Consider the following 54,988-nt stretch of genomic DNA (forward strand, 5'->3'; position numbering starts at 1 on the left):
GGGGAAGGGGCGATCGCGGGGGTGGAAGCTCCGGCCTACGGCGACGCCGTCTCCGGCGAGGAGACGTACGCGGCGAAGTCGGAGGTGGTGATGATGCCGATCGGCGTGTCGCCGTCGACCACGGGCACGTGGTGGAAGCCGTGTTCGATCATGAGCGCGGCGACCGCGGAGACGGAGTCCTGCGCGCCGGCCGTGATCGGGTCGCGCGTCATGTACCGCTCGACGGTCGTCTCCGCCTTGGGCTGGCTCTTCGCGACGATGTCGACGAAGTCGGTCGTGGTGAGGATCCCGACCAGGGCGCCGTCGTCGTCGACGACCAGCGCCGAGCTGACGTCGTTGTCGAGCAGCACGGCGGCCGCGTCCTCGACCAGCGTGTCGGGCGTTACCGTGTGGAGCTCGCTCGTCATCAGGCGCGCGACGAACACGTCGTCGATGTCGTCCATGGCTGAGAATCCGTCGCTCGGGGTATAAGGATTCCCACGCGGCGCGGCGGCGCCCCGCGTCAACGCGGGGGGAGCCTCACAGGAACCGCGAGAGCCCCGACTGCCGGCGCGGCCCGTCGCCGTCGGGGTCGGCGGTCCACGCGGTCCGCTCGTCGCGGAGCCCGTCGCGGTCGACCGCCGGCGGGTCGGCGGGATCGTGCGCGTCACAGCCCGCGCCGCAGTCGCGACCCGGGTCCACCACCCGATCGAACCGCTCGCAGTACGGTCGGCCGTCGGCGGTCCCCGTCGCGTGCGCGCACCCCGGAGGCGACGGCCGCCACCCCTTCCCGTACGCGCGCTCCGCGATCCGGCGCCGCTTGCGGGCCACCGCGTCCGGACCGACGAGGGACACGTCGGTGCGGAGCGACCGCTCCTCGCGGATCTCGACCCCGGGGGCGTCGGGGTCGAGCGGGGAGGGCTCGCGGATCACCTCGCGCTCGCCCGTCTCGGGATCGAACCGCCAGACTCCGACCGGGTCCGGGATCCGGTTGAGGTGCGCGCGGGTGACGTACGAGGCGGTGGCGAGAATCGCCTCGTCGAACAGCCCGAGCGCGGCGTCGTACCGCAGCTGGGCCGCCAGGTCGCCCGGCGTCCCGAGGTCGGGCTTGTTCTCGATCGCGGTCAGCGAGCCGACCCAGTCGTCCGGGTAGCGGGCGGTCGCGCGCACGACCGGGCGCCCGTCGCGGCGCTCGCGTTCGAGGTAGCCGGCCTCGACCGCGCGCTCGACGACCGCGGCCGCCCGGTCCGGCGGGAGGTCGAACGCGTCCGCGACGGGGACCGCCTCGCCGGGACCGACCGCCGCCTCGATCGCGGGGTCCGGGATCCGGTCGGGCGCGATCGCCGCCCGCCGGTCGAACCCCGGTCCGGGTTCCAGCACGCAGACGTCGACGATCCGGCCGCCGGGGTTCGTGACCCCCGCGCCGAGCTGGCGGGCGACGACCCGGTCCGGCGATTCGAGCGCGGCGCACAGCGCCAGCTCGAACCGGAACTCCATGGAGGTAGGAGGGGCGCCGTCGGCTAAAGCGCGTCGGCGCGGACGGGGGCCGACCGCGGCGGCGCAGTCCGCTTTCCCATCGCTCCCGCCGCGGTCGAAACCGGTATTCCCGGCCGGCGCCAACGTCGACCATGCGCCGGGTCACCCGGAACCTCCTCGTCGCCATCGCCTTGGTCGCCGTCGCCCTGCTCGCGCTGGGCGCCCTCCCGAGCTACCTCGGGGGCGGCGACCCCTACTACCTGACCGCCGAGCAGGTCGAGACGGACGCGTCGGCGATAGACGTGAACAACGTCTCCGAGCGCCGGTACCCGTTCCTGACGAGCGCGCTCGCGAGCGACGACGGCCGGTCTGACCCGTACCTGGCCGACTCGTACGGGATCAAGGAGTGGTTCACCCACACGCCCTTCGACGAGGTGGACGCGCTGACGCGACAGCTTCCCGAGGCGGCGGCCGACGGCGGGGTCCGCGTGCGGTACGAGGGCGCCGTCTACCGCGTGGAGGTGGTGCGGCCGTGAGCGACGACGACGGGCGGTCAGGCGGCGAGGGCGACGCGGCCCGTCGCGACGACGCGCCGGCCGCCGACCTCCGCGACCTCCCGGCCTTTTCCGACGGCCGCAACCACTCGCTGCCGGGCGAGCCGGAGTGGCCGGTCAGGGAGGTCGCCGTCGAGTACGACCCCGGCTGGTTCGTCGGGGGGTACGACCGCGTCGAGCAGCCGGACGGGTCGGAGAAGCGGTACTACTGGGCGGAGCTGTCGCCCGCGACGGTCGTGATCGCGGTCGCGGACGACCGGGTGCTGTTCGTCGAGCAGTACCGGCCGACGGTCCGGAACACCCAACTGGAGCTGCCGGCGGGGATCGTCGAGCGCGGCGAGTCGTACACCGCGGCGGGGGCGCGCGAGCTCGCCGAGGAGACCGGCTTCGCGCCCTCGTCGACGTCGCTGCTCCAGGAGGTGTGGTGTTCGACGGGCGTGCTCCGGCACAAGCGCGGCTACGTGTTCGCCGAGGGGCTCGACCCGGTCGAGGTCGACCACGACAGCAACGAGTTCCTCGCCCCGCGGACGGTTCCGGTCGACGAGGCCCTAGCGGTCGCCCGCGATCCGCCGACGAACGACGCGACGCTGGAGGGGCTGCTGCTCGCCGAACACGAGGGGCTGCTGTAGGCGGGCGGCCCGGACGGGCCGTCGGCGCGAAACCCGACGAACGTCCAGTTCGCCCGGACGAAGCGGGGGTATTAGTCGTCTCGGCCCCTGTAATCCGCTATGAGCCAGACCTCGGAGCAGTCGGTGTTGCTGTCGGACGACCCCCCGCTCGACCTCCGGTTCTCGGAGTCGGAGCTGGAGGCGACCCGCGAGCGAATCGTCTCGTTCATCGGGGACGTCGTGGACGACGCGGGCGCCGAGGGCGCCGTCCTCGGCCTCTCGGGCGGGATCGACTCGACGCTGACCGCCCACCTCGCCGTGGAGGCGCTCGGCGAGGACGGCCTGCACGGGCTCACCATGCCCTCGGCGGTCAACGACGCGGACGTGATGAGCGACGCCGAGCGCGTCGCCCACGAGCTCGGGATCGAGTACGACGTGATCGAGATCCAGCCGATCGCGGAGTCGTTCTTCGACGCCGTCCCCGAGGCCGCTGAGGATCGGACCGCGGCCGGGAACGTCTACGTCCGGACCCGTGCGGTCCTGAACTACTTCGTCGCCAACGCCGAGGACCGCGTCGTGCTGGGGACCGGGAACCGCGCGGAGGCGATGACCGGCTACTACACGAAGTACGGCGACCAGGCGGTCGACTGCAACCCGATCGGGAACCTCTACAAACAGCAGGTGCGGCAGCTGGCCGCGCACGTCGGCGTCCCGCGGGACCTCGTCATGCAGGAGCCGACCGCGGGGATGTGGGAGGGCCAGACCGACGCCGAGGAGATGGGCCTCGACTACGACGTCGTCGACGCGATCCTCGCGGTTCACGTCGACGGGGGCCTCTCCCGGGCGGCGACGGTCCGCGAGCTCGACGTGCCCGCGGAGGCGGTCGACCGCGTCGTCGAGCTCCACGAACGGAGCGCTCACAAGCGGTCGATGCCGCCGGCCCCGGAGTCGTAGGGGCGTCAGCGGGAACAGAGGGAGTCCGAGAACGGAGAGGGGTCAGGCGTCGTGCGCCCGCTGTTTCGTGACCTCCGCGATACCGGCGTTGGCCGAGCAGTTCGGGCACGCGTGGATCCGGCCGCGCGCGTCCGAGAACACGCGGGCGAACCGGTCCGAGACGTGCGCGTCGCAGTGTTCACACGTGGGCATCGTGGGGGATCTCTCGGTGTGAGATAACATCGTGTATCATGGTGTTCTATGCGTGTGAGAGTTGGTCACGAACGCCTAAGTGGGCTTTCCGAACTCCGTCCGAAATTCCGCCCAAAACTGCGTCGACGACCGGAGCCGGCGATCGTCGATCCGGGCCTCAGAACGCCCGCAGCGCTTCGAGCACGCCCAGCGCGGAGCCGTCGCCGATGGCCTCGCGGGCCGCCGTCAGCCCCGCCTCGATCGAGTCGGCGTCCTCGCGGGCGTAGATCCGCAGCGCGGCGTTGACCGCGACCGCGTCGGCGAAGGCGCCGTCGCGCTCGCCGGCCAGGACCGCCTCGGTGATGGCGGCCGACTCCGCGGCCACGTCGTCGACCGCGAGGTCGTCCTCTTCGAGGTCCATCCCGTAGTCGGCGGTCTCGATCTCGAAGTCGTCGAAGGAGGCGCCGTCGCTGCCGGCCTCGCCGTCGCTCCCGCCGGCCGCGTCCCACTCGGCGACCTTGGTGTAGCCGGGGCGCACGTCGTCGTACCCCTCCATCCCCTGGAACATCAGCACGCGGTCGAGGTCGTGGAACTCGCTCTCGACGAAGGTGTCGACCACCTTCTTCGCGAACGCGAGGTGGTAGAAGGAGCCGAGGTGGACCGACGCGCCCGCCGGGTTCGCCAGCGTCTCGATCGTGTTGACGAACGACCGGACGCCCATCATGTCGCGGCGGTCGAACAGGTCGTCGATCGCGGGGTTGAACGCTGGCTGGTAGTAGAAGCCGAAGCCGGTCTCGTCGACCATGTCGGCGGAGTCCGAGGGCGTCAGCTCGGTGCGGACGCCCAGCTCGTCGAGGACGTGCTTGTAGGCGTCCTGCTTTTGCGTGGGGACGCGGTCGCCGGAGTGGACGACGACCGGCGTGCCCGCGGCGGCCGCCACCGCGCCGGCCGCGACGCCGAGGATCGCGGAGCGCCCCTTCCCGTCGTAGTTGGCGCCGCAGTCGACGGGGTCGGCGTCGGGTTCGGCGTACTCGACGCGCTCGCACATCACGTCGACGTACGCCCCGAGCTCCTCTGCCGTGTTCCGCTTCCAGCGGTTCGCGAGCCAGAACGCCCCGAGCGTCGTCGGGTCGGGCTCGCCCGCGAGGATGCGCTCGAACGCCTCGGTCGCCTGCGCGCGCGTCAGGTCGTCGGCCGACTTGTGGCCGGAGCCGCAGACCTCGGTCATCAGCCGCTTGAGGGGCCACTCGCCGAACTCCTGGGTCGCCTGAGCCATACGCCCCGTTCGGGTCCTCGAACGAAAAGTCCCTCGCTCGGCTCCCGAGCGGTGAGAACGATCCCGGCGAGTCCGATCGTCGGTTCGGGACGCGCGCGAACCGAGGACCCCGGCGAGCGGACGTCTCGTCCCGGTTCCGTGCCATTCGTTCTCATACAAAAACGGATCGATCACGTGATTATGCTCCATCTAAGACTATTTTTGTCCAGTATTTTTCCTCAGAAGATTTGTGACAGAGTGCAAAAAGCGTTAGAACTATATGTGCGTCCATCTGTTGGAGAAGCGTACCCGATGACGTCCAAATCCGTCGCCACCGCACTCACGCTGTATCGCGCCCGCACACTGACGCTCGAACAGGCCGCCACCGTCGGCGGCTGCTCGACGGCGCAGCTGGAGGAGAGCGCTCGGGCGTTCGCGCCGGCGGCGGGGCACGCCCCCGCTGACGACTGACCCCTCCCGGAACGACCGACCCCCTCCGAAACCCGTAGGTACGCGCGACCCCTTGTCCGGGTAATGAGTCTGGACGCCGACTGGCGGGCCGACATCGACGCGGTCGACGCGGCCCTCATCGACGAGTACCAGAGCGGTTTCCCCGTCGAGCCCCGACCCTTCGAGCGGGTCGCCCGCGAGATCGCGGCCGAGACGGGCGCCGGTGTCGACGCCGACGAGGTCCTCGACCGCGTCCGCGGCCTGCGCGAGCGCGGCGTGTTCCGCCGGTTCGGGGCGGTGCTCAACCCCCCGGTCATCGGCTCCTCGACGCTCGCGGCGGTGCGCGCGCGCGAGGACCGGTTCGACGAGGTCGCCGAAGTCATCAACGGCTACCGGCAGGTGAACCACAACTACCGGCGCGACCACGAGTGGAACCAGTGGTTCGTCGTCACCGCGGGCTCCCGCGAGACGCGCGACGCGATCCTCTCGGAGATCGAGGAGCGCACCGGTTGCGAGGTGCTCGCGCTCCCGATGCTCACGGACTACTACATCGACCTGGAGTTCCCCGTGGTGAACGGGGACAGATTCGCTCGGGAATCTCTGGAAGAAACGACGGTCTCCGCCACCCGCATCTCCGAGGACGCTCGCGGCGACCTGAGCGCCCTCGAAGCCGACCTCCTCCTGGCGATCCAGGACGGGTTCCCGCTGTCGGCGACGCCCTACGCCGACGTGGCGAGCGAGATCGGCGCCCCCCTCGACGACGTGCTCGCGGCGGTCGAACGCCTCCTCGCGGACGGCTGTATCAAGCGGATCGGCTGCGTCGTCAACCACGTCGTCACGGGGTTCACGAACAACTGCATGGTGGTCTGGGACGTGCCCGACGACGAACTCGACGAGCGCGGCGAGGCGGTCGGAAGCCTCCCGTACGTCACCCTCTGTTACCACCGGCCGCGCCGGACCGACCAGGGCTGGGAGTACAACCTGTTCACGATGATCCACGGGCGGGAGGCCGGGGCGGTCGACGCGAAGATCGACGAGCTGGCGGCCGAGCACCTCCCCTTCGACCACGAGCGGCTCTACTCGACGGCGACGCTGAAACAGACCGGGGCGCGCTACGAGGACCTCGTCGCCGACGGCGACGACTGAGGGATCGGGAGGGGGAGGAGAGCGGTCGAGAAGCGGGTCGGACCGATACGTTCACGGGGGTCGCGGCCCCCGGATCGGTATGTCCGACGCGTTCGATCGGCTCGGGTACGGGACGTACGAGCTGCGGCACGGCGAGGAGTGCGTCTCGGGGGTTACACGCGCGATCGAGACCGGGTACCGGCATATCGACACCGCGCAGGGGTACGACAACGAGGCGTCGGTGTCGGCGGCGATCGACGCGACCGACGTCGACCGCGACGACCTGTTCGTCGCGACGAAGCTCTCGACGGACAACCTCTCGTACGACGACGCGGTCGCGACCGCGCGGGTGAGCCGCGACCGGCTCGGCGTCGACTCGATCGACCTGCTGTACGTCCACTGGCCGATACACACCTACGACCCCGCGGAGACGCTGCCCGCCCTCGACGCCCTCGTCGACGAGGGCGTCGCCGACCGGATCGGGCTCTCGAACTTCCGGCCCGACCAGCTGGCGGAGGCCGTCGACCGCCTCGACCACGAGGTGTTCGCCCACCAGGTCGAGTGCCACCCGCTGCTCCGGCAGGCGGAGCTGCGCGAGCTCGCGGTCGAGCACGGTCACTGGCTCGTCGCGTACTCGCCGATCGCGCGCAACCGCGTCGCCGACGTGGACGTGCTACGAGAGATCGCGGCGAAACACGACGCGACCCCGGCGCAGGTGAGCCTCGCGTGGCTGCTCTCGAAGGAGCGCGTCGCGCCGATCCCGAAGGCCGCGAGCGCCGGCCACATCGAGGAGAACTGGGCCGCGCGCAACCTCGACCTCAACCCCGAGGACGTCGAGCGGATCGACGCGATCGACCGGCGCGAGCGCGTCGTCGATATCGAGGGAGCGTCGTGGAACCGGGCGTGACCGGAGCCTTTCTCGTCGGAGCAGATATATAGCCGTTCGGAGCCGAACCGACCGGTACGTCCGTCTCATAGTCGATTTTACGCCGGTCGCCGCGGATCCCCCGAACGTGATCGATACCGACGATACGTCCCGACGGCCGGCGCTGATCGCCGCCACGCCCAGCGCCGAGCGGGTCGCCGAGTGGATCCGGACGCTCGCGCTGCTGGCCGGCGTGTTGGGCGTGCTGATCGCGCTGTTGACGCTGGAGCTCGTCGTCCGGCTGTGAGGGGGGCCGCGGCCGGTTCCGGCGTCGCCGCTGGTGAGCCCCGCGGCCCCGCCGACGCCCGAGCGAAACTGAACGTCGCCCGGTGCCGAACCGGGAGCGTGACACCTCGTCGGACGCGGTTTCACTTCCGCTTTCGGGCGCGTTTTTAAACCCCGCCGGGACGAGGTGTCGGGTATGAGCCAGTCCACGTTCGACGACGACGACCTGTTCGGGGAGGCGGCCGCGGAGACGCGCGCGGAGGTCGAAGAGCACCTCGCGGCCGCCCGGGCCGAACTCCCCGACCCGGACGACGTGTGGGAGACGGACGCGGACAACGTGCTCGGTGCCCTCAACGGGCTGAAGTCGGCCCTCGACGTCGGCGACGCGGTCGACTCGGTCCGGTCGGCGAAGAAGGCGTACGTGCTGGGCGAGCGCGCCGACGCCTTCGAGGACGCCGACGACCTGAAGGCGGAGGTCGAAGAGCTGGAGTCGCTCGTCGGCGACATCGAGAGCGCCGCCGAGGAGGTCGCCTCGCTCACCGGTACGGTCCCCGCGATCCGCGGCGCCCTGCAGGACGCGGCCGAGGCGGGCGACGACGAGTAGTCGGCGTTTCGGTCGAGACCGGCGGTGCGGCGTTCCGACGGGCGGGCGAGACACCGATACGAGCGGCGTGCCGAACCGGGAACGGCCGGAGTACCAACGTCTCTTTAGGAGTAGAGCGGCTGTTTCGCCGTATGGACTGTCCCGTCTGCGGAACCGCGGTCGTGGCGTTCAGCGAACTTCCGGACGAGGTGCGGGAGCGCTTGGAGGCGGATCCGGGGCGACAGCGGCAGTCGGTCGAGCACCGGCGGGAGAGACACACCGCGTGTCCCGACTGCACGTTGGAGATACACGGGTGCGGCCAACCCTACGCGGTCCCCGAGGAAGCGACGCCGGCGCGCTGACGGTCCCCCGGTGGCTTTTTAAATAGACTCCCGATCGACGACCGCCCTCGCGAGCTCCGCGAGCGCGTCGCTCGCGAGTTCGACGAGCGCCTCGCCGCGGGCCGCGTCGCCGGCGGCCGGGTCGCCGACGGCGCCGTTCTCCGTGAACTCGTCGGAGTCGTGCGCGAGGTTCACGCCCGAGACCCACTCGCCCCACCGGTCGGCGGCCCCCTCGCTCGCGGCCGCGACGCGGTCCTCGCGGACGAGGTCGGGGTTGGTCGCGCGCAGCAGCGCCGTCTCCAGCGGGCCGGCGTGGCCCATGTCGCCGGCGTGCTCGCCGACCGCCTCGAACCAGGTGAACGCGACCGCGTAGCCGTCGTGGGCGTCGTCGCGGGAGAACCGCCGGGCGACCTCCGCGAGCGCCTCGACGTTACCGCCGTGTCCGTTGACGAACACGACCCGGTCGATCCCGTGGCGCGTCAGCGATTCGGCCGTCTCGCGGACGTACGCCCGGAACGTGTCGGGCGAGACCCACATCGTCCCGTCGAAGGCGCGGTGCTCCTCGGCGACGCCGACCGGGATCGGGGGGGCGACCGCGACCGCGCCGGGGCTCTCTTCGGCCCCGTTGCCGTCGGCGGTCGCATCCCCCTCCTCGTACGCCGCCGCGCCCGCTTCCGCGACCGCGACGGCGTTGAGCGTGTCGGTCCCGAGGGGCGCGTGCGGGCCGTGCTGTTCGGTGCTGCCGACGGGGACGAACGCGACGTCGAGGTCGGCGTCGCGCACGTCGGTCCAGGTGGCGTCCGCGAGTCGCATACCGGTCCCTCGGCGGGGCGGGCCGTATAGCCGACGGTTTTCGGGCGGATCAGGGGGCAGGCCGACCACTCGCATCCGGCTGAGCCGGACGGGGAGCGAGTCGGCCGGGGGAATTATTCCGCTCGCCGACGACGCGCCACGCATGAGTAACGATGACGAGGACCACGGTCGAACGGCGGGGGTGACGTTCGGACCGCTAAAGCGGGCGCTCCGCGAGCACCGGTACCCGGTGTCGGTCGGGGAGCTGGTGGAGCAGTACGGCGGCTTCGAACTGGAGGCCGGCGGCGAGAGCGAGCGGCTCGAAACGGCGCTGGAGCGGTGCGATCGGACGCGATTCCGCGAGCCGCGACAGGTGCGCGACGCGGTCCTCGACGCGCTGGGCGAGGAGACCGGAGGCGGGACGGTGACGCCGGGAGGCGAGGAGGAGAGCGACGCGGGGGACGGGAGCGACGCCGTAGACGGCTGGAGCCGGCTGTCGACGTGAGCGCTGTGGGGAATCCGAACGGACCAGCCCGCGCCGCCTCAGTCGTCGTCGGACTCCGCGTCCTCGATCAGGCGCGCGGTGCGCTCCTGGGCGCGGTCGATGAACTCCTGCGGGAGCTCGTCGATCTCGCCGGCCTGGACGCCCCAGAGGTGAGCGTACAGCCCGCCGTTCTCCAGCAGTTCGGCGTGGGTCCCGCGCTCGACGACCTCGCCGCCCTCCAACACGAGGATCGCGTCGGCGTCCTTGATCGTGGAGAGCCGGTGGGCGATCGCGAACGTCGTCCGGTCGGCCGTGAGCCGGTCGAGCGAGCGCTGGATCAGCATCTCCGTCTCGGTGTCGACGTCGGAGGTCGCCTCGTCGAGGACGAGGATGTCGGGGTCTTTCAGCACCGCCCGCGCGATGGTGACGCGCTGGCGCTGCCCGCCGGAGAGCTTCACGCCGCGCTCGCCGACCATCGTGTCGTAGCCGTCCGGGAGGTTCTCGATGAACTCGTGGGCCTCGGCGGCCCTGGCGGCCTCGCGGACCTCCTCGTCGGTCGCGTCGAAGGTGCCGTACGTGATGTTCTCGCGGACGGTGCCGTAGAACAGGTACGACGACTGGCCGACGTAGCCGATCGAACGGCGGAGCGACTTCAGCGTCACGTCGCGCACGTCCTGCCCGTCGATCTCGATCGATCCCTCGTCGACGTCGTACATCCGGAGCAGCAGCTTGAGGACGGTGGACTTCCCGGCGCCGGTCGGGCCGACGAGGGCGAGCGTCTCGCCGCCCTCGACCGCGAAGTCGACGTCGGAGACGATCGTCTCCTCGTCGTAGCCGAAGCTCACGTCGTCGTAGGCGACCTCGCCCTCGTCGACGACGAGGTCCTCGGCGTCGGGCTCCTCGGCGAGCCGGGAGGGCTCGTCCATCAGCCCGAAGATCCGCGCGGAGGAGGCGCGGGCGCGCTGGTACATATTGATTATCTGTCCGAACTGCGCCATCGGCCAGATGAACCGCTGGGTGTAGAGGATGAAGACGACGAAGTTCCCGACGGTGAGCGTCCCGGTGAACGGGCCCGGCGGCGTCTCCTGGAACACCCAGAGCCCGCCGACGACGAACGTGAGCACGAAGCCGATACCGGCGAGCACGCGGAGCGCCGGAAAGAACTTGATCCGGGTCCGGATCGCGTCCCAGTTGGCGTCGAAGTAGTCCATCGAGACGTCGTCGACGCGGTCGGACTCGTACGGCTCCGTGTTCGACGACTTGATCACCTGGATGCCGCCGAGGTTGTTCTCCAGCCGCGAGTTCATCTTCCCGACCGACGAGCGAACCTCGGCGTACTTCGGCTGGATCGTCCTGATGAACAGGTACGTGAACCCGCCGATGATCGGGACCGGCAGCAGCGCGACGAGGGCGAGCTGCCAGTTGATCCACACGAGCAGGAACCCGATCCCGACCACCATCACCGAGAGGCGGAACAGGGAGTTCATCCCGTCGTTCAGGAACCGTTCGAGCCGGTTCACGTCGTTCGAGAGGATCGACATCATCTCCCCGGTCTGCTTGTCGGAGAAGAACTCCATGTTCAGCCGCTGCATCTTGTCATAGGTGTCGGTCCGGACGTCGTGCTGGATGTTCTGCGCGAAGCCGTTGAACCCCCAGTTGCGGATCCAGTGGAACGCGGCCCCGAGCCCGAACGCGCCGCCGATGACGGCGACCGTGAACCAGAACTGCGCCGTCTGGCCGGTCGGGAGCCACGCCTCGGGGAGGAGCACGAGCGGGATCTGCTCGCTGAAGAGCGCGTCCTCGTAGAACACGGCGTCGATGGCGATCCCGAGCATCAGCGGCGGGAGCAGGTCGAGGAGCCGCGCGAAGACGCTGGCGAGGATCCCGACCGACACGTGCGGGAGGTAGTCGCGACCGTACGCGAGGAACAGCCGTTTCATCGGGTTCTCGATCTTGTCCCGCTGTTCCTCGAAGGGGTCGTCTTCCTCCCACTCGGCGCTACTCATTACCGGATCCTATCGGTCCGGGCGGCAAATGGGTTTCCTTCGACCCGGGATGCACCGGCGTAAATCACCGGTATCGGGCGTCGAAACCGGCGATCGGGCGGGATCGGGATCAGACCGTGCGGCGCTCCGCGTCGGGGTCGACGCCGGCGGCGTCGAGGTCCTCGCGGATGCGCCGCCGGAGGGGATCGGGGATCTGCTCGCGGGGGACGGGGGCGGCCGTGGCGGCGGGCGCGTCCCCGTTGTCGGCGGTCCCGTTCCGGTCGTCCCCGGCAGTCGCATCCGGGTCGTTCCCGGCGGTCGCGCTCGGATCGCCGGCGGGGACCGTCCAGTAGAGGACGCGCTCCGGCCCCGCGTAGAACTCCACCGCGAACCGGTCGCCCCCGCCGTCGTAGTGGACGCGCGCCGCATCGCCCTCGGCGCGCCACCCCTCTCGTCCGACCAGCGCGGCGATCGAGTCGTGCACGGTCGGACTCGGGCCGGCGGACACATGTCGGTGTCGCCGGCGGACCGCGGCGGCCGCTCCACCGGGACCGTCGACCCCCGCCGTCATCGACACCGGTTTACAACCGCCGTCCCGACGTCCGGGCATGTCCCTTCGCGTCACGTTCCTCGGCACGGGCGGCGCCGTCCCGACCACCGAGCGCGCGCCGAGCGCGCTGTTCGTCAACCGCGAAGGCGACCGGCTCCTCTTCGACTGCGGCGAGGGCACCCAGCGCGGCATGATGCGGTACGGTACCGGGTTCGGGATCGACCGCCTGTTCGTCTCGCACCTCCACGGCGACCACGTCCTCGGGATCCCCGGACTGGTCCAGACCCTCGGGTTCAACGACCGGGCGGAGCCCCTGACGGTCCACTGCCCGCCGGGGGCCGAGGGCGACCTCCGCGACCTCGTGCACGCGGTCGGCCACGACCCCGCGTTCGAGGTCCGGATCGAGCCCGTCGCACCGGGCGAGGTGGCGCTCGACGCCGACGGCTACGATGTCCGCGCGTTCGAGACGGAACACCGGACGGTGTCGCAGGGGTACGTCCTCGAAGAGGACGACCGGCCCGGCCGGTTCGACCGCCCGAAGGCGGAGGAGCTCGGCGTCCCCGTCGGCCCGAAATTCGGCCGGCTCCACGAGGGAGAACCGGTCGAGGCCGCGGACGGGACGGTCGTGGAGCCGGACCAGGTCGTCGGCCCGCCGCGGCCCGGCCGGACGCTCGTCTACACCGCCGACACGCGCCCGCGAGAGCGGACGGTCGAGGTCGCCGAGGGCGCCGACCTCCTCGTCCACGACGCGACCTTCGCCGACGACATGGCCGACCGCGCCCGCGATACGGCCCACTCGACCGGCCGCGAGGCCGGGGAGATCGCCGCCCGCGCGAACGCGAGGCGGCTGGCCTTGGTGCACGTCTCCTCGCGGTACGCCGCCGACGCTTCGCCGATCCGCCGGGAGGCGACGGCGGCGTTCGGCGGCGAGACCCTCCTCCCGGACGACGGCGACCGCGTCGACGTGCCGTTCCCCGACGCGGGGGAGTAGGTCGAGGCGGGGCTCGGAACGACCGTCCTCCCGGGAAACCTTGATGCGTCGCGCCGCCGATCCACCGCGTATGTCCGACGACTGTATCTTCTGTTCGATCGTCGCCGGCGACATCCCGGCGCGGACCGTCCACGAGACCGACGACGTGCTGGCGTTCCTCGACGCCAACCCGCTCGCGCGCGGCCACACGCTCGTCATCCCGAAGTCGCACGCCCGGCACCTCGGCGACCTCGACGACGACCTCGCGAGCGACCTGTTCGCGGCCGTGACGGAGCTCACCCCGCACATCCAGTCGACCGTCGGCGCCGACGGCGCCAACGTCGGGATCAACGACGGCGCGGCGGCCGGGCAGGAGGTCCCGCACGTCCACGTCCACGTCATCCCGCGGTTCGATGGCGACGGCGGCGCCCCCCTCCACGCGGTCGGCGGCGAGCGGCCGGACCTCACCGACGACGAGCTGGACGCGGTGGCCAAAGCGATCGGGGAGTGAGCCCGGGGGCGACCGCCGACTAGGTTCCGGACCGCGTCGACGGCCGGCGTGCGACAGCGTTAACAGCGAACCTCCGGGTAGCCGAGCGCATGCAGGCGAGGACCCTCGCGCTTGTCGGAGCGACCGGCGGCGCGGGAACGACGCGAACCGCGGTCGAACTGGCGGCGCTCGGCGCGCGCGACGGCCGCGACGTGGCCGTGGTCGACGCCGCGTTCACGACGCAGGGGCTCTCCGAGTACGTCTCGGACCGGATCGGCACCGACCTCACGGCGCTGCTCACCGACGAGACCGACGCGTCGCTGTCGGCGGCGACGTACCCGATGGATGTCGGCGGCGGCGACGGGAACAAGGGTGGCGGGAACGGGGAGGACGGCGACGGAACCGCTCCCGACGGCGCGACCGGCCTCCCCGGGCGCGCCGACGCGGTACCGGCCCGGGCGCCGTTCGAGCGCGTGGCCCGCGCCGAGACGGCCGAGGCCGGGCGGAAGCTGGAGCGGCGGATCGATGAGGCGGCGACCGCCTACGACGCCGTCGTCGTCGACACCGCCCCGATCGGCTCGAACGCGGCGGTCGCGGCGGTCACGGCGGCCGACCGCGTCGAGGCGGTGACGCCCGCGACGGCGCACGGGCGCGACGCGCTCCAGCGGCTCCGCGGCCGCGTGGCCGACGTCGGCGGGAGCGTCGACGGGGCGGTCGCGGTGGCTCGCGTCGGGGCGTCCGACGCCGAGCGCGACGGCGGAGGCGGCGCCGACAATTTGCTTCCGGCCGTCGATCCCGCGGTCGGGAGCGCTCCCGAGGCGGCGACGGGGACCGGCGCGTACGTCGAGGCGCTGGCGGAGACGTACGAGCGCGCCTTCGACGCGGCGCTCGGGATCGAGTTCGAGGAGCCGGGACTGGTCGATCGGATCCGGTCCTGAAGGGGCTGAAACCGAGCCGGAGGGAGCCGCCGGGTCGCGGGCTCAGCGCAGCCCGTCGGGCGAGCCCAGCGCGCCGCCGGGAGCGTCGCCGTCGCCGCGGAGCCCGTCGCCGAGCGGCGCCGCGCCCGCGACGTGCGCGTCGACGGCGTCGGCGACCGCGGGGACCGGGTCGTGGGTCTCGACGTACGTCGCCAGCGCGAAGTCGGCCTCGTCGCCGCCGGCGAGCGCGACCGCCTCGCTCCGGGCGATCCGGCCGTCGAGCCAGTCGCGGACGACGCTCCGGCGGCTTGGCGCGAGCGGGCAGACGCCCTCGACGCCGCAGCGGTGGAGCGCCTTCGCGCCGGTCATCGGCGTCACGCCGGCCTCGCGGGCGGCGTCGCCGACGCTCCGGCCGGCCGTGTACGCGTCGACCAGCGTCGCGGTCGCGGCCGGGGTGCACGGCAGGTCGTCCGCGTGCGCCGCGAGGCGGTCGACGAGCGCCGTCTCCGTGTCGTCGGCGACGGCGACCCCGCGCTCGCGCTGGCTCGCGGTCACCTCCAGCCCGTCCGCGATCTCCGACAGCGTCATGCGAACGCTTGGGTCGTTCGACGGGTTAAAACCACCGTACTGCGGAGCGGCGAGAGCCGCTATCACCGACCGGTAACCGGTCGGTTCGAGCGCGCCGATCCGGGCGATCGCCCCCGAATTCTCCCGGGTTTAAGTAAGGCATCGGGCCCGAGTTCGACGTGTGATGAGCCGAGCACGCTCGACCCGCGCCCGTTCGCACCGCACCGAGACGACAGACCGCGCCGAGGAGGCGACCGCGACCGCCGAAGAAGAGGCGGCTGACGCCGAGGAGAAGACGGCGGGCGACGCCGAGGCGTCCGCGACCGCCGTCGACGAGTGCCCGGAGTGCGGAGGTCGGACTCGCGTCAATTCGGCCGAACGCGTCTGCGACGACTGCGGGCTCGTCGTCGAGGCCGACCGGATCGACCACGGCCCGGAGTGGCGGTCGTTCGACGACGACGATACGGACCCCAAGCGGACCGGCGCGCCGCTGACGCGCTCCCGACACGACCGCGGGCTCTCGACGGAGATCGGTCGGTCGACCCGCGTGAAGGGGCGAAAGCGCCGGCGGCTCGCCCGGATGCGGACCCAGCACAACCGCGCGCGGATCTCGACCAAGCGCGACCGCAACAAGGTGTACGCGTACACCGAGATCCGCCGGCTGACCGGCGTGTTGGGCCTCCCCGATAGCGTCCGGGACGCGGCCTGCGCGCTGTTCGACTCCGCCCAGGAGGAGAGCCTGCTGCGCGGCCGGTCGCTGGAGGGCTTCGCGGCCGCCTGCGTCTACGTCGCCTGCCGCACCGCCGACGTCGCCCGAACGGTCGGAGAGGTCTGCGACGAGGCGAAGGCGACGGAGGACGAGCACCGGGCCGCCTTCGACGCGATGAACCGCGAACTCGGCCTGCCGATCGCACCCAGCGGTCCCGTGGAGTACCTCCCGCGGTTCGCGAGCGACCTCGGCTGCACGGCCGAGGTGGAGCGCCGCGCGGGCGAACTGGCCGAGCGCGCCGTGAGCGAGGGGATCGCGAACGGCCGCAACCCGGTCGGTGTCGCCGCCGCCTGCCTGTACACCGCGGCCCGCGAGCTGGACACCGACTGCACGCAGCAGGAGGCGGCCGACGTCGCCGACGTGACGCCGGTGACGGTGCGGCGGACGTACGTGGACCTGACCGGGGAGTGAACCGCTCGGGATGGCTCCCGAGCGTTCGGTACCGATCACGTGGCGTGAGGATCCATACCACGAAAACCGTTAAGCCCGGCTGTCGCCTACGAGCGCGTATGAGCGCTGACCGGTCCGCCCTCAGGCGGGCCATCGAGCGCGGCGAGCGCGACGGCGGCGAGATCGAGTTCAAGGAGCGGCTGACCCGCGAGGTCCACCTGGCGGAAGGGCGGATGGAGTCGCTCGTGGCGCAGCTCCGCCACCGCGTGCTCTCCGGCGACGGCGAGGCGACCTACGTCCTCGGCGTCACCGACGACGGCGGGTTGGCTGGAATCTCGCCCGACGCCTTCTCCGAGACGATGGACGTGCTCTCCCTCTTGGCCGACGAGGCCGACGCCCACATCGCGGACGCCGAGACGTGGAGCGCCGGCGCCGACGGCAACGCCACCGACGCCGGGCTCGTCGGCCTCGCCACTCTCCGCGACGGCGGGATGTTCGAGACGGACGACGACCACCTCGTGGTCGGGACGGCGGGCCACGTCGACCACGGGAAGTCGACGCTCGTCGGGACCTTGGTCACGGGCCGCGCTGACGACGGACAGGGCGGCACGCGCGGCTTCCTCGACGTGCAACCCCACGAGGTCGAGCGGGGGCTCTCAGCCGACCTCTCGTACGCCGTCTACGGCTTCGAGGAGGAGGGCGACGAGCCGGTCCGGATGGACAACCCGCACCGCAAGTCCGACCGCGCCCGGATCGTCGAGGAGGCGGACCGGCTCGTCTCGTTCGTCGACACGGTCGGCCACGAGCCGTGGCTCCGGACGACGATCCGCGGGCTCGTCGGGCAGAAGCTCGACTACGGGCTCTTAGTCGTCGCCGCCGACGACGGGCCGACGAAGACGACCCGCGAGCACCTCGGGATCCTGCTCGCGACAGAACTGCCGACGATCGTCGCGATCACGAAGGCGGACGCCGTGAGCGACGAGCGGCTGGCCGCGGTCGAGCGCGAGGTCGAGTCGATGCTGCGCGACGCCGAGCAGACCCCGCTGCTCGTCGACCGCCACGGGATCGACGCGGCGGTGGCGGAGGTCGGCGACGGCGTCGTCCCGCTCCTCCGGACCAGCGCGGTGACCAAGTCGGGGATCGGGACGCTCGACCGGCTGTTCGAGACCCTCCCGAAGCGCGCGACCCCGGAGCGCGAGGAGTTCCGGCTGTACGTCGACCGGAGCTACAAGGTGACCGGCGTCGGCGCGGTCGCGTCCGGCACCGTCAACTCCGGGACGGTCGAGGCCGGCGACGAGCTCCTGCTCGGCCCGATGGCCGACGGCTCCTTCCGCGAGGTGGAGGCCCGCTCGATCGAGATGCACTACCACCGGGTCGACAAGGCGACCGCCGGCCGGATCGTCGGCATCGCGCTGAAGGGCGTCGACGAGGAGGAGATCGAGCGCGGAATGGCCCTTCTACCCCGCGAGAGCGACCCGGATCCGGTCCGCGAGTTCGAGGCCGAGGTGATGGTGCTGAACCACCCGACCAGGATCCAGGAGGGGTACGAGCCGGTCGTCCACGTGGAGACCGTCTCCGAAGCGGCCGTCTTCGCGCCCGAGGGCGGCCGGCTCCTCCCCGGCGACACCGGCCGGACGCGGGTCCGGTTCAAGTTCCGGCCGTACCTCGTCGAGGAGGGCCAGCGGTTCGTCTTCCGGGAGGGGTCGAGCAAGGGCGTGGGGACCATCCGCGATGTCGACCCGGCGGAGTGAGTCGGTCGGCGAGGGGGCGGTCGGCGGCCGGGCGGTTCAGTCGTCCCCGACCGAGACGAGTTCCATCAGCGGGTAGCCGTCGCGCATTTCCATCCGGGTGCGGACGGTGACGCCCTCGCGCTCGATCCGCATCTCCACGTCCATCAGCGACCCGGTGAGCTCGGTGTATCCGTTCTCGTGGTCGATGGCGTCGGCGACGCGGTCGTCGTGGATCTCGACGGTCACCGACTCACAGAACGGCTGGTTCTCGATCGACTCCGCCATCGCGGCCTCCAGGCTCCGCGCGCTCGCCGGGCTGACGGGCGTTCCCGCGAACTGGTGGTACAGCGAGCCGAACTTGATCCCGGCCTCGAAACACGCCTGCTGGGCGTCGGTTACCATGCCGGTGTTCCGGCGGCTGCGGCCTAAGGGGCTTCGGAGGGGGCCGACGCTACTCGATGGCTCGGGGAAAGATCGGGCTACTCGGCGGCGCGGGGAGAGTCACCGAGGAGCGCATCGACCGGGAGCGGTTCGACTCCCGTCTCGTCGAGGTAGCGCTCCAGTCGCGGGACCCGGTCGGCGAAGTCCTCGGGGTCGTGCGAGTCGGTGCCGACGACGAACCGGACGCCGCGGTCGCGGAACGCGTCCACGAACGGCTCGGTCGGGTGGAAGAGGTCGAACTCGCCGCGGTCGCCGGCCCGACCGGCGTTGATCTCCGGGACGGTTCGGGAGTTCGCGCAGGCGACCGCGACTCGCTCCCGGTGGGCGTCGGTCGTGAGCCCGCGGAGCGCCGGGTGGTTCTCGACGAGGTCGGCGTGCGCGAGCACGTCGAACAGCTCCGACTCGACGAGGGCGACGACCGCGTCGTAGTAGTCGTCGACGAACGCCCGGCGCTCGGCGCCGCTCGCGTCGTCGAACGACTCGAACGGGAACACCTGCCTCCCGGCGACGTAGTGGACGCTCCCGACCGCGTAGTCGAAGTCGGCGTCGGCGAGGAACGCCCCGATCGCCGGCTCCAGTTCCGGCTCGTAATCCATCTCGACCGCGTCGTAGAGGGTCAGGTCGGTGCGGTCGGCGGCGATCGCGAGCGCCTCGCGGCGGCGCTCGTGGGTGCGGTCGAAGTTGCGGTTCCACAGGAGCCGCTCGTCGCGCCACGCCTCGCTCAGGCTGCAGTGGTCGGCGAAGCCGACGGCGTCGAGCCCCGCCGCCTCGGCGGCGTCGACCATGAGCGGGATCCCGGAGCCGTCGGAGTAGGACGTGTGCGCGTGGACGTCGACGGTCACTCCTGAAGAGAGGGGCCGGAGCGGCCTAAGCCCGTCGCGGGCGCGGGGACGACGAGCGGCGCGCTCGAACCGAAGCCGTTTGGTTCGGGGGGCGGAATCGACCCGTATGAACGCGCTCCGCGTGACGGGCGGGCGAGTGCTCCGCCCGGACGGCTCCGCGACCGAGTCGGACGTGACGATCGACCGCGACGCGGGGCGGATCCTCGCGGTAGGGGACGAGACCGCGAACGACGGGGAGGGTACGGACGTCCCCGACGCCGACGAGACCCTCGACGCCTCGGGATCGCTCGTGATCCCCGGGCTCGTCAACGCGCACACTCACGTCGCGATGACGCTGCTCCGGGGGTACGCCGACGACAAGCCGCTGGACGCGTGGCTGCGGGAGGACATCTGGCCGGCCGAGGCCGAACTGACGCCCGACGACATCGAGGCGGGCGCCGCGCTCGGCGCCTTGGAGATGATCCGCTCGGGGACGACCGCGTTCGCGGACATGTACTTCGCGATGGACCGGGTCGCCGGCGTCGTCGACCGCGCCGGCCTGCGCGCGCGACTCGGCCACGGCGTCGTGACGGTCGGGAAGGACGAGGCCGACGCCCGCGCCGATGTCGAGAAGAGCCTCGCAGTCGCCCGCGAACTCGACGGCGCCGCGGACGGGCGGATCCGGACCGCCTTCATGCCGCACTCGCTGACGACCGTCGGCGAGGAGTTCCTGCGCGAGGGGGTCGCCGAGGCGCGCGGGGCGGGCGTGCCGGTCCATCTCCACGCGAACGAGACGACGGACGAGGTCGAGCCGGTCGTCGACGAGCGCGGCGAGCGCCCGATCGCCTACGCCGCCGACCTCGACGCCCTCGGCCCGGACGACTTCTTCGCGCACGGCGTCCACGTCGACGACTCCGAGATCGAGCGCCTCGCGGCCGCCGGGACTGCGGTCGTCCACTGCCCGGCCTCGAACATGAAGCTCGCCAGCGGGATGGCCCCCGTTCAGCGCCTGCGCGAGGCGGGCGTCACCGTCGCGCTCGGCACCGACGGGGCGGCCTCGAACAACGACCTGGACGTCTTCGACGAGATGCGCGACGCCGCGATGTTAGGGAAGATCGCCGCGGACGACGCCGCGGCGGTCCCGGCCGCGGCGGTCGTCGAGATGGCGACCGCGGCGGGCGCGGACGCCCTCGGCCTGCCGGGCGGCCGGATCGAGCCGGGGGCGGCCGCCGACCTCGCCGTCGTCGGTCTCGACGCGCCGCACCTGACGCCGGTCCACGATCCGGTTTCCAACCTGGCGTACGCGGCGCGCGGGAGCGACGTGCGGCACACGGTCTGTGACGGAGAGGTGCTCATGCGCGACCGCGAGGTCCTGACGCTCGACGCCGAGCGCGTGCGGGAGCGCGCCGCGAGCGCCGCGAGCGACCTCGTCGAACGCGTCGGCGGATCGTAAGACGGGCGCGGCGGCGGTAGGTCGCCGACACGAATCGGATGTCGAGTCGGACGGACAGAGTTAATCGGTCGCCGACCGACGGGTCGGTCGTGATCGACCTGCCCGTCGTGGTCGCGTTCGTTCCGGCGGTGATGGCGGTCGTCGTCTCGCCGGGCCCGGACTCGATATACACGGTCACGCGGAGCCTCAGCGAGGGTCGCGCGGCCGGCGTCGCCGCGGCGGTCGGAACGGCCACCGGCGTGCTGGTGCACGCGGGCGCCGCGGTCCTCGGGCTGTCCGCGCTGCTCCGGACGACCGCCGAGGCGTACGTCCTCATGAAGTACGTCGGCGCCGCCTACCTGGTCTATCTCGGCGTGCGGCTGCTCAGGGACGACGAGACGTTCGAGATCGACGAGCCGGTGGAGTCCGGGGACGGCTCGCTCCTCGACTCGTACCGAAAGGCGCTCACCATCAACGTCACCAACCCGCAGGTGGCCGTCTTCGTCCTCGCCTTCTTCCCGCAGTTCGTCCCGGCGACGGCGGACGCCGCCCTCCAGTTATCCGTCCTCGGAGCGGTGTACGCGGGGCTCAGTCTCGCGTACCTCGCCGCGGTGGCGCTGTTCGCCGACCGGGTCCGGCACCTGCTGTTGGACTCGGCGACGGGGCAGCGGGCCGTCCGGTACGCGAGCGGAAGCGTCCTGATCGGCTTCGGCCTGAAGCTCGCTCTAGACGAGGGGAGGATCTAGCGAGCGGCGAGAGTCGAACCCCGCGAGCGGCGAGGCGGAGGCGACGGGCGCCGCGCGCGAGCCGCGCCCGAGGGCCGATCCGGACCGAGCCGCCCCTCGGTTCGGGGCGGAATCGACGTTTCCACCGGGGAAACCGAGAAATCGCCGCAGAGACCCGTTAACCCGGATAAAATCCGGATTAAACCGAGTTAAGCGAACTGCCTTTTTATCCGGTAACGGCGGGACGACCCGAGTGGACAATGAGAGGACGCACGACAGCACTCCTACTGGTCGCGGTCGTCGCGCTCGGCGCGATGACCGGCGTCGCCGCCGCCGACGGTCACCTCGAAGTGGCCGTCGACGACGTCGACGGGGAACCGACGGTCACGGTGACCGAGAACGACACCGCGGTCGAGAACGCCACCGTGGTCGTGAGCGCGGCCGACGCGGAGAACGAGTCGTACGCGGGAGCGGGCGAGTACGAGACGGACGCGAACGGCACCGTCGAGCTCCCCGTCCCCGAGGAGGACGTGACGGTCGAGGTCACGGCCGCCGCCGACGGTGAGACCGCGTCGACGACGGTCGATCTCGAGGCGCCGGACGGCCTCGAACTCGACGTGGAGAACACCGACGGTGAGCCGGTCGTCACGGTGACCGAGAGCGACACCGCGGTCGAGAACGCCTCGGTGAACGTCACGACCGCCGACGAGAACGAGACCTACGTCGGCGCGGGCGACTACGAGACCGACGAGAACGGCACCGTCGCCCTCGACGCGGCCGAGGAGGACGTGACGATCGAGGTTACCGCCGAGTACGAGAACGACTCCGTCTCCGAGACGGTCGATCTCGAGGCCCCTGAGGGGCTCGAACTCGACGTCGAGAACGCCGACGGCGAGCCGGTCGTCACGGTCACCGACGACGACGAGGCCGCGGAGAACGCCTCGGTGAACGTCACGACCGCCGACGGCCAGAACGCCACCTACGCGGGCGAGGGCAGCTACGAGACCGACGAGAACGGTACCGTGACGCTTCCGGCCGCCGAGGAGAACGTCACCGTCGACGTGACCGCCGAGTACGAGAACGACTCCGTCTCGACCACCGTCGACCTGACGGCCGACGAGGGCGCCGAGGCGCGCGGGCCGTTCGGCCTGCAGGTCCGGGAGTTCATCGCGAACCTGGACGACCGCGAGGGCGGCATCGGCGAAGCCGTCTCGGACTTCGTGAGGGAGAACAACCCGGGGAACGCGCCGGACCAGGCGGGCGGCCCGGACGAGGCGGACGACGAGGACGGTGAGGACGCGGACGACGAAGACGCAGGCGCCGAGGACGACGACGCCGAGAACGAGAGCGACGCTCCCGGGAGCGGGAACGCGCCAGACCACGCCGGTCCCGATAACGACGACGCCGACGGCGAGCGCGGACCCCCGGACCACGCCGGTCCCGGTAACGACGACGACGACGACGCGGACGGGAACGAGACGGACGAGGACGAAACCGAGGAAGACGACGAGGACGACGCGGATGACGACGACGCAGAAGAGGACGGCGCCGAGGAGGACGATGCCGAGGAAGACGACGCGGACGACGAAGACGACGCGGATGAGGACGACGACGACGGGAACAACGGCGAGCGCGGACCCCCGGACCAAGCGGGCGGCCCGGGCGGGAACTGATCGCGCGACCCGGCGACCCGGGCGGTGACCGACGGCGGGAACGGCTTTTTTCCCGGACCGAGTCCGGTGTCGGCAGGGTTTAGTGCGCCGTGAGCGAACCAGTAGCCATGAGCGAAACCGCGTATCCGCCGGTGTCACAGCACCTCTCGGACGTCGAGGCGGCCCGGGAGGAGGGGCGCCGGAAGATGGACTGGGCGCTCCAGCACATGCCGATTCTCAACGCGCTCCGCGAGGAGTTCGTCGACGAGCAGCCGCTCGCCGGCGAGACGATCGCGATGGCGATGCACGTCGAGGCGAAGACCGCGAACCTCGTCGAGCTGCTCGCCGAGGGGGGCGCCGAGGTCGCGATCACCGGCTGTAACCCCCTCTCGACGCACGACGACGTGTCGGCCGCGCTCGACGCCCACGAGTCGATCACCTCCTACGCCGTCCGCGGCGTCGACGACGACGAGTACTACGACGCGATGCACGCCTGCATCGCGCACGGCCCGACCATCACCGTCGACGACGGGATGGACATGGTGAAGCTCGTCCACGAGGAGTATCCGGACCTGATCGACTCCATCGTCGGCGGCGCCGAGGAGACGACCACCGGCGTCGACCGCCTGCGCGCGATGGACGCCGACGGCGAGCTTCACTACCCCGTCTTCGCCGTGAACGACACGCCGATGAAACAGCTGTTCGACAACGTCCACGGCACGGGCGAGTCGTCGCTCGCGACCATCGCGATGACGACGAACCTCTCCTGGGCCGGGAAGAACGTCGTCGTCGGCGGCTACGGCCAGTGCGGGAAGGGCGTCGCGAAGAAGGGGTCCGGTCAGAACGCGAACGTGATCGTCTGCGAGGTCGACCCCCGAAAGGCGCTCGAGGCCCACATGGAGGGATACGAGGTGCTTCCCATGAAGGAGGCCGCGAAGAAGGGCGACGTGTTCGTCACGACGACGGGCAACCGCGACGTGATCACCCGCGAGCACTTCGAGGAGATGGACGACGGCGTCCTCCTCGCCAACGCCGGCCACTTCGACGTGGAGGTCAACCTCGACGACCTCGACGACCTCGCGGTCGACCGCTACGAGGTCCGCGACGGCGTCGAGGGGTTCGAGATGCCCGACGGCCGCGTCCTGAACGTCATCGCGGAGGGACGGCTCGTCAACCTCGCCGCGCCCATCGCGCTGGGGCACCCGGTCGAGGTGATGGACCAGAGCTTCGGCGTGCAGGCGGTCGTCGTCCGCGAGCTCGCCGACAACGGCGACGCGTACGACGCCGGCGTCCACGACGTGCCCGACGAGCTCGACCGCGAGGTCGCGGACATCAAGCTCGCCGCCGAGGGCGTCGAGTACGACGACCTCACCGACGAGCAGCGCGAGTACATGGGGAGCTGGGAGCACGGGACCTAATTCGAAGCACCGGCATCCGAGAAAGAATTTTCTGAGTCTGTATACGACCGCATACTCATGGCGAAAAGCATCCGCCTCTCCGAGGAGGCCTACGATCGGCTCGCCGGCGAGCGATCGCTACTCGAACTCACTGGCATTCTGAGCGACGACGAGGCCGACGCGCTCCGTGAAGCCGTCGAAGAGCGGCGCGATCGGCGCGCGGCCGAGCTAGATTAAACCGACCGCTCCGCCGCCTTCGACCCGCTTTTGTGCGGCGCGACCGTACCGACCCCATGAACGTCACCGCGGTGTTACACGCCGGATTCGCCGTCTCGGTCCTGGCCGGGATCCTCGTGTCGGACACGACGCTCCGCGTCGCCGCCTTCGCGCTCGGCGCGGTCCTCTTCGTCGCGGGCATCGTCGTGTCGCGGCGAGGAGACTGAAACCGCATGCCCGGCGCGCGCCCTTTTTGAGTCGCGACCGCCTACGGGAGCCAGTGACAGTCACGAGCGTCCACGATCCGAGCCACCGCGAGGCGCTCTGGGAGCTGGAAGACGCCTTCGAACGCGGCGACCTCGTCAGCGTGTTCGGTCGCTGTACGGTCTCCTACGAGGGCCGCGCCGCCTCCGACCTCGGCCCCGGCGACCGCCTGCTGGTGTTGAAGCCCGACGGCGCCGCCCTCGTGCACACCGACGAGGGGCGCCAGCCCGTCAACTGGCAGCCGCCGGGGTCGGAGCATCGGGCCGCCGTGCGCGAGGGGCGGCTGCGCGTGCGCTCGACCCGAGACAACCCCGACGAGACGCTGACGGTGCGCTTCTCCGACGTCCACCAACTCTCCGCGATGGCGGTGACGGGCGGCCGCGACCTGACGCTCCACGGCAGCGAGGAGGACCTCCGGACACGAATCCTAGAGCGGCCGGAACTCGTCGAGCCCGGGTTCGAACCCCGGGAAACCGAACGCCCGTCCAGCGCCGGGCCGATGGACGTCTTCGGCGTCGACACCGACGGGACCCCGGTCGTCGTCGAGCTGAAGCGCCGGCGCGTCGGGCCGGACGCGGTCGGCCAGCTCGCGCGGTACGTTCGGGCGCTCCGCGAGGAACTGGGGATCGAGGCGGCGGAAGACGAAACCGGCGGCGAGGGCGGCGGCCGCGACAGCGACGGCGGCTCAGACCCCGACGACACCCCCGCAATCCGCGGGGTCCTCGTCGCGCCGTCGGTCACCGACCGGGCCGCGGAGCGGCTCGCCGACCGCGGATTCGACCACGTCGCGCTCGACCCGACGCCGGAGGAGTGAGCCGGGTGGCGTGTCAGCCCGGACCACGATTCGGGGCGGAACGCCGCCGCTGCCCCCCGAGGAGTCGACGAAGCCGCCTCGCTATCGAAGGGTTTATCGCCGCAGCACGGGCTACATCGGACAAGTAGCCATGTCTGACAAACCCGCCTCTATGTATCGGACGATCGACAAGCCGTCGTACACCCGCCGCGAGTACATCACGGGCATCCCGGGCTCGAAGATCGCCCAGCACAACATGGGCGACCTCTCCGCGGAGCCCGACGACTACCCCGTCCAGATCAGCCTCCGCGTCGAGGAGGAGCTCCAGGTCCGACACGGCTCGCTGGAGAGCGCGCGCCTCTCAGCGAACCGCCACCTGATCAAGGAACTCGGCGAGGGCAACTACAAGATGACCCTCCGCAAGTTCCCCCACCAGGTCATCCGGGAGAACAAGCAGGCGACCGGCGCCGGCGCGGACCGCGTCTCCGACGGGATGCGCCAGGCGTTCGGCAAGCCGGTCGGGACGGCCGCCCGCCTGAACGCGGACGACATCATCTTCACCGCCTACTGCGATGTCGAGCAGGCGCCCGCCGTGAAGGAGGCGTTCCGCCGCGCGTACAACAAGCTCTCGCCGCCGTGCCGGATCACGGTCGACCGCGGCGAGAAGCTCCTCGTCTCGTAGTCCGATCCGCCTTTTCGAGGCGCGGTTCTCACGGCCGCGAGCCGCCCGGCCGGGCGCCGGCGCCCGACACCCCGAACCCGCCGCACGGCGAGCCGAACCCCTGAAATACCTTCCTCGCGTACCGGCGAGCAGTGTCAAAGCAGTTGGCCGAGGTCGAGACGCTGTTCCTCCACGAGGCGCGGAGCGACTACACCGTCGTCGCGAACCGGGACGGGAACCGGGTGCTCCGCGGGCGGCTCGAACTCAAGGAGACCTCCGCGGGCCCGCGCCCGGGGAAGTTCCGAGTGATCCGCGACGGGGAGGACCACCCGCGGCAGCCCGACGAGTTCGTCGAACTCGCCCGCGCGGCCGGCCGGATCCGAATCTCCGAGCAGACGTCGCCGGAGAACCGGACGCGGCTGCAGGCGATGCTCGACGGCTACCAGCTGGAGGCGACGGCCGTCCGGACCTGTCGGCGGTGCGCGAACGACGGGCGATACGGCCCGATCACGAGCGAAAGCGCGGTCGAGCACAACGACGAGCTGATCTGCCGCGACTGCGCCCGCCGGGAGCTGGAGCGGGAGCTCTCGTATAAAGGCGAGTTTACGGGCGCCGCCGAGGAGCGGTTGGAGGAGCTGCTGTACGAGTCCGGCGACCTCGACCGGATCGTCAACCTCCTGCAGGGGGGGCTCGACCCCGACCTCACGAAGTACGACGAGGTCTCCGCCAACGTCGACGACGTGAGCCCCGTGCGGACCGAGGACCTCGACCTCCACCCGGGTCTCTCGAAACACCTCCAGGGCCGCTTCGAGGAGCTGCTCCCGGTCCAGAGCCTCTCCGTACGGAACGGCCTCCTCGACGGCGACGACCAGCTCGTCGTGAGCGCGACCGCGACCGGGAAGACCCTCGTCGGCGAGCTGACGGGGATCGACCGCGCGCTGAAGGGGGAGGGGAAGCTCCTCTTCCTGGTCCCGCTCGTCGCGCTCGCCAATCAGAAGCACGAGGACTTCGAGGACCGCTACGGCGACCGTCTGAACGTCTCGATCCGCGTCGGCTCCTCGCGGGTGAACGACGACGGTAACCGCTTCGACCCGAACGCCGACGTGATCGTCGGCACCTACGAGGGGATCGACCACGCGCTCCGCACCGGGAAGGACCTCGGCGACGTCGGCACGGTCGTCATCGACGAGGTCCACACGCTGAAGGAGGGCGAGCGCGGCCACCGGCTCGACGGACTCATCTCCCGGCTGAAGTACTACAGCGAGAACCGGATGGAGACCCACGAGGGGTACGGCGGCACCCAGTTCGTCTACCTCTCGGCGACCGTCGGCAACCCCGAGTGGCTCGCGGAGAAGCTCCGGGCGACGCTCATCGAGTACGAGGAGCGCCCGGTACCCATCGAGCGACACGTCACCTTCGCCGACAGCCGGGAGAAGGCCGACATCGCCGACAAGCTCGTGAAGCGGGAGTTCGACACGAAGTCGTCGAAGGGGTACCGCGGCCAGACGATCGTCTTCACGAACTCCCGGCGGCGCTGCCACGAGATCAGCCGGAAGCTCCGGTACGACTCGGCGCCGTACCACGCCGGCCTCGACTACAAGCGCCGGAAGAAGGTCGAGCGCCAGTTCGGGAACCAGGACCTCTCGGCGGTCGTCACCACCGCGGCGCTGGCCGCCGGCGTCGACTTCCCCGCCTCGCAGGTGATCTTCGACTCGCTGGCGATGGGGATCGAGTGGCTCTCCGTCCAGGAGCTCTCCCAGATGCTCGGGCGCGCCGGGCGTCCCGACTACCACGACCGCGGCCGCGTCTACCTCCTCGTCGAGCCCGACGGCGTCTACCACAACTCCATGGACCGCACCGAGGACGAGGTCGCCTTTACCCTACTCAAGGGGGAGATGGAGGACGTCGCGACCCACTACGACGAGGCGGCCGCCGTCGAGGAGACGCTGGCGAACGTCGTCGTCGCCGGCAAGAAGGCCAAGCGGCTCAACGACCGGATGATCGGCGAGGTGCCGACGAAACACGCGGTCGGGAAGCTGTTGGAGTGGGAGTTCATCGACGGCTTCGAGCCCACGCCGCTGGGCCGCGGCGTCACCAGACACTTCCTTGCACCCGACGAGGCGTTCTTCATCCTCGACGCGGTCCGGAAGGGGACCGATCCCTACCAAGTCGTGGCCGACCTCGAACTGCGCGACGACGAGGAGTGAAGGGAGTCGTCGCGGGACGGCCTCGGCCAACCACGACCCGCTCGCGCAACGAAACGCTTTAGCGGCCGATGCAGGTATGTGCGGGTACGGGGCCGTGGGGTAGTGGTATCCTCGCTGCCTTGGGTGCAGTGGACCTGAGTTCGACTCTCAGCGGCCCCATCTACTACTCTTCGCCGTCACAGACAACTTGCGCAAGCTCCTCATACAGCTCCGGATGATGTTTTTCGAGAACCTCTAGGTCGGTCTGGAGTTCCTCGTGTATTCGGTTCCGAATTCGTGACACGGCTTGATACTGATTCGAACTGGATGTTTCTGATCGGAGATGTTCTCGTTCGGTTTCAGTAAGGAGAGCGCGTGTCCGAGCCATACTCAGTTTACGGACCAATCTGGTAATTGTTTGGCGCTGTTCGGTCGATATAGTTTGCAAATATACAAATGTAAATGTCATGACTTTCAAACGGAATAACGAATCACGATGGATATGGAGTCACACAGACGAGGCGATCTCACCGAGCAGATCGTTATTACCGAACTGAAGAAGCGCAATATTAGCGTGTCAACGCCAGTAGGCGGCAACGAGCGATACGATATCGTCTTGGAAAAACCGGACGGCGGTCTGCTGCGCGGACAGATCAAAACGGGGCGATTGAAACAGGGGGTAGTCCGATTCAACGGGGTAAGTCAACACACGAATTCGTCTGGGCATGTGTACGAGGAGTACGGCGACGGTGTTGACTGCTTTCTCGTATACTGCGACGAGACAGGGGAGGCCTACTTCATCGATTCGGAGGAAGTTGGCAGTTCGATGCACTTGCGGGTTGATTCCCCTACTCAGGAGACCAGTCAGATCAATTGGGCTGATGACTATCAGCTCGATCAACAGTGGCCACCCGACCGCCACGATGAGAGTGACCCGGCAGTCTCTGCAGCGATTGACGCGCTTGACAGTGTAGAGGGGTCCGTGTATGTTGATCCGACCGGAGAGGACAGCCAAGAGCTGTTGTTTGTGGACGCAGCCGGCGAAACACATCGGGTCGGAGTCGAAACCGGATGGATTGTGAACGGTCGAGTTCGGTTCACGCCGAGTAAGTCTGCAGAGTATCATCTCGTATACTGCGACGAATTGAACGGGTTGCTGTCTGTACACGCAAATGAGTTTAATGAATCAGTCTCATTTCGTGTAGACAGCGAGAATACGCGAAGGGCCAGATCGAATCCGGTAGATGCGTATACGTTCGAGAACAACTGGCCACCGGTAGTTGTCGGGACTTCGCAGGCGGATCCGACGCGGGGACTGACCCAGTTCATCGACGAACTGGAAGAGAGAGAAGTGGCGTACAATCGGGTAGAACGCATCGATGAAAAGACGGCGGAGGTCCACTGCGGGGAGTTGGACTTCCGAGTCCGCGTCGAACCAGCGTGGATCGAAAAGGGGCTAATCCGCTTCAACGCGAGCGGCGACAATGTCGAGTATTATTCGGTCAATAATCCCGAAACCGAAGAATGGTATCTCGTGTCAGAGGATTCATTCCAGAATTCCATCTCGCTGCGAATAGATCCGCCGAAAAAAGCGGATAGCCGGATCAATTTCGCGGAAGATTACCTATTGGAAGAGGTCTGGCCGGTGTAAACAGCGCCGTCACTCCGGTTGATCTTCGAGGAGCCGAGCCGCCGGGAGATATTCTTACCACTCCAGACGCCGTCTGCACGCTCGATGCGAGGGACCGGACGATGCCGGCACCCATCCGTGGAAACCGAGTCGTATGTGGCGGTTCGGTCGAGGCCGATCGGACCGCCGCCTTTCGAAATCCTTTTGTCTCGAATCGGCGTTGGTCCGAATGCGAGCCGCCTTAGCTCAGATTGGGAGAGCACTCGACTGAAGATCGAGCTGTCCCCCGTTCAAATCGGGGAGGCGGCATAGCTTTTCAACGCGATCCGCATTCGTTAGCCTTGATTGAAGATCGAGCTGTCCCTCGTCCCCGCGAGCGTAGCGAGCGGGGAACAGTGAGACGACCGAAGGGAGTCTCACGCGTTTTAAATCGGGGAGGCGGCATATTTCGAGACGGTGAGCGGAGCGAACCGTCGAGAAAACGACGCCGGACCGATTCGAGCAGACGAGTCGCGAGCCCGAGCGGGGCGAGGGCGAGCGTCTCGGCGAGTTCAAATCGGGGAGGCGGCATATTCTGAACCCGCGAGCGACAGCGAGCGGCGAGAGCTTCGAAGCCGGGAGAACGCTCATTAACCGCCCGTCGTTACGGACACGAATGAGCGACGAGACGGAGTCCGACGCCGACTCGGCCGGCCCGCTCGCCCGACGGAAACGGATCCTCCGCCGCGTGATGGGCGCGGCTTACGTGATCGCTGGCGTGACGCACTTCCTCGCGCCGGAGTCGTTCGCCCGGGTCGTTCCGCCCGAGTTCCCGCGGCCGCGGGCGCTGGTGTACCTCTCCGGGGTCGCCGAGGTGATTCTCGGATTCGGGGTGCAGTTCGACCGCACGCGGCGCGCGTCGGCGTGGGGGATCGTCGCGCTTCTCGTCGCCGTCTTCCCGGCGAACGTGTACATGGCGACCGACGACGCCGGGACCGAGTTCGTCCCCGACCGGCTCGCGGGGGTCGCCCGCGCGGCGGCGTGGGCGCGGCTCCCGCTGCAGGCCGTCCTGGTGCTGTGGGCGTGGTGGCACTCGCTTCCGGACCCGGGAGCCGGAAGCGACGCCGACATCGACGAGGACGCCGGAATCGGGGTGGAGACGAGGACCAGAGCGGCCGGCTAGGCGCCGGGCCCGAGCGGCGCCGCACAGCGGCGGCAGTAATTGAAGTCAGACTCGTTGTCCGCCCCGCACTGCGGGCACGTCGCGGTCGGGTCGTTCGAGTCGCTCGGTCCGGTCGCTCCGCCGGGGTCGTCCTCGGGACCGGCCGGGGGTCCCGGGTCGTACTCCTCGTCTTCCGCGTGCGTCTCCACCTCTCCGGCGCGTCGGCGCCGGCGGAGGTCGCGCCCCTCGCGGACGATGCCGCGCAGCACGTGGAGTCCCGCCCCCAGCGCGACGAACAGCAACACCCCCGTGACGGCGAGGTAGACCGAACCGGCGTCGACCATGCGAGCCCTTCGGACCGGAGGCTTAGGTATTGTGGGGTGGTCGCACGGGACACGATAGAGCCGCTCGCGGGACCCGCACGTCAGTATCGGAGCGTGGCGTCGAGGATACCGGCCGTCTGGCCGACGCCGACGACCGCGAGCGCGACCGCGGTCCACGTCGCCGAGGGCGCCAGCGCGACGCCGACCGCGCCGGCGACACAGCAGGCGACGCCGACGTCGTAGATCCGCGCGCCCGCCTCGACGCGGCGCCCGGTGTAGGCGAAGCCGGCCGCGGGGAGCAGCGCCCAGCCGTACAGCGAGGCAGCGAGCAGGGCGTCCGGCGGGATCCCGGGGGCGCCGAGCGCGAGGAACCCGGCGACGCCCGCGAGCGTCACGGGCGTGCCCGCGACGATGACGAGCTTCCAGGCGCGGAGCACGCCGGTCGCCATGTCGCGCCGCGAGGCGGCGACGAAGGCGACGAGCAGGGCGCTCATGACGACGTGCGCGACGAGCAGGGCGCGCGTCGAGACGACGCCGACGACCGCGAGCGCGGCGACGAGCCAGGCGGCCGGGACGAGCAGCGCCGGCCCGTTCTCGCGGAGGGACCTGAACACGGTGGGCGAATCGCGGTGGGCGCACATAAACGTCGCTCCGGCGGCGACGGCGATCGCGAGAACGGATGAAGCGACGGATCGGTCGATGGGAGGCGACGAATCCCGGTGTGCGGTCAGCGATCACCTCGATAACCGCCGATAACGGGAACAATCGTCTACCTACACCCGTGGTAACTGTACACTCGCAATCCTTATGCCCGGACGGGGCGTCCGTTACGATGCAATGGCGACCGGAAAGGTTGATTTCTTCAACGACACTGGCGGCTACGGATTTATCGAGACTGACGACGCTGACGACGACGTGTTCTTCCACATGGAAGACGTCGAAGGGCCGGACCTCGAAGAGGGCCAGGAGCTCGAGTTCGACATCGAGTCCTCGCCCAAGGGGCCCCGCGCGTCCAACGTCGTTCGGCAGTAAGCCGATCCGATACGGTGGGTCGGTCCGGCTGACGCCGAACGCGACTCTGACACGCGACAACGAGACTTCTGCCCGCCCCCGGATTCACGTCCGAAGCGGGTTCTTATCACGACACAGAGCGTCGCCGCCGCCGATCGGTTCGGTCCGTGACGGCCGGTCCGGTCGACGGCGCGACGACGAGCGGCAGCAGCGCTGATCGCACGTCGATTGAGAAGAGAAGAGCGGCCGCGACGGCCGACTCAGATGTGCTGGCCGAAGAGCCCGCGCCCCTTCGTCACCTCGACGTCGCCCTCGACTCTCGTCTGACAGGCGAGGCGGACGTCGTGGCTGGGGTGGTGCGGCGGGAACCAGAGGCGGAGTTTCTCCTTCTTGCTCGGCTCGCTCACCTCGCCGTCGACCTGGACCGCACAGGAACCGCACGACCCCGCGCCCCGGCAGTTGAGCTGCTTCATCTTGCCGTTGTACACGGAGAGGCCGGCCTCCGCGAGGACGTCGCGTAACACGGCGCCCTCCTCGCACTCGATCTCCTCGCCCTGGTAGGATACGGTAGGCATGTCGGTGAGAGGTACAGGGCCGATCCACAAAGAGGCTGTGTCCGCGGCGCGGGCCGACCGGAACCGAGGGCGTCGGGGGAACCGGGAGCGTCGCCGTCGCTCGGCGCGTCGACCGCGTCGTCCCCGAAACGGTCGTGTGCCAGGCGTCAGACGCCGGACGGGGCGTTTTTTACCCTCGGCACCGCAGCAGTGACGTAATGGGACTCAGGTGTCTGCTCGGGCACGACTTCAGCGAGCCCGAACTACGGCGCGAGCGCGAGGAGGACGGGAACGAGGTCGTCACGACCGTCACCGAGGTGAAGACCTGCGCTCGCTGCGGTGAGACGCAGGTCGTGAGCGAGAACACCGAGGTGACGACGATGGCGCAGTTGACCGACGAGGCCGCCGCTGGCGCCGAGGCCGCGGACTCAGCGTCGCCGACCGCGGAACCGGACGCCGACGACGACCGCACCGCGGCCGGCGACGTCGGACCCGACGCCGCGTCGACGGACGCCGACGCGATGGACGCCGGACCGACGGACGCGGGAGCGGTCGCGGCGTCGACGGACGCGGGCGCCGATGCTGACGCCGACGACGCCGTGATCATCGACGACGAGCCCGCGGCACCGGCCGACGACGGGACCGGAGGCGAGGTCGCGAGCGGCGGGCCCGCGGGCGCGGCCGGCGAGGACGGCGCCGCGGCGGACGCGACGGGCGACGAGACCGCGACGGACGAGGACGAGGGCGCGGAGGTCCTCGAATCCGAAGCGGAGGAGGACGCCGGGACGCTCGGGGGCGGCGAGGAGTACGCGGAGTACCCCGAGGTCGAGACCGCCGAGTCGCCGTCGGCCGACGAGTCGGAGGCGGACGCGGACGACGGCGTGATCCTCGACGAGGAGGCCGAGCCGGCGACCGACCGCGAGCGCGGGGCGTGGCCCGACGTCGACGAGGCGGACGACTCGGGGCCGGCGACGACCCCGTGGCCCGAGCAGCGCGGCGAGGACGAGGGGTTCAGCGCGGAGGTCGGCGAGGGCGGCGCCGGCGACGTCGACTTCGGCGGCGGCCTCACCCCCGAAGCGGCCGAGCCGGCCGCGGAGGACGGGGACGCGGAGTACGTCGAGGCGCCGGACCGTCCCGCCGACGAGGTCGGCGGGACGGTCGAAGCGCGAGAGGGGGAGGCGGAGCCGGCCGACGCGGGGACGGAGATCACCCGCGCCGAGAGCCCCGACCTCTCGACGTCGACCGCGGAGGCGACGACGGAGTACCACTGTCCCGAGTGCGGGATGAGCCGCGACGCCGACGGCAACTCCATGCGCGCGGGCGACATCTGCCCCGAGTGCAAGCGCGGCTACGTCACCGAGCGCCCGGTCTGATCGGTCGAGGGGGGTCGCTCAGCGGGCTGAAGACCCCGTGACGAAACTGGTTTACGCCCCCCTGTCGAACGGTCGCGGCATGAAGGAGTACAAGATGCGCCGCGGCGAGCATCTGGACGACCGCATGCCCGACCTGAAGGGGTCCGTCGAGGAGTACTTCGGCGAGGTCTCCGGGACCGAGGAGTGGCAGGGCCACGAGCTGTACGTCATCGAGGACCCGGACAACCCCGTCTTCGAGCGCATCGTGGCCGGCGCCGCGGAGTACGGCAGCAAGAAGGACAAGCTCGCCGTCCACTTCGAGGAGCGCCCGGCCGAGGACGTCATCGCCGAGGGCAACGCCGACGCCGCCGCCGACGCGGTCGATGCGAAAAACGAGTTCCTCCTGGAGGCGACCGGTCGCGACGCGAAGTCCCGCCGCGACTCGCTGAAGCGCGAGGTCGAGGACGACGCGCCCGACTACTGAGCCGGACACCGCCCCAGCTACCGAACCGGACGCCGCCCGCCGACGCTACTTGTACGACCGGTCGTTCGCGCGGACGACCGCCCCGCTCTCGTCGATCTCGGTCACCGAACAATTGTCCGCCGAGAGCTCCGTGAGCGATCGAACGACCGGGAGGTCGCGGCGCTCGCCGACGACGAGCCGGATCGGGTTCACGTGCGTGACGGCGACGACGGAGCCCTCGCGGGCCCGGAGGTCGGCGGCCGCGTCGAGGACGCGGTCGCGGACGGCGAGCCAGCTCTCCCCGCTCTCGGGGGCGCGCTCGGCGGCCGCGCGTCCGCTCTCCAGCAGGTCGAAGTCGGGGAAGCGCTCGAAGAAGTCGCTCGACGGGAGCCCCTGAAAGACGCCGAAATCGCGCTCGCGGAGCCGCGGGTCGGTCTCGACCGCGACCCCGGCCGCCGCGGCGATCGGCTCGGCGGTCTCGACGGTGCGCGCGAGGTCCGAGGCGACGACCGCGTCGACCGCGCGGCGGTCCGCGGTCGCGTCGGCGACCGACGCGGCCTCCTCGCGGCCGCGCTCGGAGAGCCCGACCGGCGCCCACCCCTGGATCCGGCCCGCCTCGTTCCACTCGGTCGTCCCGTGTCTGACGAACAGCGTGCTCACGGTTCACCCTCGGCGCCTCGTCTCAAGGGCCTTTCGTCGGCGATCGTGGCCGCCCTGTCAGCGCTCGAGCGACCGCGTTAGCGCGAAGACGAACAGCGCGATGAGGAACGCCCCGACGAACCCCTCCAGCGTGGCGGCGAGCCGGACGATCAGGTCCGACTGCTCCGTGCCGCCGCCGAGGATCATCGCGACGAACGACTCCAGGCTCAAGAGCCCGTATCCGACGGGACCGCCGTACGGCGGTTCGGGAAGCAACGCGGCGAACGTCCCCGCGAAGACGACCACGACGGCACCGGAGGCGAGGAGGACGCGGCTGGGACGTTCGCCGTAACCGGAGCTGAGGTCGAACAACACGTTCGAGACGTAGTCAAACGCGGCGACGGAACGCCCCCAGACGGTCCCGTCGCCGCGGGCCGCCTCGCGGTACTCCCGACGGCGCTGAAGCATCTCGTTCCGGAAGAACCGCGAAGCGGCGTCAACGTCGCCGACGCGGTTCGCACCGTTCCGCGCGAGCACGTAGGTGGTTACTAGCGCGCCCGGATCCGGCTTCTCCCAGTCGACATCGGCGATCTCCGGGACGATCAGGCGCTGTAGCTCGCTCCGCGCCGCGGCGCTCCCGGGGTCGTCCGCGGGGTACGCGCGCGGATCGATACGTCTGAGCGCCTCGCGAACCCCGGAGTTGCGGAGGGCGGCAACGGCAGCGGGAGCGGGAGTCGCGGTCGGCTCGGGACCCGAAGCGGCCTCGGCCAGCCCACGAACGAGTCCGATCCGGTCGCTCTCCCGCTCATCGAACGGGGCCGGCGTGGCCGCGTCGCGGGCGGATTCGACATCGCCGGCGATCGCGTTGAGGTCGCCCTCGGCGGAGACGAGAGCCGTGACGGCCGCGACGGGGTCGTCAGCGTCGAGGGCGTCGCGGAACCCGTCGAACGTCGCGACCGCCGCGAGGAGGTCGTCGGCGAGGGCCATCGCCTCGTCGGCCGCGGTGGCCGCCGCGAGACGGTGGTAGCCCGGTTCCGCGTCGCGGTCGCCGTCAAGGCCGACGAAGTCGCGAACACGGTCGATCCTTCCGGTGTCGGGGGCGAGCGCCGGGAGGCCGTGGAGCCGCCAGTCGGTGTCCTCGAAGGCGTCGGTGTTCTCGCTGAACACGAAGCCGTCGAACTCGGTCTTGAAGAAGTGGAGCCGACCGGCGGCGCCGCGGTTCCTCCCCAGCCGGACGTCCCCGAGCGCGGCGTTCCGGAGGTCGTACGCCACGGGGGCGCTCGCGGTCGGCTGCGAGAGGAAACCGCCGTCGACGGACGCGTCGCGCAGCCGAACGACGGAGAAGGTCTCGCCGCCTTCGACCCCCCCGACGTCGAGCCGCGGGGTACATTTCAATTCGCCCGCGACGGCGGTGCCCGAGAGGTCGAGACAGCCCTCGACGATCGGTCCGGGGAGGGTGCCGCCCCGCGGCTCCGCGAGGTCGGCGTCGCCGCTGATCCGCGCGTCGCGGAGGGAGAGGTTTCCCGCCACGTTCGTTGGACCGAGCGTCGTCGACTCGTCGTCCACGGCGCCGAGCCAGAGCGAGTCGTCGAGGTCCACGGCGTCGAGCCGAAGGTCGCCGCCGACGTGAAGGTCATTCAGCAGGAGCGCCCCGCGGCTCCGAAGGTGTTCGAAGACCACGTGCGAGCGCACCTCAGTGAGCCTGAGGGTGAGCTCTGAGGTGTTCGCGTGGTGGCGCTCCCCGCGGAGCGTGAGGCCCGGACAGTAGAGCCGGCCCTGGACGGCGCCGCGCTTGAATTCGAACCGGCCGTCGACGACGCATTCCGTCGCTTCGACATCGCCGTTCACCACCGCGTCGGTGAGGACGAACCGTCCACCGACGCGCGCGTCGTCGAACCGCAGCGGCGTAGGGGCGGAGCCGCCGATCCCGGGGGCGCCGTCCGTGGGCCGTTCCGCCGCGTCGACGCCTCCGGCCCACAGGCCGTCGGCGTCCGGGTCAACCCGGGCGTCGGCGTGCGTCGCCGGGCCGAGCACGGACCGGCGAAGCGAACAGTCGCCGTCGACGACGCAGTCGGTCGCGTCGACGGCCTCGATCCGCGAACCGCCGAGGTCGAAGTCCGCCTCGATCCGCGCGTCGCGACAGTTGAGCTCGCCGAGACGGGCGCCCCGGAGGTCGAGCGGGTGGGTGTCGCGACGCTCGATCAACTCGTCTGAGAGGTCGAGCGTCGGGAGTCGAGCCCCGACGAACCGCTTGCGCTCGCGGGCGAATCGCCGCGCTTCGAGGTCGGCCGCGAACAGGTCCGACTCGGGCGTCGCGGAGAGTGAATCGAGTAGTTTGCCGGCGGCGTCCCCGTTCGAGAGCGCGTCGGGATCGTGGAACGCGCAGCGGTCACTCCCCTTGACCGCCGTTCGTGGACAGCGCCAGTCGTCGGCGAGGTCGCCGGGGACGGAGACGTCGGCGGCGTCGAAGCTACACCGTGTCATGGGCGAAGGAGTCGGACGAGATACATAAACGATCGGCGGTCCCGTGACGCCGAGGCGACGCCTCTATCGACGACAGGCTATTGACGACCGACCCGGTAGGGGAACCGAATGCGACAGGACCCGATCCCCGCCGCGGTCGCCGACCGGCTGTCGGACGCTGCCCGTCGCCTGCGGGCGGCCCGGCGGAGCGCGCTCGACCGCGTCGCCGTCGAGGAGACGGAGTGGGAGTACGCGGGCCGGACCTGGTCGTGGCCGGCGGGCGAGGCGCGGACGTACTTCCGGGAGCTCGCGCCCGGCGAGCGCGAGGTCCTCGACGAGCTGACCGCGGCGCTGGGGGAGCACCGGTCGCCGGACGAGACCGGATCGGGAGCGGAATCGAGGGCCGAGGTCGTCGGGGTCGGCACGGGCAGGGTGGCCGTCGCGATTCCGGGGGCCGTCGGTGAGGGGCCGAGTGCGAGCGACGGCGAGCGGTCGGAGGCGACCGACGGCGACGCCCTCGTCGCGAAGCTGGCTCGGTACGGCCCCTCTGCGGAGATGGGCGACGGCCGCCCGCAGAACCGCCGGGAGCGTCGGATCTGGTCGGCGGTGGAGTCGCACCCCTTTCTCCCCGTCCTCGACGGCGACGCCGACGGCGACTGGATCGCCATGCCGCGCGCGGACGTCCCACCGGCCGAGGCGGTGCGAGAGGCGGCGCTCGACCGCGTGCGATCGGCGCTGGCGCCCCACCGCGACCGGTTCCACTTCGACGAGCTGAAGCCGGAGAACGTCGGCGCGTACCGCGACCGGTACTGGGTCGTCGACTACGGGCGCCCGGCCGGCGAACCCCTGTTCGCCGAGCCGCCGGACGCGTCCGCGGGTGAGACCGCCGAACCGCCAAGGGGAGAGACCGGAGAGAACCGTCAGGATCGATCGGATGAAAATTAATTCAGAACCGAATTAAAATTTTAGCAGTCTTATCAGGGCGGGCGGCGAAAGGGAAGCATGAGCATCGAGACGGTGCTACTGGCGGTCGGAACCGAAGACGAGAAGCGAACGGAGCAGATCGCGAGGGAGGCGATCGCGGTCGCCGAGCCCACGGGCGCGGAGGTCGTGTTGACCCACGTGTTCGCCGACGAGGAGTTCGACGGGATCCGGGCGAAGCTGGGCGTCGACCCGGCGAGCGAGGGGTCGACGCCGGACGCGGTCGCCGAGCGACACACGACGACGCGGGCGCTCGCGGAGGCGCTCGACGACGCCGACATCTCGTACTCGATCCGGGGCGCGGTCGGCGATCACGCCGACGAGGTCGTCGAGGCGGCCTCGGCGGTCGGGGCCGACCGCGTGGTCGTCGGCGGGCGGCGCCGGTCGCCGACCGGGAAGGCCGTGTTCGGCAGCGTCGCGCAGGAGGTCATCCTCTCGGCGCCGTGTCCGGTGACCTTCGTGCGGGAAGTCGCCGCCTGAGGGCGGGCCGGAGTTCGAGGCGAACCGCTCGGGGAAGCGCCCCGCTTAAGTGATACCGGTCCGGGACTCTAGCCGATGTACTACGTTGGCGTCGACCTCGGGGCGACGAACGTCCGGGCGGTCGTCGGCGACGAGACGGCGGCGATCCTCGGCTCCGACGCGCGGGGGACCCCTCGCGGACCGAACGGGATCGCCGTGACCGAGGCCGTGTTGGGCGTCGTCCGCGGTGCGTGCGCCGACGCCGAGATCGACCCGACCGAGGTCGCCGCGGCGGGGATCGGCTCGATCGGCCCCCTCGACCTCGCGGCCGGGGTCGTCCAGGGGCCGGCGAACCTCCCGGACACCGTCGAACGGATCCCGCTCGTCGGGCCCGTCTCCCAGCTCCTCGGCACCGACGAGGTCCACCTCCACAACGACACCATCGCGGGCGTCATCGGCGAGCGGTTCCACTCGGAGCGCAACCCCGACGACATGGTGTATCTCACCATCTCCTCGGGGATCGGCGCCGGGGTCGCCGTCGACGGCAACGTGCTCTCGGGGTGGGACGGCAACGCCGGCGAGGTCGGCCACATGACCGTCGACCCGCACGGCTTCATGACCTGCGGGTGCGGCCACGACGGCCACTGGGAAGGGTACTGCTCGGGCAACAACATCCCGAAGTACGCCCGCGAGCTCCACGCGGAGGACCCCGTCGAGACGTCGCTCCCGATCGAGGACCCGGAGTTCTCCGCGGTCGACGTGTTCGAGGCGGCCGACGAGGACGTCTTCGCCGACCACGTGATCGACCAGGTGGCGCACTGGAACGCGATGGGCGTCGCCAACGTGATCCACGCGTACGCCCCGCTCGTGGTGAGCGTCGGCGGCGCGGTCGCGCTCAACAACCCCGAGCGGGTGCTCGATCCGATCCGCGAGAAGCTCGCCGACATGGTGTTCATCAACGTCCCGGAGGTCCGGCTCACCGCCCTCGGCGACGAGGTCGTCGTGAAGGGGGCGCTCGCGAGCGCGCTCACCGGCGGCACGGGCGACCGGTCGCGGGTGGAGTCGCCGCCAGGGTGAGCGGGTCGGACCCGCCAGTCAGTCCTCGAACTCCGTGAGCTCCGGCTCCACGTCCGGATCGACCGCGTCGCGCGTCTCCAAGTACGCGTCCCGGTAGCGCCAGATCTTCCGGAGGAGGACGTAACCGAACGCGCCCTGAAAGAGGAGGACGAAGAGGAGCAGCGCCGGGAGCCGCGGGATGGGGGTGAGCGCCGGGATCACCGAGGTGACCGGGCCGACCAGGGTGTTGTACAGCCCGTGGATCGCGGCGGCGATGACGAGCCCCTTCACGACGATCGGGCCGCGGTGCTCGGGGTTGAACTTCGCGAGGCCGAGGTAGTAGCCCGCGAACGCCGAGTAGACGACGTGGCCCGGGCCCGCGAGCGCGCGCAGCGCCGCGATCCCGTCGCCCGCACCGAGGACGGCGACTCCGATCGTCAGCTCCGACATCTCGACGGTCCGGGCGATGTAGACGAGGTTCTCGATGACGGCGAAGCCGAGCCCGGCGATCGCCCCGTACACCGCGCCGTCGACGACGGCGTTGAACCGGTCGTCTGTGTAGGCGTACAGCCGGACCGCGAGCAGCTTCACCGTCTCCTCGACGGGACCGACGACGAGGAAGAAGAAGAGGACGAGCCCCGGGAAGCCGAGCGGGGAGAAGAGCGGCTGCAGGCGACCGTTGAGCACCGCGGCGAACGTCGCCGTGAGAACCGACAGCAGGAACGTCGCCACGAGCAGGGAGAGCGGCTCCGCGGTCGTGACGTCGGAGACGTACACGTACGCCGCGAGGCCGAAGGCGGGGATCGCCGAGAGCCCGACGAGCATCGCGACCGCGGGGTCGAAGACGAGCCCGAGGCCGAACGACCCGAGGATGAGCAGGAGCAGGGCGAGCGCGACGAAGACGACCAGCGCCTTCGCGGAGCGGGTGATGAGCCAGTGCAGCGCGACCGAGAGCCCGTCGAGGGAAGTGCGCTCCTCCCACGTGGCGATGTCGTAGAGGTCGCGGTCGTCGTCGGAGCGCGACTCGACCGGGTCCGACCGGGATGGCATACGCGCCGATTCGGTCCGGGGTGACTTAAGCCGTGGCCGAACCGGTTCGCGGTCGAACGGTCGACCGGGGCCCCGTCACGCGACGCGTCCGCCCGCGATGTATCTGCCCACGACGGGCTCGCTCCGAGCCGGTGGAATTGAAACCGCGGCGCCCGAAGGGGGGGTATGCACTTCGACTCACGGACCCAGCGGGCGCTCCGCGAGGCGGGGCTCGACGCCGACGCCATCGCGGACGCCTCAGACCGCGTCGCCGGGCTGGTCGCCGCCGACGCCGAGCGTCTGCGGGCGTTCTTCGCCGACGACGGCCCCTACTACTCCGACATGGAACTGGCTCACAGCGCGGCCGGGATCAAGGAACACGCGACCGCGGACGTGGACCTGTTCACCCACGGGAGCGACCTCCGCGGCTACCTCTCGCTCGGCGAGACGGTCCACGACCGGGTCCGGTTCGCGCGCGACCCGGAGGAACTGTGACCGCCGCCGTCCGCGTCCGGGGCATCTACGCCACGGCACTGACGCGGCTCCTCCTGGACGCGGGCCACGAAGTCGTCGACGCCTCGCCCCCGATCCGCCGGCGCTTCGACGAGGCGTTCGGGGACGCGCCGCCGGACGTCCGTGTCGAGACGACGGCGGACCGGCAGGGCGTCGGCGTCCACGGGAACCCCGAGGCAGTGGCCGCGCTGCGGGAGCGACTGGCGGGCGTCGGCCGCGACGCCCTGTCGTGGCGCGACCCGACGCCGCCCGGGACCGTCCTCGACGGCGAGGTGACCGAGACGCTCGGCGGCGGGGCGGTGGTGGCGCTCCGCGTCGACGGTGTAGAGGGCGAGGGCGCGGGAGGCCGAGGCGGCGCCACCGCCGAGGGATACCTCCCGTACGGGAGCGTCGACGACCGCGTCGAGACCGGCGACCCGGTCCGGGTCCGCGTCGACGCGTCCGCGGCGCCGTGGACCGACCGGCGGCCGGAAGTCGACGGGTCGCTGCGCGCGGGCGGCGGCCTCGTCGCGCTCGAACCGGGCTCCGGCACCCGGGTCGACGTGCGGGACGACGAGGCCGCGCGGGAGCTGTCGGGGATGCTCGACCTGCTCGGGCTGGAGCCGCCGGACGGGTGGCGGGCGATCTGGAAGCCGCCCGCGGTGGACGCCGGGACGGAGGCGCTGGAGGCGGGGCTGGAGCGGGCCGTCGCGGCCGCCGAGGGGCTCGACGACGCGGTCGACGCGGCCGGCGGGATCGGCGTCCTCGGCGACCGAGGGCACCTCCGCGGCGAGCCGGTGGCGTCGCCGAACGCGGGCGCCTGGGTCTGGTTCGGCCGCGAGAGTCGCTTCGCGCTCGACGACCGGCGGCGGGAGGCGACCGCGACGATGCCGGGTCACCACCGGGTGAAGGCGGGGTCGGCCGACGCCTCCGCGGGCGTCGACCTCGCGGAGGCGCTCTGCGAGCCCGACCCGGACGCCGCGTTCCCGTTCGGCGTCGTGACCGACGCGTTCGGCCCGCGCGAGGGCGACGCGCTCCGGATCGACCACGGGAAGCCCGACGGCCGGCTGATAACGCTCGGCGAGGGCACCGTTACCGAAGTCGACCCCGACGGCGCCGTCACCGTCGAGCGCGAGATGACCGGCGGCGGCACGTACGACGGCCTCGGTACCCCTCGCGAGGCGGGCGACGTGGCCGAGACGAGCCTGAAGGAGGGGCGTTGGTGGTATCCGACGACCTACCGCGGCCGCGACGGGACGGTGCGGGGGACCTACGTCAACGTCTGCACCCCGGTCGAGGTGTTCCCGGACGCGGCCCGCTACGTGGACCTCCACGTCGACGTGGTGAAGCGCCCGGACGGGACGGTCGAGCGCGTCGACGACGACGAACTCCGGGACGCGGCGGCGGCCGGCGACGTGCCGGAGCCGCTGGCGGAGAAGGCGCGGAGCGTCGCGTCCGCGCTGGAGAACGCGCTGTAGCCCGGGGCGACACGCGAGCCTCGCGGGAAAGATAATCGATGTTCAGTCGGTTATGCGGCGATAAGACCCTTTTCCCGCCGTAATCCGCCTTATCTATTACGTTGTATAAGGCTATTCGGATTCATTTCACACAATCGTTATTACCGCTGCATGGTACAGAAACCATGGTTGTGAATATCACTCACGACAGCACGAACGGCCACCCCCGGCCGGAGTCGCCGGCCGTCGGACAATGACCGGTGGCGCCGCCGAGGGCGCGACGTCTGAGACCGGATCGATGCGGCGGAGCGTCGAGGTGGAGTACTGGGTGATCGACGAGAGCGGGCGGCTGACCGATCCGGGCGGGCTCGTCGACGCGTCGCCGGGCGCCGAACGCGAGTTCGTCGAACCGCTCTTGGAGGTCAAGACGACGCCGTGCGAGTCGACCGCGGAGCTCCGCGAGGAGCTGTTCGGTCAGCTCGGCCGGGTCCTAGAGCGGGCCGACGAGCTCGGGAAGGGGCTCGTGCCGCTGGCGACGCCGCTCCGCGACGGCGACATCGCCGACCTCGGGAGCGAGCGGGCGCGGATCCAGGACCGCGTCGTCGGGGACCGGTTCGAGTACGTCCGGCACTGCGCCGGGACCCACGTTCACGTCGAGCAGCTACCGGGGCGCGAGATCGACCAGCTCAACGCGCTCACGGCGCTCGACCCGTCGCTGGCGCTGGTCAACTCCTCGCCGTACTTCGGGCACGAGCCGTTGGGGGCGGGCGCGCGGTCGTTGCTGTACCGATGGATGGCGTACGACCGGCTCCCGCGGCAGGGCGAGCTGTGGCCGTACGCCGACGACACCGAGGAGTGGGCGAGGCGACTGGAGCGCCGGTACGAGTCGTTCGTCACCGAGGCGGTCGTGGCCGGCTGCGACCGGGAGGCCGTCGAGGCGCGGTTCACCCCGGAGAGCGCGGCGTGGACCCCGGTGAAGCTCCGGGCGGAGTTCGGGACGGTCGAGTGGCGCTCGGCGGACGCCGCGCTCCCGAGCCAGGTCGTCCGGCTGGCCGACGACCTCGTCGGCGTCGTCGAGCGGCTCGACGGCGCCGAGCTCCGGATCGGCGGCGAACCCCACGTCGGGGACGAGGCCGTCGTCCTCCCGCCCTTCGAGACCGTGCGCGAGCGCGTCGAAGACGCCGTCCGCGACGGGCTCGAATCGGACGCGGTCCGGTCGTACCTCGAACGGATGGGGATCGATCCGGAGCCGTACGAGCCGTTGTCGGCCGAACTGCGAGAGAGGGGACCGCTCACCGAGGCGAGCGCGAGGCGGACGCGCCTCGACTACGCGGAGCGGCTCGCGCGCGACGTGCGTCGGCGGCGACCGGTCCGGAGCGACTGAGCGCCGACCGAGAGGAGGCCGAGGAGTTAGAAGTGGTTCGCCGACTCCGTCTCGTGTTTCAGCTCCCCGCCGCGGCCGCCCTCGACGGTGGAGGCCCCCTGGTCGCCGGAGGAGGCGGTCCGCACCGTCACGTTGTCCACCTCGTCGAAGTCCATGATCAGGTCGCGGCGAATGTTGTCGGCCGTGATGTTCGAGATCCCGCAGCCCGAGCAGGTGCCGCCGAGCTCGACGACGACCTCGCCGCTCTCGGGGTCCGCCTCGCGCACGACGCTCGTGCCGCCGTGCATCTGGATGATCGGCATCTGTCCGACCATCCACTGTTCGACTCGGTCCGCGAGGCTCTCGTCGCTCATTGTCGACCGTTAGCACCCGAGCCTATGGAAGCTTGCGGTTTCCGAGGCGATCCGAGGAAAGAAACGAACTGTGTCACCGTCGATCCCGCGGGATGGAGAGAGCGAAATGGGTTTCGGTTACTCCGCCGATCACTCGTCGCGGTCGTCCGCCCGCTCCGACTCGCTCGGGAGGCGGGTCGGGTCGGCGGGGTCGTCGCCGTGCACGGAGTCGTCGCGTTCGAGGAGGTACAGGAGCGGCCCGAGCGCGGCCAACACGAGGACGCCGGGGAGCGGCGCGTCGGGGACGAGCAGGGCGGTGGTCAGGGCGGCGCCGGAGGTGACGACGAGGAGGGCGGCCCACAGCGACGGGGAGCCGAGGTCGACGCCGACGCGGGCGGCGTCGCGGTAGACGAGCGCGGCCGCGCCCGCGACGAGGAGCGCGGCGCCGCCGCCGAGGACCGTGGTGACTGCCATACCGACCGTTCGGCCGAGACGCGAAAAAGGGTGTCGCGAGCGGACGGGGAGAAACTGAGAACCGGACGAAAAGAACGGAAAAACGAGCCGAGAAGCGGACAAGGCAGGCGGGGGAGCGAACGGGGCGGAGCGACGCGACGTGAGAGAGGAGTTACGGCGCCTCGCCCGTCTCGATGGTGAAGGAGTCGCGGGGGTACGCGACGCAGGTCAGCGTGTAGCCGTCGTCGAGCTCGGCCTCCTCTAACATCTGCTGGTTGTCGTGCTCCACGAAGTCCTCCGAGGGACCGTCCGTGATGTGACCGGCACAGGAGACGCACTGGCCCTGGCGGCAGGCGTACGGGAGGTCCCACCCCTCGTCCTCGCCCTGTTCGAGGATGGGCGCGTCGTTCGAGAGCTCGACCGTCTTCCCCTGCTTGGCGAACTCGACGTCGAAGTACTCGACCTCCTCCACGTCGGCGGGGCCGGCGCTGACGGCGCTCCCGTCCTCGAGTTCGCCCTCCTCGCCCTCGGCGCCGCCGGCGGGAATGGCGCCGCCGCCGCCTCCGCCGCCGACCGCGCGGTTCCCCGGCTCCGGGAAGTCGGTCTCGGGGACCGCGGACGCGCGGCGTTCGAGCACTTCGTCCGAGATGTCGGTCGTGGGCTCCCATCCCGTCCCCTTCAGGCTGGTGACGAAGACGACGAGCAGCGTCGCGATCACCCCGAGAACGAGCGCGGGCGCGTTCGCGACGTTCGCGATGAGCGGGTTGAGCATACGAGAGGCTATGGACAGGTGGCTTAAGGCCGTTTTGATCGGTCCGATCACGTGAGAACCGCGGAGCGCGGCGTCCGAGCCCGTGCCGCGCCGCGGAACGGACCATTTATCGGCCGAGCGGCCGACTGGACCCGCATGGAAGTGAAATCGCGACACCACCTCCGGAGCGACGACATCGCGGCGATCCGCGAGGCGGTCGCCGACCACCTCGGCGTCGACATCGACGGCGAGACGTTCGAGTTCGTCGAGTTCGTGGACGCGGGCTACGAGCTCGTCCTGGTCGACGGCGACCCCGCCGTCTTCTACGTCGACGACGACGAACCGTTCCTCACCGTCCGGGGCGCGAACGACTACGAACCGGAGACGGGGGTCGTCACGGTCGACGCGGGCGCCGTCTCGTTCGTCTCCGACGGCGCCGACGTGATGCGCCCCGGAATCGTCGAGGCCGACCCGGAGATCCGCGAGGGCGACCTCGTCGTCGTCGCCGAGGAGTCGCACGGGAAGGTGCTCGCGGTCGGCCGGGCGATGGTCGACGGCGACGGCATGGTCGGGGACAGCGGGAAGGTCGTGGGGTCGATCCACCACGTCGGCGACGAGCTGTACGAGTTCTCGGCGTAGGCGACGGGGGCGAGATTGTCATATGAGGAGCGTGACCGCTAGCGGTAGCCGTTTACTGTCGAAAGACTGCGGTGGCGCGTGCCTGCGAGCGGCCGACAGGCCGCGAGTCAGCACGCGCGAGGGACGCGGTGAGCGATGTGGGCGACCGAAGGGAGCCCCGAGCGAACCGCGAGGCTGGGGAGGCGTGAGGCGCGGTCGCTGTGCGGTCGGGTAGGACTCAAAGGGGCAGCCGGGAGGACGGCGTAGGCGACGAAAGCACCGGAGGGAGCGAACGAAGTGAGCGACTGAGGGGCGCAGCGAGCGTACGCCGTCCTCCCGGCTGGGGCTTTGGCGGTGTTCACCGCGACTGCACCTCTGGTAGTGCATGGTTGAGCCGCTGGAGCTTTGGCGGTGTTCACCGCGGGTCCGGCATCGTTCGCGTATCGCTCCGCGTCTTTTAATCGCCTCGCCCGCGACCCTCACGGTAATGACCGCGATCCGGGTGCTGAGCTACAACGTCCGCTACGCCAACCGGGGCGACCACCACGACGTCTGGCACGACCGCCGCGACGCGGTCGGGCGGCTCGTCCGCTTTCACCGCCCGGACGTCGCCGGCTTCCAAGAGCCGCTCCCGGAACAGCGCGAGGACCTCCGGGAGCGGCTCCCGGCGTACGAGTTCGTCGGGCGCGGACGGGGGACCGACGGCGAGGGCGAGGGCTGCCCGATCGCGGTCCGAGCCGACCGCTGGGAGGTAGCCGACGGCGACACGTTCTGGCTCTCCCAGACGCCGGACCGGCAGTCGGTCGGCTGGGACGCCGCCCACCCGCGGATCGCGACGTGGGCGCGGGTCCGAGCCGTCGACGGACCCGCCGAACTCCTCGTCGTCAACACGCACTTCGACCACGTCAGCGCGACCGCGCGGCGCGAGTCCGCGCGGCTGGTCCGCGAGCGGCTCCCGGAGCTGGTCGACGGGGGCACAGGCGCGGGCGGATCGGTCGGACGACCCCCGATCGCGCTCGTCGGCGACTTCAACTGCACGCCGGGGTCGGACCCGCACCGGATCCTCCTCGGGGACGATCCGGAGACAGGTTCGGACGGGCCGCCCGACGACGACCGGCTCGCGCTCCGCGACGCCGCCGCGGTCGCCGACCTCCGACACGGACCGGAGACGAGCCTCACCGACTTCGCCCGACTGATCGACGGGCGTCGGATCGACCACGCGCTCGTCTCGCCGGCGTTCGACGTGGCGGCGTTCGCGACCCTGACCGACCGCGACGACCGGGGGCGGTACCCCTCCGACCACCTGCCGATCCTGACGCGGCTGTCGCTGTAGGGGCGGGAACCCCGCTCGCGAGGGGCTACTCGCCGCCGTCGCCCGCGTCCATCTCGTCGGCGTACCGCTCCAACACCGCCTCGTAGCCGCGCTTCGCCGTCTCGTACGTCTCGCGGAGGTCGGCGACCGGGGTCTCCGAGGCGTCGACGCGGAGGTCGTCGTAGTACGGGTCGTCGGCCTCCTCGGTGTTCCGGACGAGGAGGGCCGCGGACTGCACGTCGAGGTCCTCGCGCTTGTCGCCGCCGGCGGCGTGGCCCGCCGCGAGCGCGTCGATCAGCCGCTCCGCGAGGGGGGCGTCGCCGTGGGCGGCCGACTCGTAGGCGGCCGCGGTGTCGTCGATCACGTCCTCGCCCGTCAGGAGGTTGCCGGCGACGGTGTAGTTCTCGCCCTCGACGTGGCCGTACCAGTCGCGGCACTCGTCGCCCGAGAACGCGAAGGTCCCGTCAGCGTCGACGCCGTGGAGCTGGCGCTCCGGCCTCCCCTCGTCGGCGTTCAACAGGGCCTCCAGCGCGTCGTCGACCGCGAGCCCGTCGCCGAGGTACTCGATCCCCTTCCGCCCGAGCTCGACGTTGACGAGCGACTGCGTCGCGACCGCGCCGTCCGCCGACGCGAACGGACACAGGGCGCCGACCCCCGGCAGCCGGGTGGTCACCGCCACGCCGTACCGGACCCGGTCGTCGCCGTCGCCGTCGGTGTACCGCTCGCGGACGCAGATGCTAAACGTCACACCGGCCGTGGGTCGGCGGCCGGCAAAAGAGCCCGCCTCGGGGGCGACGTTTCCGGTTCCGACCGGTCGGGGCGGCGATTCCAACCGGCGGAGGGCTGGTTCCGACCGACGCGGGTCCGATTCACCGGCGATCGCGTACGCCCCTGTTTTATCACCGCTCCGCGCCGATTCCGGCCGATTTGCGCGAGATGAAAACCGCAGATCGCGGCGGGATCCGCAGTCGCGTTGCGCGTGTGAATTGGCGACACACTTATGAGTGAGAATCCCTCTCATACATATAGCCTCGGTTACGGGCGAAACGGCGACCCGCGGCGGGTCCCCCTCGACGACAGCGGCGTTCGCGGCTCGATGAGCCGTCGTTCCGGCACGGAGAGCCGCGCGGCCGCTCGGCGCGCGGCCGACGTGCGGTCCGGTCGCGAGGTCCCTCGTCCGTCCGAGAGACGTGATACGATGACAGACCGACACACGCTCGAACGGCTCAGCGAGGAGTACCGGACGAACGTCCCGGACGACCTCCGGGAACCCCGCTCGTTCGACTGGTACCTCGACGCGCTGTACGAGGAGCCGCGCATCGCGCGGAACGCCCACCAGCGCGTCGCCGACATGTTCGACTACTACGGCACCCGATACGACGAGGAGCGCGGCGTGGTGGAGTACGCGCTCGCCGCGGACGACCCGCTGCACGACGGCGAGAACGTCTTCTACGGCCGCGAGGTCCACGAGTCGATCCACGAGTTCGTCAACAAGGTGAAGTCCGGCGCCCGCGGGCTGGGCCCCGAGAAGCGGATCAAGCTCCTCTTGGGGCCGGTCGGCTCCGGGAAGTCGCACTTCGACTGGCTCACGCGCCGCTACTTCGAGGCGTACACCCGCGAGGAGGCCGGTCGGATGTACACCTTCCGCTGGGTCGACCTCTGCTCGGTGATCGACGACCAGGACCCGGGCGACGACGCGGTGCGCTCGCCGATGAACCAGGACCCGCTCGTGCTCCTCCCGCGACCGCAGCGGGAGGCGGTCATCGAGGACCTCAACGAGCGGCTCGACGCCCCGTACAGCCTCCGGAACGACCAGCATCCGGACCCGGCCTCGGAGTTCTACCTGAACGAGCTGCTGGCGCACTACGACGACGACCTGCAGCGCGTGCTCGACGAGCACGTCGAGGTCGTCCGGCTCGTCGCCGACGAGAACCGCCGGGAGTGCATCGAGACGTTCGAGCCGAAGGACAAGAAGAACCAGGACGAGACCGAACTCACCGGCGACGTCAACTACGCGAAGCTCGCGGTCTACGGCGAGTCCGACCCGCGCGCGTTCGACTACGCCGGCGCGTTCTGCAACGCGAACCGCGGCCTCTTCTCCGGCGAGGAGCTGCTGAAGCTCCAGCGGGAGTTCCTCTACGACTTCCTGCACGCCTCTCAGGAGTCGACGATCAAGCCGAAGAACAACCCCCGGATCGACATCGACCAGGTAATCGTCGGCCGGACGAACATGCCGGAGTACCGCGAGAAGACGGGCGACGAGAAGATGGAGGCGTTCAACGACCGCACCAAGCGGATCGACTACCCCTACGTGTTGGAGTACGACAGCGAGGCAGAGATCTACGGGAAGATGCTCGACAACGCGGACGTGCCGAACGTCCACGTCGAGCCGCACGCCTTGGAGATGGCCGGCCTCTTCGGCGTGTTGACCCGCCTCGAAGAGCCCACCGACGAGACGGTGAGCCTCCTCGACAAGGCGAAGGTGTACAACGGCGAGCTGGAGGACGAGGAGATCGACCGCCGGAAACTGCGGGAGGACGCCGCCGAGCAGGCCGACGTGAGCGAGGGAATGGACGGCGTCTCCGCCCGGTTCATCGGCGACGAGATTGCCGAGGCGATCATGGACGCCACCCACCGCGACCGCGGCTACCTCTCGCCGCTCTCCGTCTTCGACCACTTCGAGGCGAACCTCGGGGGGCACGGCTCCATCGCCGCCGAGGACCTCGACCGCTACGAGCGCCTCTTGGAGACCGTCCGCGAGGAGTACCGGGAGCGCGCCATCGAGGACGTTCGGCACGCGTTAGCGTACGACGTAGACGAGCTCCGTCGCCAGGGCGAGAAGTACATGGACCACGTGATGGCGTACATCGACGACGACACCGTCGACGACGAGCTCACGGGCCGCGAGACGGAGCCCGACGAGACGTTCATGCGCGCGGTCGAAGAGCAGCTCGACGTCCCCTCCGACCGGAAGGACGACTTCCGACAGGAGGTGTCGAACTGGGTGTCGCGGCGCGCCCGGGAGGGGCGCGACTTCGACCCCCAGGAGAACGACCGCCTCCGGCGGGCCTTAGAGCGCAAGCTGTGGGAGGACAAGAAGCACAACATCAACTTCTCCGCGCTGGTCTCGGCGACCGACCTCGACGACGAGGAACGCAGCGCCTGGGTCGACGCCCTCGTCGACCGGGGCTACTCCGAGGACGGCGCGGCGGAGGTGTTGGAGTACGCGGGCGCCGCCGTCGCCCGCTCGGAGATCGAGGACGACGGGGGCTGAGATGAGCGAGTCAGACCGATCCGACGGCGAGGGGTTCGTCCGGGCCGCCGACGAGACCCTCCGCGGCGCGTACGACCCGCCGATGAGTCTCGACGAGTACGTCGACCGCGTCTTGGAGAACCCCGTCGCGGCCGCCTCCGGCGCGCGCTACGTCCTCGCGGCGATCGAGTCCGAGGGCACCCGCGAGGTCCGCGAGCGCGGCGAGCGGCTGGAGCGGTACCGCTTCTTCGACGACCCGTTCAACGACGGCGAGCACGCCGTCCTCGGCAACACCGCCGCGCTTAACGCGTTCGTCGACGACCTCCGGGCCGCCGCGGCGGGCCGCGGCAACGACGAGAGCATCGTCTGGATCGACGGCCCCACCGCGACCGGGAAATCGGAGTTCAAGCGGTGTCTGGTGAACGGCCTCCGGGAGTTCTCGAAGACCGACGCCGGGCGCCGCTACACCGTCGAGTGGAACGTCACCGGCGCCGGCGGCGGGATCGGCGGGGGCGGGACGGGCGCCGCGTCGCTCTCGTACGGCGACGGCGGCGACGCCGCGGCGTGGTACCGCAGCCCGGTGCAGGCGCACCCCCTCTCGGTGTTCCCCGAGGCCGTCCGGGAGTCGATCGCCGACGCCGTCGACGACGACGCCTACCCGATCGCGGCCGACGTCGACCTCGACCCGTTCAGCCGCGAGGCGTACGACCACCTGGAGTCGGCGTACCGCGACGAGGGCCGCCGTGACCTCTTCTCGGCGATCACCGACCGCGACCACCTCCGCGTGACGAGCTACGTCGTCGACGTGGGCGAGGGGATCGGGGTGCTCCACGCCGAGGACGACGGGACGCCGAAAGAGCGGCTCGTCGGCTCGTGGATGGGCGGGATGCTCCGCGAGCTCGACTCGCGCGGGCGGAAGAACCCGCAGGCGTTCAGCTACGACGGCGTGCTCTCGCAGGGGAACGGCGTCGCGACCGTCGTCGAGGACGCCAGCCAGCACGCCGACCTGCTCCGGCGGCTGCTCAACGTCCCCGACGAGCGCCGCGTGAAGCTCGACAAGGGGATCGGGATGGACCTGGACACGCAGCTCATCGTCATCTCGAACCCAGACCTGGACGCCGAGCTCGACCGCCACGCCGACCGCGAGGGCGCCGATCCGCTGAAGGCGCTGAAGCGGCGGCTCACCCGCCACGAGTTCCGCTACCTGACGAACCGGCGGCTGGAGGCGGAGCTGTTACGCCGCGAGGTCGGCGGCGTCCGCGGCGTGCCGACCGTCGACGGGGTGGACGAGGCGGCGACCGAGTCGGGGACGACCGACCGCGACGATCCCGCCCGCGATCCGGCGGACGAGCCCGGCGCGGCGGCGCTGACGATCGACGTCCGCGACGACGACGGGACGGTCACCGAGCGCGAGCTGGCGCCGCACGCGGTCGGCGCGGCGGCGCTGTACGCGGTCGCCACCCGGCTCGACACCGAGGACCTCCCGCCGGGCGTCGGGCTCATCGGAAAGGCGGAGCTGTACGAGACCGGGGAACTCCGGCGAGAGGCGGCCGACGGGGACGAGGAGACGGTCACGGTCGACGACGTCGACTTCGGCGACGGCGACGGGCGGAACGGGATCCCGGTGACGTACACCCGCGACGTCGTCGCCGACCTGCTCGGGAGCGACGCCGACCGCAGCCACCCGGAGCTCCCGGTCGAGCGCGTCGTCACGCCGACGGACGTGCTCGACGCGATGGCCGACGGGCTCTCGGCGGCGCCGCTGTTCTCCCGCTCGGAGGTCGCGGAGTTCGAGAGCCGGCAGGCCCCGGTCGCCGAGCGGATCCGGGAGCGCCAGCGCGCCGACGTGATCGACGCCGCCCTCGCGGAGGCGACCGTCTCGGAGGAGACGGTCGCGGAGTACGTCGAGCACGTGTACGCCTGGGACGCCGACGAGCCGGTGGAGACGGAGCGCGGTCCCGCGGAGCCCGACGCGCTCGCGATGAAGGTGTTCGAGACGGAGACGCTGGGGCGGTTCGACGAGGACGACTACTACGGCACCGACCCGACGCGGGAGGTCGGCGAGTTCCGTCGCGACCGCGTCATCCGGGCGCTCACCCGGTACGCGTGGCGGAACCGCGGCGACGAGTTCAGCGTCGACGACGTGGAGCTCCGCGAGATCCCCGAGCTGCGAGAGGTGCTCGACGCGAACGACCTGGCCGACCTGAAGCGCCGCTTCCCGGAGCTCGACCCGGCCGAGTGGGCCGACCCGCCGGCCGACACCGAGACGGAACGCGTGAAGGCGGCGACGATAGACCGGCTCGTCGACCGCGGATACAGCCCCGCGTCGGCGGAGCTGACCAGCCGCGCCGTGATGCGCAACGCCCGCGACGAGTGGGCCGACCTCGCCGCCGACGGCGGTGACGAGGAGCCACGGGGCGGCCGCGACGGCGGGAACGGGGGTGGGGTCTCGTGGGACTGACCGACGACCGCGAGCGCTTCCGCGAGGTCGGCGAGCAGCGCCGCGAGGACCTCTCGGAGTTCATCAGCCACGGCGACCTCGGGCGCTCCGGCCCCGATCAGGTCCGGATTCCGGTGAAGATCGTCGACCTCCCGGAGTTCGAGTACGACCAGCGGGAGGCCGGCGGCGTCGGACAGGGGCAGGGCGGTCAGCCGCAGCCCGGCCAACCGGTCGACCCCGAGCCCGGCGACGGCGACGAGGAGGGCGACCCCGGCGAGGAGGGCGGCGAGCACGAGTACTACGAGATGGACCCCGAGGAGTTCGCGCGCGAGCTCGACGAGGCGCTCGGGCTCGACCTCGAACCGAAGGGGAAGCGCGTGGTCGAGGAGGTGGAGGGCGACTTCACCGACACCGCCCGCGCCGGCCCGCGCGGTACCCTCGACGTCGACGAGTTCTTCAAGCGCGGGCTGAAGCGCTACCTCGCGACCGACTTCGACGAGGAGTACGTCCGCGAGGG

At 70.7% G+C, this 54,988-nt stretch carries 60 protein-coding genes and 2 tRNA genes (1 of these 62 cut by a window edge); 42 read left to right on the top strand and 20 right to left on the bottom strand.

The features are described 5' to 3' along the window. Positions 1–35: 35 nt before the first annotated feature. Positions 36–443, bottom strand: coding sequence for a CBS domain-containing protein (locus tag SD626R_RS11515; RefSeq protein WP_092566504.1), 408 nt, complete (start codon positions 441–443; stop codon positions 36–38). A gap of 76 nt (positions 444–519) precedes the next feature. Then, positions 520–1,476, bottom strand: coding sequence for a DUF5787 family protein (locus tag SD626R_RS11520; protein ID WP_092566505.1), 957 nt, complete (start codon positions 1,474–1,476; stop codon positions 520–522). A gap of 131 nt (positions 1,477–1,607) precedes the next feature. On the opposite strand from SD626R_RS11520, the gene SD626R_RS11525 reads away from it, so the two are divergent. From SD626R_RS11525 to SD626R_RS11535, 3 genes are all read left to right on the top strand, one after another. Further along, positions 1,608–1,991, top strand: a complete 384-nt coding sequence (locus tag SD626R_RS11525) for a hypothetical protein (protein ID WP_092566506.1) — start codon at positions 1,608–1,610, stop codon at positions 1,989–1,991. Then, entirely contained in the window at positions 1,988–2,638 is a 651-nt protein-coding gene (locus SD626R_RS11530; protein ID WP_092566507.1) for an NUDIX hydrolase, read from the top strand. The genes SD626R_RS11525 and SD626R_RS11530 overlap by 4 nt, the downstream gene beginning before the upstream one ends. 99 nt (positions 2,639–2,737) lie before the next feature. After that, positions 2,738–3,571: an NAD+ synthase gene (locus SD626R_RS11535; protein ID WP_092566508.1), complete on the top strand. Its 834-nt coding sequence runs from the start codon at positions 2,738–2,740 to the stop codon at positions 3,569–3,571. A gap of 42 nt (positions 3,572–3,613) precedes the next feature. Here the strand turns inward: SD626R_RS11535 and SD626R_RS16870 are convergent, their stop codons facing one another. Continuing rightward, positions 3,614–3,763, bottom strand: a complete 150-nt coding sequence (locus SD626R_RS16870; protein WP_170938266.1) for a DUF7563 family protein — start codon at positions 3,761–3,763, stop codon at positions 3,614–3,616. A 157-nt stretch (positions 3,764–3,920) separates the two neighbouring features. Further along, entirely contained in the window at positions 3,921–5,018 is a 1,098-nt protein-coding gene (locus SD626R_RS11540; RefSeq protein WP_092566509.1) for an anthranilate phosphoribosyltransferase, read from the bottom strand. A gap of 291 nt (positions 5,019–5,309) precedes the next feature. Between SD626R_RS11540 and SD626R_RS16875 the strand changes: the two genes are divergently transcribed. From SD626R_RS16875 to SD626R_RS11560, 6 genes are all read left to right on the top strand, one after another. Beyond that, positions 5,310–5,468 carry a DUF7317 family protein gene (locus tag SD626R_RS16875; RefSeq protein WP_176697319.1) on the top strand — a complete coding sequence of 53 codons (159 nt, stop codon included), beginning with the start codon at positions 5,310–5,312 and terminating at the stop codon, positions 5,466–5,468. A 63-nt stretch (positions 5,469–5,531) separates the two neighbouring features. Beyond that, a complete protein-coding gene (locus tag SD626R_RS11545) occupies positions 5,532–6,593 on the top strand; it encodes a siroheme decarboxylase subunit beta (RefSeq protein WP_092566510.1) in 1,062 nt (353 codons plus the stop codon). Positions 6,594–6,672: 79 nt separating this feature from the next. After that, on the top strand, positions 6,673–7,479 hold the full coding sequence (locus SD626R_RS11550; protein WP_092566511.1) for an aldo/keto reductase: 807 nt from the start codon (positions 6,673–6,675) through the stop codon (positions 7,477–7,479). 106 nt (positions 7,480–7,585) lie between these two features. Continuing rightward, positions 7,586–7,744 carry a hypothetical protein gene (locus SD626R_RS16880; RefSeq protein ID WP_158298361.1) on the top strand — a complete coding sequence of 53 codons (159 nt, stop codon included), beginning with the start codon at positions 7,586–7,588 and terminating at the stop codon, positions 7,742–7,744. A 174-nt stretch (positions 7,745–7,918) separates the two neighbouring features. After that, positions 7,919–8,326, top strand: coding sequence for a DUF5790 family protein (locus SD626R_RS11555; protein WP_092566512.1), 408 nt, complete (start codon positions 7,919–7,921; stop codon positions 8,324–8,326). Positions 8,327–8,457: 131 nt separating this feature from the next. Further along, entirely contained in the window at positions 8,458–8,667 is a 210-nt protein-coding gene (locus SD626R_RS11560; RefSeq protein ID WP_092566513.1) for a hypothetical protein, read from the top strand. Between the two features lie 18 nt (positions 8,668–8,685). Here the strand turns inward: SD626R_RS11560 and SD626R_RS11565 are convergent, their stop codons facing one another. Beyond that, positions 8,686–9,459 (bottom strand): creatininase family protein, encoded by a 774-nt coding sequence (locus tag SD626R_RS11565; protein WP_092566514.1) that lies wholly within the window; start codon positions 9,457–9,459, stop codon positions 8,686–8,688. Between the two features lie 142 nt (positions 9,460–9,601). Between SD626R_RS11565 and SD626R_RS11570 the strand changes: the two genes are divergently transcribed. Then, positions 9,602–9,943, top strand: a complete 342-nt coding sequence (locus SD626R_RS11570; protein ID WP_092566515.1) for a DUF5789 family protein — start codon at positions 9,602–9,604, stop codon at positions 9,941–9,943. 38 nt (positions 9,944–9,981) lie between these two features. On the opposite strand, the gene SD626R_RS11575 is transcribed toward SD626R_RS11570, so the two are convergent. Further along, positions 9,982–11,928 carry an ABC transporter ATP-binding protein gene (locus SD626R_RS11575; protein WP_092566516.1) on the bottom strand — a complete coding sequence of 649 codons (1,947 nt, stop codon included), beginning with the start codon at positions 11,926–11,928 and terminating at the stop codon, positions 9,982–9,984. Between the two features lie 109 nt (positions 11,929–12,037). Beyond that, entirely contained in the window at positions 12,038–12,391 is a 354-nt protein-coding gene (locus SD626R_RS11580; protein WP_092566517.1) for a DUF7538 family protein, read from the bottom strand. 124 nt (positions 12,392–12,515) lie between these two features. Here SD626R_RS11580 and rnz point away from each other — a divergent pair, with 124 nt between their 5' ends. From rnz to SD626R_RS11595, 3 genes are all read left to right on the top strand, one after another. Further along, positions 12,516–13,448: a ribonuclease Z gene (gene rnz / locus SD626R_RS11585; RefSeq protein ID WP_092566518.1), complete on the top strand. Its 933-nt coding sequence runs from the start codon at positions 12,516–12,518 to the stop codon at positions 13,446–13,448. 70 nt (positions 13,449–13,518) lie between these two features. Further along, positions 13,519–13,938, top strand: a complete 420-nt coding sequence (locus SD626R_RS11590) for an HIT family protein (RefSeq protein ID WP_092566519.1) — start codon at positions 13,519–13,521, stop codon at positions 13,936–13,938. 89 nt (positions 13,939–14,027) lie between these two features. Continuing rightward, positions 14,028–14,855 carry a P-loop NTPase family protein gene (locus SD626R_RS11595; protein WP_092566520.1) on the top strand — a complete coding sequence of 276 codons (828 nt, stop codon included), beginning with the start codon at positions 14,028–14,030 and terminating at the stop codon, positions 14,853–14,855. A 42-nt stretch (positions 14,856–14,897) separates the two neighbouring features. On the opposite strand, the gene SD626R_RS11600 is transcribed toward SD626R_RS11595, so the two are convergent. Beyond that, the gene (locus tag SD626R_RS11600; protein WP_092566521.1) at positions 14,898–15,422 is read right to left on the bottom strand and encodes a DUF7858 family protein; all 525 of its coding nucleotides are present in this window, start codon (positions 15,420–15,422) and stop codon (positions 14,898–14,900) included. Between the two features lie 163 nt (positions 15,423–15,585). Here SD626R_RS11600 and SD626R_RS11605 point away from each other — a divergent pair, with 163 nt between their 5' ends. After that, a complete protein-coding gene (locus SD626R_RS11605) occupies positions 15,586–16,581 on the top strand; it encodes a transcription initiation factor IIB (RefSeq protein ID WP_092566522.1) in 996 nt (331 codons plus the stop codon). A gap of 98 nt (positions 16,582–16,679) precedes the next feature. Continuing rightward, a complete protein-coding gene (locus tag SD626R_RS11610) occupies positions 16,680–18,311 on the top strand; it encodes a GTPBP1 family GTP-binding protein (RefSeq protein ID WP_092566523.1) in 1,632 nt (543 codons plus the stop codon). Positions 18,312–18,347: 36 nt separating this feature from the next. Here the strand turns inward: SD626R_RS11610 and SD626R_RS11615 are convergent, their stop codons facing one another. Then, complete coding sequence (locus tag SD626R_RS11615; protein WP_092566524.1) at positions 18,348–18,692, bottom strand: dihydroneopterin aldolase family protein; 345 nt, start codon at positions 18,690–18,692, stop codon at positions 18,348–18,350. Between the two features lie 77 nt (positions 18,693–18,769). Next, a complete protein-coding gene (locus SD626R_RS11620) occupies positions 18,770–19,573 on the bottom strand; it encodes a PHP domain-containing protein (RefSeq protein WP_241996773.1) in 804 nt (267 codons plus the stop codon). 106 nt (positions 19,574–19,679) lie between these two features. Between SD626R_RS11620 and SD626R_RS11625 the strand changes: the two genes are divergently transcribed. From SD626R_RS11625 to SD626R_RS11680, 13 genes are all read left to right on the top strand, one after another. Next, positions 19,680–21,005 (top strand): amidohydrolase, encoded by a 1,326-nt coding sequence (locus SD626R_RS11625; RefSeq protein WP_092566525.1) that lies wholly within the window; start codon positions 19,680–19,682, stop codon positions 21,003–21,005. 89 nt (positions 21,006–21,094) lie between these two features. Continuing rightward, complete coding sequence (locus SD626R_RS11630; protein WP_241996771.1) at positions 21,095–21,730, top strand: LysE family translocator; 636 nt, start codon at positions 21,095–21,097, stop codon at positions 21,728–21,730. A gap of 239 nt (positions 21,731–21,969) precedes the next feature. Next, positions 21,970–23,382 carry a DNA primase gene (locus tag SD626R_RS11635; protein WP_092566527.1) on the top strand — a complete coding sequence of 471 codons (1,413 nt, stop codon included), beginning with the start codon at positions 21,970–21,972 and terminating at the stop codon, positions 23,380–23,382. 107 nt (positions 23,383–23,489) lie between these two features. Further along, positions 23,490–24,779, top strand: coding sequence for an adenosylhomocysteinase (locus tag SD626R_RS11640; protein WP_092566528.1), 1,290 nt, complete (start codon positions 23,490–23,492; stop codon positions 24,777–24,779). A 57-nt stretch (positions 24,780–24,836) separates the two neighbouring features. Then, the gene (locus tag SD626R_RS16885) at positions 24,837–24,995 is read left to right on the top strand and encodes a hypothetical protein (protein WP_176697320.1); all 159 of its coding nucleotides are present in this window, start codon (positions 24,837–24,839) and stop codon (positions 24,993–24,995) included. Between the two features lie 56 nt (positions 24,996–25,051). Continuing rightward, positions 25,052–25,201 (top strand): hypothetical protein, encoded by a 150-nt coding sequence (locus SD626R_RS16890; RefSeq protein WP_176697321.1) that lies wholly within the window; start codon positions 25,052–25,054, stop codon positions 25,199–25,201. A 53-nt stretch (positions 25,202–25,254) separates the two neighbouring features. Next, on the top strand, positions 25,255–26,052 hold the full coding sequence (gene nucS, locus SD626R_RS11645; protein ID WP_092566529.1) for an endonuclease NucS: 798 nt from the start codon (positions 25,255–25,257) through the stop codon (positions 26,050–26,052). Between the two features lie 130 nt (positions 26,053–26,182). Then, the gene (locus SD626R_RS11650) at positions 26,183–26,713 is read left to right on the top strand and encodes a 50S ribosomal protein L16 (RefSeq protein WP_092566530.1); all 531 of its coding nucleotides are present in this window, start codon (positions 26,183–26,185) and stop codon (positions 26,711–26,713) included. A 131-nt stretch (positions 26,714–26,844) separates the two neighbouring features. Next, a complete protein-coding gene (locus SD626R_RS11655) occupies positions 26,845–28,899 on the top strand; it encodes a DEAD/DEAH box helicase (RefSeq protein WP_092566531.1) in 2,055 nt (684 codons plus the stop codon). 88 nt (positions 28,900–28,987) lie between these two features. Continuing rightward, positions 28,988–29,058 (top strand) — tRNA-Pro (locus SD626R_RS11660). A gap of 322 nt (positions 29,059–29,380) precedes the next feature. Next, complete coding sequence (locus SD626R_RS11670) at positions 29,381–30,529, top strand: group I intron-associated PD-(D/E)XK endonuclease (RefSeq protein WP_137782702.1); 1,149 nt, start codon at positions 29,381–29,383, stop codon at positions 30,527–30,529. Positions 30,530–30,743: 214 nt separating this feature from the next. Further along, positions 30,744–30,817, top strand: a tRNA-Phe gene (locus SD626R_RS11675). Between the two features lie 346 nt (positions 30,818–31,163). After that, positions 31,164–31,670, top strand: coding sequence for a DoxX family protein (locus tag SD626R_RS11680; protein WP_092566534.1), 507 nt, complete (start codon positions 31,164–31,166; stop codon positions 31,668–31,670). Here the strand turns inward: SD626R_RS11680 and SD626R_RS11685 are convergent. Both SD626R_RS11685 and SD626R_RS11690 read right to left on the bottom strand, forming a co-directional pair. Continuing rightward, positions 31,667–31,993, bottom strand: a complete 327-nt coding sequence (locus tag SD626R_RS11685; protein ID WP_092566535.1) for a zinc ribbon domain-containing protein — start codon at positions 31,991–31,993, stop codon at positions 31,667–31,669. The two genes, SD626R_RS11680 and SD626R_RS11685, sit on opposite strands and share 4 nt — an antisense overlap. A gap of 80 nt (positions 31,994–32,073) precedes the next feature. Next, positions 32,074–32,613: a hypothetical protein gene (locus SD626R_RS11690; RefSeq protein WP_176697322.1), complete on the bottom strand. Its 540-nt coding sequence runs from the start codon at positions 32,611–32,613 to the stop codon at positions 32,074–32,076. Between the two features lie 196 nt (positions 32,614–32,809). Here SD626R_RS11690 and SD626R_RS11695 point away from each other — a divergent pair, with 196 nt between their 5' ends. After that, on the top strand, positions 32,810–33,004 hold the full coding sequence (locus tag SD626R_RS11695) for a cold-shock protein (RefSeq protein WP_004048101.1): 195 nt from the start codon (positions 32,810–32,812) through the stop codon (positions 33,002–33,004). 239 nt (positions 33,005–33,243) lie between these two features. Here SD626R_RS11695 and SD626R_RS11700 read toward each other — a convergent pair whose 3' ends face one another. Beyond that, entirely contained in the window at positions 33,244–33,558 is a 315-nt protein-coding gene (locus tag SD626R_RS11700; RefSeq protein ID WP_092566537.1) for a 2Fe-2S iron-sulfur cluster-binding protein, read from the bottom strand. Positions 33,559–33,755: 197 nt separating this feature from the next. On the opposite strand from SD626R_RS11700, the gene SD626R_RS11705 reads away from it, so the two are divergent. Beyond that, a complete protein-coding gene (locus SD626R_RS11705; protein WP_092566538.1) occupies positions 33,756–34,910 on the top strand; it encodes a DUF7093 family protein in 1,155 nt (384 codons plus the stop codon). A gap of 79 nt (positions 34,911–34,989) precedes the next feature. Then, complete coding sequence (locus SD626R_RS11710) at positions 34,990–35,373, top strand: DUF5611 family protein (protein ID WP_092566539.1); 384 nt, start codon at positions 34,990–34,992, stop codon at positions 35,371–35,373. A gap of 45 nt (positions 35,374–35,418) precedes the next feature. On the opposite strand, the gene SD626R_RS11715 is transcribed toward SD626R_RS11710, so the two are convergent. Both SD626R_RS11715 and SD626R_RS11720 read right to left on the bottom strand, forming a co-directional pair. Continuing rightward, the gene (locus SD626R_RS11715) at positions 35,419–36,012 is read right to left on the bottom strand and encodes a histidine phosphatase family protein (protein ID WP_092566540.1); all 594 of its coding nucleotides are present in this window, start codon (positions 36,010–36,012) and stop codon (positions 35,419–35,421) included. A 57-nt stretch (positions 36,013–36,069) separates the two neighbouring features. Continuing rightward, positions 36,070–38,475, bottom strand: coding sequence for a hypothetical protein (locus SD626R_RS11720; RefSeq protein ID WP_092566541.1), 2,406 nt, complete (start codon positions 38,473–38,475; stop codon positions 36,070–36,072). Between the two features lie 108 nt (positions 38,476–38,583). Between SD626R_RS11720 and SD626R_RS11725 the strand changes: the two genes are divergently transcribed. The 3 genes from SD626R_RS11725 (at position 38,584) to SD626R_RS11735 (ending at position 40,971) form a co-directional block, all read left to right on the top strand. After that, on the top strand, positions 38,584–39,399 hold the full coding sequence (locus SD626R_RS11725; protein ID WP_092566542.1) for a hypothetical protein: 816 nt from the start codon (positions 38,584–38,586) through the stop codon (positions 39,397–39,399). A 57-nt stretch (positions 39,400–39,456) separates the two neighbouring features. After that, complete coding sequence (locus tag SD626R_RS11730) at positions 39,457–39,915, top strand: universal stress protein (RefSeq protein ID WP_092566543.1); 459 nt, start codon at positions 39,457–39,459, stop codon at positions 39,913–39,915. A 75-nt stretch (positions 39,916–39,990) separates the two neighbouring features. Beyond that, on the top strand, positions 39,991–40,971 hold the full coding sequence (locus tag SD626R_RS11735; RefSeq protein WP_092566544.1) for an ROK family protein: 981 nt from the start codon (positions 39,991–39,993) through the stop codon (positions 40,969–40,971). Between the two features lie 18 nt (positions 40,972–40,989). On the opposite strand, the gene SD626R_RS11740 is transcribed toward SD626R_RS11735, so the two are convergent. Continuing rightward, on the bottom strand, positions 40,990–42,000 hold the full coding sequence (locus SD626R_RS11740; protein ID WP_092566545.1) for a PrsW family intramembrane metalloprotease: 1,011 nt from the start codon (positions 41,998–42,000) through the stop codon (positions 40,990–40,992). Positions 42,001–42,165: 165 nt separating this feature from the next. Here SD626R_RS11740 and SD626R_RS11745 point away from each other — a divergent pair, with 165 nt between their 5' ends. From SD626R_RS11745 to SD626R_RS11755, 3 genes are all read left to right on the top strand, one after another. Beyond that, positions 42,166–42,474 carry a DUF7532 family protein gene (locus SD626R_RS11745; protein WP_092566546.1) on the top strand — a complete coding sequence of 103 codons (309 nt, stop codon included), beginning with the start codon at positions 42,166–42,168 and terminating at the stop codon, positions 42,472–42,474. Then, on the top strand, positions 42,471–43,949 hold the full coding sequence (locus SD626R_RS11750) for a ribonuclease FAU-1 family protein (RefSeq protein ID WP_092566547.1): 1,479 nt from the start codon (positions 42,471–42,473) through the stop codon (positions 43,947–43,949). Before SD626R_RS11745 ends, SD626R_RS11750 begins: the two co-directional genes overlap by 4 nt. A gap of 232 nt (positions 43,950–44,181) precedes the next feature. After that, positions 44,182–45,312 carry a glutamate-cysteine ligase family protein gene (locus SD626R_RS11755; RefSeq protein WP_176697323.1) on the top strand — a complete coding sequence of 377 codons (1,131 nt, stop codon included), beginning with the start codon at positions 44,182–44,184 and terminating at the stop codon, positions 45,310–45,312. 26 nt (positions 45,313–45,338) lie between these two features. Here the strand turns inward: SD626R_RS11755 and SD626R_RS11760 are convergent, their stop codons facing one another. The 3 genes from SD626R_RS11760 to SD626R_RS11770 all read right to left on the bottom strand — a co-directional run bounded on the left by SD626R_RS11760 (position 45,339) and on the right by SD626R_RS11770 (position 46,869). Further along, the gene (locus SD626R_RS11760; protein WP_092566548.1) at positions 45,339–45,665 is read right to left on the bottom strand and encodes a NifU family protein; all 327 of its coding nucleotides are present in this window, start codon (positions 45,663–45,665) and stop codon (positions 45,339–45,341) included. Between the two features lie 129 nt (positions 45,666–45,794). Beyond that, a complete protein-coding gene (locus SD626R_RS11765) occupies positions 45,795–46,118 on the bottom strand; it encodes a hypothetical protein (protein WP_092566549.1) in 324 nt (107 codons plus the stop codon). Between the two features lie 151 nt (positions 46,119–46,269). Beyond that, the gene (locus tag SD626R_RS11770; RefSeq protein WP_092566550.1) at positions 46,270–46,869 is read right to left on the bottom strand and encodes a 2Fe-2S iron-sulfur cluster-binding protein; all 600 of its coding nucleotides are present in this window, start codon (positions 46,867–46,869) and stop codon (positions 46,270–46,272) included. A gap of 135 nt (positions 46,870–47,004) precedes the next feature. On the opposite strand from SD626R_RS11770, the gene SD626R_RS11775 reads away from it, so the two are divergent. Next, positions 47,005–47,487 (top strand): RNA-binding protein, encoded by a 483-nt coding sequence (locus SD626R_RS11775; protein ID WP_092566551.1) that lies wholly within the window; start codon positions 47,005–47,007, stop codon positions 47,485–47,487. A 466-nt stretch (positions 47,488–47,953) separates the two neighbouring features. Continuing rightward, positions 47,954–48,799, top strand: a complete 846-nt coding sequence (locus SD626R_RS11780) for an endonuclease/exonuclease/phosphatase family protein (RefSeq protein WP_092566552.1) — start codon at positions 47,954–47,956, stop codon at positions 48,797–48,799. Between the two features lie 25 nt (positions 48,800–48,824). On the opposite strand, the gene SD626R_RS11785 is transcribed toward SD626R_RS11780, so the two are convergent. Next, positions 48,825–49,526, bottom strand: coding sequence for a DUF1028 domain-containing protein (locus SD626R_RS11785; RefSeq protein ID WP_092566553.1), 702 nt, complete (start codon positions 49,524–49,526; stop codon positions 48,825–48,827). Between the two features lie 450 nt (positions 49,527–49,976). Here SD626R_RS11785 and SD626R_RS11790 point away from each other — a divergent pair, with 450 nt between their 5' ends. The 3 genes in view from SD626R_RS11790 to SD626R_RS11800 are tightly spaced (at most 1 nt apart) and all read left to right on the top strand, a layout consistent with a single transcriptional unit that may run on beyond the window. Then, complete coding sequence (locus tag SD626R_RS11790) at positions 49,977–52,052, top strand: PrkA family serine protein kinase (RefSeq protein ID WP_092566554.1); 2,076 nt, start codon at positions 49,977–49,979, stop codon at positions 52,050–52,052. A gap of 1 nt (position 52,053) precedes the next feature. Further along, the gene (locus SD626R_RS11795; RefSeq protein WP_092566555.1) at positions 52,054–54,492 is read left to right on the top strand and encodes a kinase anchor protein; all 2,439 of its coding nucleotides are present in this window, start codon (positions 52,054–52,056) and stop codon (positions 54,490–54,492) included. After that, a protein-coding gene (locus SD626R_RS11800) for a DUF444 family protein (protein WP_092566556.1) crosses the window boundary here: on the top strand, positions 54,483–54,988 show its 5' end (the start). The gene runs 877 nt beyond the window's last position; only the first 506 of its 1,383 coding nucleotides appear in the window; the start codon lies at positions 54,483–54,485; the stop codon falls past the right edge of the window. The genes SD626R_RS11795 and SD626R_RS11800 overlap by 10 nt, the downstream gene beginning before the upstream one ends.

It is taken from the genome of Halorubrum sp. SD626R (assembly GCF_001261915.1).
GTDB lineage: Archaea > Halobacteriota > Halobacteria > Halobacteriales > Haloferacaceae > Halorubrum.

Bases quoted from the DNA above. Each gene is read 5' to 3' on its own strand.
- SD626R_RS11515 (WP_092566504.1), bottom strand. From the start codon at position 443: ATGGACGACATCGACGACGTGTTCGTCGCGCGCCTGATGACGAGCGAG.
- SD626R_RS11520 (WP_092566505.1), bottom strand. From the start codon at position 1,476: ATGGAGTTCCGGTTCGAGCTGGCGCTGTGCGCCGCGCTCGAATCGCCG.
- SD626R_RS11525 (WP_092566506.1), top strand. From the start codon at position 1,608: ATGCGCCGGGTCACCCGGAACCTCCTCGTCGCCATCGCCTTGGTCGCC.
- SD626R_RS11535 (WP_092566508.1), top strand. From the start codon at position 2,738: ATGAGCCAGACCTCGGAGCAGTCGGTGTTGCTGTCGGACGACCCCCCG.
- SD626R_RS16870 (WP_170938266.1), bottom strand. From the start codon at position 3,763: ATGCCCACGTGTGAACACTGCGACGCGCACGTCTCGGACCGGTTCGCC.
- SD626R_RS11540 (WP_092566509.1), bottom strand. From the start codon at position 5,018: ATGGCTCAGGCGACCCAGGAGTTCGGCGAGTGGCCCCTCAAGCGGCTG.
- SD626R_RS16875 (WP_176697319.1), top strand. From the start codon at position 5,310: ATGACGTCCAAATCCGTCGCCACCGCACTCACGCTGTATCGCGCCCGC.
- SD626R_RS11545 (WP_092566510.1), top strand. From the start codon at position 5,532: ATGAGTCTGGACGCCGACTGGCGGGCCGACATCGACGCGGTCGACGCG.
- SD626R_RS11550 (WP_092566511.1), top strand. From the start codon at position 6,673: ATGTCCGACGCGTTCGATCGGCTCGGGTACGGGACGTACGAGCTGCGG.
- SD626R_RS11555 (WP_092566512.1), top strand. From the start codon at position 7,919: ATGAGCCAGTCCACGTTCGACGACGACGACCTGTTCGGGGAGGCGGCC.
- SD626R_RS11560 (WP_092566513.1), top strand. From the start codon at position 8,458: ATGGACTGTCCCGTCTGCGGAACCGCGGTCGTGGCGTTCAGCGAACTT.
- SD626R_RS11565 (WP_092566514.1), bottom strand. From the start codon at position 9,459: ATGCGACTCGCGGACGCCACCTGGACCGACGTGCGCGACGCCGACCTC.
- SD626R_RS11570 (WP_092566515.1), top strand. From the start codon at position 9,602: ATGAGTAACGATGACGAGGACCACGGTCGAACGGCGGGGGTGACGTTC.
- SD626R_RS11575 (WP_092566516.1), bottom strand. From the start codon at position 11,928: ATGAGTAGCGCCGAGTGGGAGGAAGACGACCCCTTCGAGGAACAGCGG.
- rnz (WP_092566518.1), top strand. From the start codon at position 12,516: ATGTCCCTTCGCGTCACGTTCCTCGGCACGGGCGGCGCCGTCCCGACC.
- SD626R_RS11590 (WP_092566519.1), top strand. From the start codon at position 13,519: ATGTCCGACGACTGTATCTTCTGTTCGATCGTCGCCGGCGACATCCCG.
- SD626R_RS11595 (WP_092566520.1), top strand. From the start codon at position 14,028: ATGCAGGCGAGGACCCTCGCGCTTGTCGGAGCGACCGGCGGCGCGGGA.
- SD626R_RS11600 (WP_092566521.1), bottom strand. From the start codon at position 15,422: ATGACGCTGTCGGAGATCGCGGACGGGCTGGAGGTGACCGCGAGCCAG.
- SD626R_RS11605 (WP_092566522.1), top strand. From the start codon at position 15,586: ATGAGCCGAGCACGCTCGACCCGCGCCCGTTCGCACCGCACCGAGACG.
- SD626R_RS11610 (WP_092566523.1), top strand. From the start codon at position 16,680: ATGAGCGCTGACCGGTCCGCCCTCAGGCGGGCCATCGAGCGCGGCGAG.
- SD626R_RS11615 (WP_092566524.1), bottom strand. From the start codon at position 18,692: ATGGTAACCGACGCCCAGCAGGCGTGTTTCGAGGCCGGGATCAAGTTC.
- SD626R_RS11625 (WP_092566525.1), top strand. From the start codon at position 19,680: ATGAACGCGCTCCGCGTGACGGGCGGGCGAGTGCTCCGCCCGGACGGC.
- SD626R_RS11635 (WP_092566527.1), top strand. From the start codon at position 21,970: ATGAGAGGACGCACGACAGCACTCCTACTGGTCGCGGTCGTCGCGCTC.
- SD626R_RS11640 (WP_092566528.1), top strand. From the start codon at position 23,490: ATGAGCGAAACCGCGTATCCGCCGGTGTCACAGCACCTCTCGGACGTC.
- SD626R_RS16885 (WP_176697320.1), top strand. From the start codon at position 24,837: ATGGCGAAAAGCATCCGCCTCTCCGAGGAGGCCTACGATCGGCTCGCC.
- SD626R_RS16890 (WP_176697321.1), top strand. From the start codon at position 25,052: ATGAACGTCACCGCGGTGTTACACGCCGGATTCGCCGTCTCGGTCCTG.
- SD626R_RS11650 (WP_092566530.1), top strand. From the start codon at position 26,183: ATGTCTGACAAACCCGCCTCTATGTATCGGACGATCGACAAGCCGTCG.
- SD626R_RS11670 (WP_137782702.1), top strand. From the start codon at position 29,381: ATGGAGTCACACAGACGAGGCGATCTCACCGAGCAGATCGTTATTACC.
- SD626R_RS11680 (WP_092566534.1), top strand. From the start codon at position 31,164: ATGAGCGACGAGACGGAGTCCGACGCCGACTCGGCCGGCCCGCTCGCC.
- SD626R_RS11685 (WP_092566535.1), bottom strand. From the start codon at position 31,993: ATGGTCGACGCCGGTTCGGTCTACCTCGCCGTCACGGGGGTGTTGCTG.
- SD626R_RS11690 (WP_176697322.1), bottom strand. From the start codon at position 32,613: ATGTGCGCCCACCGCGATTCGCCCACCGTGTTCAGGTCCCTCCGCGAG.
- SD626R_RS11695 (WP_004048101.1), top strand. From the start codon at position 32,810: ATGGCGACCGGAAAGGTTGATTTCTTCAACGACACTGGCGGCTACGGA.
- SD626R_RS11700 (WP_092566537.1), bottom strand. From the start codon at position 33,558: ATGCCTACCGTATCCTACCAGGGCGAGGAGATCGAGTGCGAGGAGGGC.
- SD626R_RS11705 (WP_092566538.1), top strand. From the start codon at position 33,756: ATGGGACTCAGGTGTCTGCTCGGGCACGACTTCAGCGAGCCCGAACTA.
- SD626R_RS11710 (WP_092566539.1), top strand. From the start codon at position 34,990: ATGAAGGAGTACAAGATGCGCCGCGGCGAGCATCTGGACGACCGCATG.
- SD626R_RS11720 (WP_092566541.1), bottom strand. From the start codon at position 38,475: ATGACACGGTGTAGCTTCGACGCCGCCGACGTCTCCGTCCCCGGCGAC.
- SD626R_RS11725 (WP_092566542.1), top strand. From the start codon at position 38,584: ATGCGACAGGACCCGATCCCCGCCGCGGTCGCCGACCGGCTGTCGGAC.
- SD626R_RS11730 (WP_092566543.1), top strand. From the start codon at position 39,457: ATGAGCATCGAGACGGTGCTACTGGCGGTCGGAACCGAAGACGAGAAG.
- SD626R_RS11735 (WP_092566544.1), top strand. From the start codon at position 39,991: ATGTACTACGTTGGCGTCGACCTCGGGGCGACGAACGTCCGGGCGGTC.
- SD626R_RS11740 (WP_092566545.1), bottom strand. From the start codon at position 42,000: ATGCCATCCCGGTCGGACCCGGTCGAGTCGCGCTCCGACGACGACCGC.
- SD626R_RS11745 (WP_092566546.1), top strand. From the start codon at position 42,166: ATGCACTTCGACTCACGGACCCAGCGGGCGCTCCGCGAGGCGGGGCTC.
- SD626R_RS11755 (WP_176697323.1), top strand. From the start codon at position 44,182: ATGACCGGTGGCGCCGCCGAGGGCGCGACGTCTGAGACCGGATCGATG.
- SD626R_RS11760 (WP_092566548.1), bottom strand. From the start codon at position 45,665: ATGAGCGACGAGAGCCTCGCGGACCGAGTCGAACAGTGGATGGTCGGA.
- SD626R_RS11765 (WP_092566549.1), bottom strand. From the start codon at position 46,118: ATGGCAGTCACCACGGTCCTCGGCGGCGGCGCCGCGCTCCTCGTCGCG.
- SD626R_RS11770 (WP_092566550.1), bottom strand. From the start codon at position 46,869: ATGCTCAACCCGCTCATCGCGAACGTCGCGAACGCGCCCGCGCTCGTT.
- SD626R_RS11775 (WP_092566551.1), top strand. From the start codon at position 47,005: ATGGAAGTGAAATCGCGACACCACCTCCGGAGCGACGACATCGCGGCG.
- SD626R_RS11780 (WP_092566552.1), top strand. From the start codon at position 47,954: ATGACCGCGATCCGGGTGCTGAGCTACAACGTCCGCTACGCCAACCGG.
- SD626R_RS11790 (WP_092566554.1), top strand. From the start codon at position 49,977: ATGACAGACCGACACACGCTCGAACGGCTCAGCGAGGAGTACCGGACG.
- SD626R_RS11795 (WP_092566555.1), top strand. From the start codon at position 52,054: ATGAGCGAGTCAGACCGATCCGACGGCGAGGGGTTCGTCCGGGCCGCC.